We start from the raw sequence: 57,671 nt of genomic DNA, 5'->3' as shown, positions 1-57,671 counted from the left end.
TACGCCGGAGGAGCTGGCTCGCTCGGTGCTGTATTTCGCTTCTGATGATTCGGCCTTCGTTACCGGTACGGCGTTCCTGGTGGATGGCGGGGCTTCGATTACGCGGACGTAAGCGGGACCGGAGAGATTGGGCGCGCGGCAGCCAATCTCCAGGAGGCGAGCCAGGGAAGGTCTCTGGTCGATGGCCGTGATCCGTGTCATCGCAAAAAAGCACGGGCATCCGCTGCCTGGGACTTATTGGCCGACATTGGCCCGGCTGTCAGGCGCTTTGGACTCAAGGCATGGCGCGGTCCGGCAGGGCTCACCCAACGGCAGCGGGTGGACGGATCGAGGCGAGGTCTTGCGCGATGCGCCTCGCTATCCGGCTCGATTTGTGCTTGTCTACCCCACCGGCCGGTAGACGCCGAAAGGATGACGCCCGTGTTGCTGCTTCAAGCACCTTTTGATCTGAATGACGAGAATCCGCCACGCCGGGCGCGACGGGCTGCCGACACTGGGGCAGGGCGGCGTCATGCAGATGGCGGTTCTTCCGGCACGACCGGGCACGCCCGGTCACGACCACCGGTGACCCAGCGCGTCCTGCTGTGCGCACCGGCGACATTCAAGGGGCAACGGACCGGGGCGATCCCGGTGCCGCATGCCCAGAAGATTCTGTTCGTGGATCCGCAGGGCTGGGCTTCCCGGCGACATGTCCGCATCGGCATGGACCGGCTGACGTGCAGTCCTTGCTCGGCGCGTCCGATGAGGGCGTATAGCGTCGCCTACGGCCCGTCGTTGCCCAAGGTGGCCAGCGACATGTCGACGGTGCTGCTCGCCGCCCGGCGCCATGTCAAAGCCTATAAGCAGCCCACCGCCAACACCCTGGCCATGGCCGCGGGAACGGCGGTGGTGGCGATCGTCACGCACTACTTGCATGCGCAGGTGTTGCCGCCGGTGGTGACGTCGTTGAGCATCGAGCGTCCCGAGCTGACGGTGACCGTGTCGCCGGCGATGATCGAGATGCCGCATCTTGTGGCCACGCTTTCCCGGTCGGCGTCGCGCTTGCAGGTTGGCACGCCGTCCTTCTCCGTCCGCGATTTGCAGCGCCTGGTGACGACCCTGCCGGTGCAGTCGATGCACGACGATGGTTTCGATCTCGACATCACCTCGCCCAACAGCCTGTGGGCGTCAGCGGGCGCGCGTTATCGCATCGATCCGCTGCTGATCTATGCCGTGGCGCTGGTGGAGAGCAAGAGTGCCCAGGCCGATGGATCGATTGCGCCGAGTCCATGGGTGGTCCGGGTGAATGGGCGCATGCACAGGGGCTCGCACAACGATGCCGTGCGCGCGATCGAGATGGCGCACCAGATGGCCTTGCCGGTGCAGGATGTCGGCATCATGCAGGTGTATTACCCGGTGCATAAGGACATCGAGCCCGATCCGGTCGCGCTGCTCAATCCGGTGCGCAATATCGAAGTGGGTACCCGTCTGCTGCGCAAGGCGATGCAGGAAAGTCACGACCCGGTGCTGCGCATCGGCTACTACCACAGTCACGACGCCACGCTTGCGCGCGGTTACGGGCGTGCGGTGCTGGGGGTCTATCGCGAGTTGAAGTACGCGATGAGCAAGTCGTCGTCCGCCAATGTGGTGGCGCTGGCGCGTGCGCCGATGGATGCATCCACGGCGGGTGCCGGCGGCTGATCGGCCCACCGGTCCCTGGGTCATGGGCCCGTGGCTACGGCGCAGCCAGGCCGGGCGGGGCAGTGACCCTGACGTTTAGCATCCGGCCCGCTAAACTCCCCGCTTTGATCCCTGCCGGCCACGCCATGTCGCAACCCTTTGTCGTGCAATTCAATCCGGTCGCCCTGCAGCTGGGGCCGATTCAGATCCATTGGTATGGGCTGATGTACCTCATGGGTTTTCTGGGGGCATGGGCACTGGGTGAATACCGTCGCAAGAAGGGGCGCCTCCCGGTCAGCCGCGAGGCCTTCGGCGACCTGATTTTCTACGCGATGATGGGCGTGATTCTCGGCGGCCGCATCTGGTACATGCTGTTTTATTACGCCGGTGGCATCCGCTGGGTCTGGACCGACCCGGTGGCGCTGTTCCGCGTGTGGGATGGCGGCATGAGTTTTCACGGTGGCCTGCTCGGCGTGCTGGTGGCGGGCGTGTGGTGGTCGCGCCGGCACAAGCTGCATTTTTTCGATACCGTGGATTTCCTGGCGCCGCTGGTGCCGATCGGACTGGGGCTTGGCCGTCTGGGCAACTTCATCAATGGCGAGCTATGGGGCAAGCCGGGGCAGGTGCCGTGGGCCATGATCTTTCCCAATGCGCACGATGAAGATGCCGCACTGGCCGCCGCCCATCCGAACCTGTCCCAGTTGATGCAGCAATACGGCGGCTTGCCGCGTCATCCGTCGGAGCTCTATGAATTGGCGCTGGAAGGCGTCGTGATGTTCACGGTGTTGTGGCTGGTGTCGTTGAAGCCGCGTCCGCGCTATTTGATCTCGGGCCTGTTTGCGCTGATGTACGGCTGCTTCCGCTTCGTGGTCGAATTCGTGCGCGTGCCGGATGTGCAGCTGGGCTATCTGGCATGGGGCTGGCTGACCATGGGCCAGATTCAATCGCTGCCGCTGATCGTCGTCGGCTTGTGGCTGATCGGACTGTCGCGCCGCGCACCCACGTTGCCGCTTGCGAAAGCGGATCAAACCCAGACAGCGTAGACTGCTTCCCATGCACGCTTATCTCGACCTGCTTCGCCATGTGCTGGAACACGGCACGGAAAAAACCGATCGCACCGGCACCGGCACGCGTAGCGTGTTCGGCTGGCAGATGCGCTTCGATTTGAACGAAGGCTTCCCCCTGGTCACCACCAAGAAGCTGCATCTGAAGTCCATCGTGCATGAGCTGATCTGGTTCCTGCGTGGCGACACGAATATCGCCTATCTGAAGGAACATGGCGTCAGCATCTGGGACGAATGGGCTGACGAACAGGGTGATCTCGGTCCGGTGTACGGCAAGCAATGGCGCGCGTGGCCGACCGCAGACGGCCACATCGTGGATCAGATCCGCTGGGTGGTCGAAGAGATCAAGCGCAATCCCGATTCGCGACGCCTGATCATCAGCGCATGGAATGTGGGCGAATTGCCGAAGATGGCGTTGATGCCGTGTCACGCGCTATTCCAGTTCTACGTGGCGGATGGAAAGCTGAGCTGCCAGCTCTATCAGCGATCCGGCGACATCTTCCTCGGCGTACCTTTCAACATCGCCAGTTATGCCTTGCTTACCCACATGATTGCGCAGGTGTGTGGATTGGGCGTCGGTGATTTCGTGCACACGCTGGGTGATGCGCATCTGTACAACAATCACCTGGAGCAGGCGCGCTTGCAGCTTGCGCGTGAGCCGCGGCCGTTGCCGAAGCTCAAGCTCAATCCACATGTGTCGTCGATTTTCGACTTCCGTTTCGAGGACGTGATCATCGAGGACTACCACCCGCACGCCGCGATCAAGGCGCCGGTGGCCGTCTAACTCGATCGGTGTCGGCCAATGGGCCGGATTTGGCTCTGGTTTTTCGGCGCAGAAAGATCACCATGGCAGGCGGGGTGATTGGCTGGCTTGGCATATCCACCATGCGTGTCCAACCCGCCAGGAGCTATAATGGGCGGTCAGCGTGACCGGGAGTGTTTCTGGCTGCGCCTGCCGTTCGAACACTGTCACATTGCCCGGAGCTTTCATGGCCATTTCGTTGATTGCCGCCCTCGACGAGAACTTTGCAATCGGTCGCAAGGGGCAGCTCCCTTGGCATCTGCCGGACGACTTGCGCTGGTTCAAGCAGCTGACGGTCGGCAAGTACGTGCTGATGGGCTACAACACGGCCGTCTCGATCGGTCGGGCCCTGCCGAATCGCGAAAACCTGGTGCTGTCCAAGCGTCACGAGGCACCGTTTCCCGGCCAGATCACCGTGCGTTCGATCGAAGAAGCCCAGGCCCGCTCCAACGGCACCGGCCTGATGGTCATCGGCGGCGGCAAGGTTTTCCACGATGCTTTGCCGATGGCGCAGCGCCTGTATCTCACCTGGGTCGGCGCGGCCGTGGAAGGCGCCGATGCCTTTTTCCCCGGCATTCATTTCAGCGACTGGACCGAAGTCAAGCGCACGCACCACAAGAAAGACAGCGAGCATAGCTACGACTTCGACATGGTCGAGTACATCCGCAGTCACTGATCCGGTTCTGTGAGCGATCACCTCGGCGCACCGATGCACGTCATGGCTGGCGTGCTGCGCGATGCGCAGGGCAGGGTGCTGCTGGCGCAACGTCCGGAAGGCAAGCATCTGGCCGGTTTGTGGGAATTCCCCGGTGGCAAGCTGGAGCCCGGTGAAGCGCCGCACCGCGCGCTGGTGCGCGAATTGCACGAAGAACTGGGCATTCATATCGATCCTGCCGACGGCGCGCCATTGATCCGTGTGCCGTGGCGTTATGGCGAGCGCGGCTTGTTGCTTGATGCCTGGCAGTTCACGCATTGGCAGGGCACGCCGGTGTCGCTGGAAGGGCAGGCCTTGCAATGGGTGCTTCCTGCAGCGGTTGATCCCGCCATCCTCGCGCCGGCGGATCGGCCGATACTGCAGGCTTTGCGTCTGCCCTCGATCTACGCCATCACGCCTGCCGATGTCACGCCGGATCAGGCAGCGCTCTGGTACACGCGCGTGACCGCTGCGCTGGAGCGAGGGGCTGGCCTGATTCAGCTGCGTTTTCCGCTCTGGCCGGTGGAGCAGGTGCGTGCGCTGGCGGCGCGCGTGCAAGCGCATGCACTGCGTTGCGGTGCGGTTGTGCTGCTTAATGAAGATATCGATGGCGCGCGCCAATTGGGTGCAGGTATCGGGGTGCATCTGAAGTCGTCACAACTGGCGGCACTGGCTACGCGTCCTTTGCCGTGGGCGCAGCCGGTAGCCGGCAGTTGCCATGATGCTGGCGAGCTCGCACGGGCGGTTGCAATCGGTGCTGACTTCGCCACGCTCTCGCCCGTCGCCGCCACCGCCAGCCATCCCGAGGCGGCCGCCTTGGGCTGGCCGTCCTTCCAGCGGATGGCGGAAGGGGCCGCGCTGCCGGTCTTTGCACTCGGCGGCATGGCACCCGCACAGGCTCAAGTGGCGCGGGAACACGCCGCGCAGGGCGTCGCCGGTATCGGTGCGTTCTGGTGATGCTTGCCCGCCAGCCCTGCCAGCAGTAGCGTGCTTGCATGCGGATCATCTATCGAGCCCAGAATCTGATCGACGCCCATCTGGTGAAGGATGCGCTGGAAAGCGCCGAGGTGCCCGCTTTCATTTCCGGGGAATACCTCACCGGTGGTGTCGGGCAACTGCCGGCACTGGATTACGTGGCGGTATTGGTGCCCGAATCGAGCGTGGATGTCGCCGAACCGATCGTGCAAGAGATCGATCGCGCCCTGACCGAGGCCAGGCAGGTGCTGCAAGAGCAGGATGACGACACCGGCGGCCTGCTTCCCGTCCCAGGTTAAGAACCCCATGTCTGATGTCTCCACCGCGACGCCCGCGGGCGTCGGCAGCGAAGTGCCCATGCGCGCCGCGGTCATGCAAATGGCCATCGGTGCGACGCTGCTATCCAGCACCAGCCTGTTCGTGGTTTACGCGCACACGGCGCCGACGGTGTCCGGTTTCTACCGCATGCTCTTCGGCGGCAGCATGTTGTTGGTGTGGGTGGCCTTGCGTGGTGTGTGGCGGCGGTTTTCCTGGCGTGATCTGGCGTGGGCGGTGTTGCCGGCGATCGGTCTGGCGGTCGACCTGATCCAATGGCATCGCAGCATCCTCTGGATCGGGCCGGGCATCGCCACCTTGCTTACCAACTTCCAGGTGTTCCTGATGGCGCTGGTCGGCTTTGCGTTCTATCGCGAGCGGCCCGGCCGGGGATTCGTGCCTGGCATGTTGCTGGCGACGGTTGGCCTGTGGTTGCTGGTCGGAGCACATTGGTCGATCTTTGACGCGCAGCATCGACTCGGCGTCTGGCTGGGACTTGGCAGCGGTGTCGCCTACACCGTGTACCTGCTGAGTTTTCGGCAGGCGCTGAAGACGCACACACGCCTGTCTCCGGCCCAGTTCCTCGGCCTGATGAGCCTGCTTTGCGCCGTGGTGCTCTGGCTATGGGGGTGGGGTGAAGGCGACAGCTTCGCGTTGCACGGTATACAAAGCTGGAGCGTGTTGCTGGCGCTGGGATTCATCGGGCAGGTGCTGGCATGGCTGCTGATGGTGAGCGCGATGCCGCGCTTGCCGGCATCGCTGGTTGGGTTGTTACTGCTGCTGCAGCCAACCCTGGCTTTTGTACTGGATGTGATCTTGCTCGGCCGGCCGACGTCGCTCGGCGACTGGACCGGGCTGGTGCTTGCGCTGGCAGGTATCCTCTTCGGCGCGCTGCAGCCACGCCGGCGCGTTTCTCAAGCATGACTGGAGTGTAGGCATGACCTCGTTTGAACATCTGATCCGCGCGGTACCGGATTTTCCGAAGTCGGGCGTGATCTTCCGCGATATCACCCCATTGTTGGCCGATGGCGCGGCCTTCGCACGCTGCATCGACGCCTTGATCGAGCCGTGGCAGGGCAGCCAGGTGCAGGCGGTCTGCGGTGTTGAATCGCGCGGTTTCATCTTCGCCGCGGCCATGGCGCAGAAACTCGGTGCGGGCTTCATCCCCTTGCGCAAGCCGGGCAAGCTGCCGCCGCCGGTAATGTATGCGGATTACCAGCTCGAATACGGCACCGACCGGCTCGAAGCCCGCGTAGGAACCGTAAGCCAGGGCGAGCGCGTTCTGCTGGTCGATGACGTGCTGGCTACCGGCGGCACTCTGGGCGCAGCACGCAACCTGCTGGGACAGCTTGGGGCGGAGCTGGTCGGTGCGTCGGTAGTGATCGAACTGCGCGCCTTGCAGGGCAGAAACCTTTGGCCGGAAAACATTCCGTTACACGCCGTGTTGCATTATTAGGGCCTGTTGCGGCTGCCCGCGCAATCCAACGTATCGCGAAGTGTGCTCGGGCATGGCCGGACACGCTGAAGTGGTGCGGGTGATCCATGGCCTGCGCCAGGGCGACGCCCGTACGCCATGCCGTTCAGCCGTCTATACGTCCAATGCTGTGCAGCGCCATGCTGTGCAAGCATCGGCCAGCCGCTTTCAGGCCGAACTGGCGCGAGCGGGCCATGGCAGCATCACTACCGAAATCGCCGTGGCCGGGCCGTTCTGTTTCGTCGAAGACGAGCACCAGCAATAGCTGTCCAAGCATCCGGGTGGCTATTGTGGGCTGGGTGGTGTCGGTGTTTCCGGTTCAGTGAGATCGCCCGCGCAAGGTGCTGGACTCGTGCGTGCGCATGCAAGCCTCAGGCAGCTGCGCATAAGGATGCCGGGGTATGGCCAAGCCATCCCCCGGCTGTTTGCGGGCACAAGGGGCCGCGGTCGCCTTGAAGCTTATGCGATCGAGTTGAACGGCACGCCTGCCAGCACTTCAGTGGCAACCTCTACCGTGGACGCGTTGTTTACGGCATTCGTAAACGTCAAGTCACTATGCGACTTGCCGCTTACCGGGTCGGGGACGGACAGATGGGTGTCGAATGAAAAGCTTGGTTTCCCATCGGGAGGCGAAGAGTGATTGGGCCTGGTCTTCCAGTTGTCGCTGGTGTCGGCATAGGTATGCGAGGCCTCATGAAGCACCGTGGCAGCCAGGGCATCATCCGGTCTGTCCTTCAGCGACTTTTCTGAAATGTACATTCTGTCAAAACGAATTTTATCGTGAGTTTCAGGGTCGATCATTGACATCGATAAACCAAGGCGGTGTTCGGATGACATGCTGCGGACGGTCGAGGCGTTGTCATCACGCAACTTCTGCAGGCCATCCAATGTATAGGTCAACTGGGTTTTCAATGCCTGTCTCTGTGATGGTTCCTGGAGGCCGCCCGGAAAAAGATCGGACAGCAGCTTCTTCGTTTCCCCGCTCCAGCCAGAGGGGTCTTTCAAGGCCGAAATGGCCTTCTGGGTCCAGGTTATCGCGGTTCCGAGTGCCTTCATCACTCGATTGTGTTCCGGTTGAGATAACGGGAGGCCGTCTTTGTTTTCCTTTTCGTTTTCAAGGAAAGGATGCGATTCGGTGACATGCTCAACGTAGAACGGTTTGAGCGAACTGATGTCGGAAGGATTCTTGGTTGCGTGCTGGGCAGTAGTTGGAGATGAAGTGCCTTGCGAAGCCACGGGCGACGCTGGCGATAGCGCGTTTACAGTCATGATGTTTTAGGTTTTCTGCATAAGTAGACCCCACGATAATCGGTGCCGGCGGCGGGGATGCAGTAGCTGTTTACGTCGAGCGTTGAATCAGCCCGTTCAAAACCAAGGCAGCTGTTGATGCGACGCTGGAGGAGCCATGCGTCGACATGAGGGGCTGGGGAAAGTGCGGCCGGGGCGATATCTGTCGTTGACACGGCAGCCGTGTCGCGCCGGCTCTGCTGTACCCGATCATTCCATCGTCGAGAGCAAGGCGCAGAAAATACATCGGCGTGATCTTCGCCGTATCATAACTGTTTCCCTGTCCCACTAGTGCGAACGGGAATCGCATGTTGAGAGCGCGACGGCAGGTCTTTTATCGTGCCGGGTGCGGCATGACCGCGATAGCAGTTGGCGCAGATGGCATCTGCAGCGCGTCAAGCCATGCGGCGTCGCTTTGCCGGCGAGGCGCACGCGCTGTGCGGGTCGAGCAGGTCACGCGGCAGGTTCTTGAATATGTCGGCCAATTGCTTGAGGAACGCCCCCATCGCCGAACTCTTGCGCCACGCCATGGCGATCCTGCGGCTGGGTGGATGACCGCTGAATTCGACCAGGTGCAGATTCGGCGCCTGTGCGACGGGAGGTTTCACGGCTAGCGTGGGCAGCAGGGTGATGCCTACATTGGCAGCGACCATCTGGCGCAGCGTTTCCAGGCTGGTGGCACGAAAGCCGCTCTTTTCGCCGGCACCGGCCATATGACACACCTCCAGCGCCTGATCGCGCAGGCAGTGCCCATCTTCCAGCAGCAACAGGTTCTGATCGGACAGATCATTGAGCTTCAGTTGCGGGTGCTTGGCCAGCGGATGCGATTGCGGCACGGCCAGCAGGAAGGGTTCTTCGAACAGGAATTCCGTATGCAGGCTGTCATCGTGGAGCGGTAGCGCGAGGATGCCGGCGTCGAGCTTGCCTTCGCGCAGCCGGTGCAGCACGTTTTCGGTTTTTTCCTCCACCAGCAGCAGTTCCAGCCGGGGGAAGCGCTCGCGCACCATGGGCACCACATGCGGCAGCAGGTACGGGCCAAGGGTGGGGAAGATGCCCAGGCGAACCGTGCCGGATTCCGGATCTATCGTGCGACGCGCGATGCCCTTGATCTGGTCGATTTCATTGAGCACCTCGCGGGCGCGATGGGCGATCTCGCGGCCCACATCGGTGAGCAGCACCTTGCGTGGCGTGCGCTCCACCAGTGGCACGCCCAGTTCATCTTCCAGTTTCTTGATCTGGGTGGACAGCGTGGGCTGGCTTACGAAGCAGGCCTCCGCCGCACGCCCGAAATGCCGGTGCTCGGCCAGGGAAACCAGGTAATGCAGGTCGCGCAGGTTCATGGCTCTCCTGAAGAAAGGGCGTTTCTCAAATAATAGAGGATTCCTATGAATATTATGTTAGTGATCAATTTTGACAATGCAAGTGGCGGGTGCGGGTAGTCCGGCAAAAAGCCTGGCGATCGCCGGGCTTTTTTGCCGCAGGGAAGGGGCCGGGCACGGAGTGGCCCGGAGAGGGCCATGCCTTATGGCATTGGGGTGGATACGCTGTTCCGGCTACCGTTGAACGTTTTAAGACCGTCAGCGAGGCTCGTTATGCATCGTCTTATCCCTGCCGTTGCCCTGACCGCGTTGGCAACGTGCTGTGCCGTGGCTTTTGCCGCCACGCCCAATGATCAGGCGCCTCACGGCAGGCTGCCGGGCTGGGCTGTTCCGCAGTCGTATCAGCTTTCGTTCCGGGTTAATCCCGCGCAGACCGAATTCACCGGCACGACGACGATCAAGGTCAATCTGAAGGCGGCAGCCGATCACGTCTGGCTGGATGGGAGCGATCTGAACGTCAGCAAGGTGGTGATCACCGAGGCGGATGGCGCAACCCATGACGGTAAATACGTGGTGGTGGCGCCGCAGGAAGGCGTATCGCGCATCGACTTCGGCAGCACGCTCAAGCCACAGGCGCTGACCTTCACCATCGATTATTCCGCGCCCTTCAACCAGCAGCTGCAGGGCTTGTACAAAGTGAGCCACGCCGGCGTGCCTTATGCGATGACGCAGATGGAGCCGATCAGTGCGCGCTTTGCTTTCCCGAGTTTCGATGAGCCGGGCTTCAAGACCCCGTATGACATCACGCTGACCATTCCGTCCGATCTGGTCGGTGTGGCCAATACGCAGCAGATCAGCGAAACGGCTGCCGGGGCCGGCTGGAAAACACTCAAGTTTGCGCAGACGCGGCCATTGCCCACCTATCTGGTGGCGTTTGCCGTCGGCCCGTGGGATATCGCCAAGGGACCGGATATCACGCCGGATGATTACCGCAGCGAGGCGATCCCCTTGCGGGGTATTGCAGCGACGGGCGAGGCACACCGCATGCAGCATGTGCTGAGTGAAACACCGAGCATCATCCACACGTTGGAGAATTACTACGGTTTCGGCTATCCCTTCGGCAAGCTGGACTTGCTTGCTGCGCCGGATTTCTCCGCCGGCGCGATGGAAAACCCGGGCCTGGTGACGTTCCGTGACTGGCTGCTATTGCTCAATCCGGATTCGCCGGAACAATACGTGCGCGGTTCGTTCAATGTGACGGCGCATGAACTCGCGCATCAGTGGACGGGCGATACCGTCACGCTGGCCTGGTGGGACGACCTCTGGCTCAACGAAGCCTTCGCCACCTGGATGCAGCAGAAAGTCACCATGAAGGTGCATCCGGAATACCGCGCCGATCTCGACCGTATCAGCGGTGCCGAACGGGCGATGCAGAACGACAGCCTGACCAGCGCACGCAAGATCCGTCAGCCGATCACTGGCAATGGCGATATCGAAACGGCATTCGACGGTATTACCTATCAGAAAGGCGCCGCCGTGATCGGCATGTTCGAAGGCTATGTCGGCGAAGATATCTTCCAGAAAGGCATGCGCGCGTACATCCAGGCGCACAAGTTCGGCAACGCCAAGGCGGATGATCTGGTCGGCGCCATTGCAACGGCCGCGCATCAGGGTGCGTCGTTCAATCACGCGTTCAACAGCTTTCTTGATCAGAGCGGTGTGCCTTACGTGCAGACCAGGATCGAGCAGAAAGACGGCAAGATCCAACTGCAATTGAGCCAGAGCCGTTATTTGCCGCTCGGCAGCAGCGGCGATGCCAATCGGGTCTGGGGCATTCCGTTCTGCGTGCGCTATGCGGGCCAGGCAGGTACCAAGGTCAGCTGCACGTTGCTGGATAAGCAGACCGACAGCATGACGCTTGCCGACGCGGCTCCCTCGGCGTGGGTGATGCCCAATGCCGATGCTCGCGGCTACTACCGCTTCAGCCTGGACAAAGCCGGCTGGGCGAATCTGACGCAACATGTCAGTGCGTTGAGCAATGGCGAACAACTGGCCTACGCCGACAGTATCGATGCCGGCTTCCGCAAGGGTGAATGGAATGCCGGCGAAGCGATGACGGCATTGAAGCCGCTTACCGGCGTGAACACCGCTGAAGTCGCCGTGGCACCGCTGGCAACGCTGCAGTGGATCTATCGCTACGAAGCCGTCACGGATGCGCAGCGCGCCAAAGTGGTCGATTGGGTGAAAGTGGCGTATCTGCCGCGCCTGCAGCAGCTGGGGTACCAGCGCAAGCCCGGCGAGCCCAGTGCCGACGTACTGTTGCGCACCCAGCTTGCCAGTGCGCTTGCGCTCGATTTCAAGGTGCCGGACGTGCGCGCCGCCCTGCTTGCGCAGGGTGATGCCGCGTTGGCGAAGAAAGCCGATGGCCGATTGAATCTGGCGGCTGCGAATCCGGATCTGCTCGGCGCCGCGCTTGCCGTAGCTGCGCAGGAACGCGGCAAACCTGCCGTCGATGCCTTGATCGCCGAACTGTCGCAAACCACCAGCCCGGATTTGCGCAATGCGATGTTGATGGGCTTGAGCCGCGTGGCACAACCGGCGCTGGCCGATCAGGTGCGGGATTTCGCCTTGAGCAAGGACGTCAAGGTCGGTGAAATGGCCATGATCCTGCGCGGTGGACAGGAAACCACCCATACCCGTGATGGCCTGTGGCAATGGTTCACCGCGCACTATCCCCAGGTCCTGGCGCGTACCGGCAGCTTCGCCAGCGGCGTGTTGCCGGTGCTGGTGGGAAGTGGCGGATGTTCCACCGCCGAAGCCAATCGCCTGCAGGCCTATTTCGAGCCCCGTCTGAAGGACATCGCGGGTGCGGATCGCGGCCTGGCGCAAACCCGCGAGCAAACGCTGTTGTGCACGGCGCTGAAGGCCAAGCAGGACCCTGCAAAGATCTGATCGCAAGCCATGGGTAAGCAAACGCCGGAAGGTGCAAACCCTCCGGCGTTTTTTATGCGCTGTCGTGCAGCCGGTCGGCATGGCCTTTTCAGCCTTGCGATTCCATCTAAACTGCACGAAACGTCGCCAGGGGAGAGCCGCATGCGTCGATGGATAGGGATGTTCGTTCTGCTGTTTATGCGCGTGCCGTTGTTCGCACAAGCCATGCCGCCAGTGCCTCTTACGGATAGGCCGCACGATGCATAAGGTACGAGAGGCTTTGCTAACCGCCACACAGCGGCTCGGTGATCGTGTCGATGCCGAGATATTGCTGGCATACGCGCTGAGCAAGTCACGCAGTTGGTTGATCGCGCATGCGGATGATGCGCTTTCGGCCGAACATGCATCGGCTTATACCGTGCTGGTTGAACAGCGGGAGGCTGGCGAGCCGGTTGCCTACATCACTGGCCGGCGCGGCTTCTGGTCGCTCGATCTTGAAGTGACGCCGGCGACCTTGATACCTCGGCCGGAGACCGAGTTGCTGGTGGAGCTGGCGCTGGAACGCTTGCCCGTCGACAAGGCCGTAAAGGTGCTTGATCTAGGCACCGGCACCGGCGCCATTGCGCTGGCGATTGCACGCGAGCGGCCGCGAGCAGATGTCATCGCCACCGATGCCAGCGCTGAAGCATTGGCGGTAGCGCAGCGCAACGCGGAGCGTCACAGCATCAGGAATGTCAGCTTCGCGCTTGGTGATTGGTTGGCGCCGCTGGGCGAGCAATGTTTTGATGTGATCGTGTCCAATCCGCCGTATATCGAAAGTCACGATCCCCATTTGAATCAAGGCGACTTGCGTTTCGAACCCATTAATGCGCTCGCTTCCGGTGAAGATGGATTAAATGATATTCGCCGCATCATTCGTGATGCAGGACGGCATCTTTTACCGGAAGGATGGCTGTTGTTCGAGCACGGATGGAATCAGGGTGATGCTGTTTGCATGCTGCTGCGCAACGCATCTTTCGCGAAGGTTTCAACGATGCGTGATCTGGAACAGCGTGATCGTGTGAGCATGGGATGCTGGTCAGTCAGCAAGGATTGTGATTCGCCATAAACATCGGCGTAGACTGCAATCACAACTGAGGGAGCCCGGATTAAGTCGGCGCATCCGGGCATTACTACAACGACAAGGTCTGCCCCGGATCCCATGCCATGAGCTACTGCCGTCGTGTTGTTGCTTGTCGCCAGCCAGTGCAGCGTTGTTTGCCGTACTTGATCCGTCTGCTGCTGGTTCCTGCGATGCTTCCTGTCGCAGCACCCGCTGTCATGGCGCAAACAGCGCCGGCAGCGGCGGCATCCACGAATGCGCCAGCTTCGCCGCCACCCACGCCCGCTGCAAAAAAATCCGCAGTGACACTTAGCGAGGTGATGGTGACGGCAAACCGCCGTCGTGAACCGGAACGCGAAGTACCCATGCATGTGGATACGGTATCGGCGGTATCGTTGCAGCAGGTCGGCGCCAAGAATCTCAACGATTACGTGTCCTATCAACCCGGCGTGTTCTTCGCCAGCGCAGGCGGAACGGGCCAGGGCGAACTGATCATGCGCGGTGTGTCGACCGGCAATCAGACCAGCCCCACGGTTTCGGTTTATATCGATGATGTGCCGGTCGGTGGCAGCACGGTGTACGCGGCCGCTGCGACGTTCGTGTTCGATCCGGCCCTGCTCGATCTTGATCACATCGAGTTTCTGTATGGTCCGCAGGGTACGCTGTATGGCGCAGGCTCGATGGGCGGCCTGGTGAAATATGTGACGGTCAAGCCGGATACCAGCGGATTTTCCGGCAACGTGGGCGGGGATATTTCCAACACCAATCGCGGCGGTTTCAGCTATACCGAGCATGCATCGCTCAATATCCCGCTGGTGAAAGACAAGGCGGCGCTGCGCGTGGCGGTGGTGGATCAGCATGTCACCGGCGTCTATCAGGCCGTGGGTGAAACACCGGCCGGTGGCGATGACCGCACGCATACCAAGGGAGCGCGTGTGCAGCTTGAAGTCGATCCCACCGACAAGCTCAGCTTCAACGCCACGGCGATGGCGCAGAAGATCGACGCGGATGGCTTGTCGATGGCCGATTACAACCTGGAGGGACAACCCATTTCCGGCGGCCCCTATAACCGACGCCTCAATCACCGCGAGCCATTTACGCAGACGCTGGAGCTTTATTCCTTCCATGCCGGCTACGACTTCGATGCGGGTACGCTGGATTGGATCAGTTCCTATCAGAACTTCGTCAATCACAGCGTGCAGGATTATCCCGACTCGTTCCTTGCGCTGTTGAACGAACTTGGTCCGGTGCTCGGCGTGGATCAGCAACTCAGCTCGCTCTACGTCGATTCGCAATACACCGTGCACAAGACTTCGCAGGAAATGCGCCTGACCTCGCGCAAGAATCCGAACTTCGATTGGCTTGGCGGTCTCTGGTTCAACCGAGAGAACGTGTGGGAACAGTACGTGCTGGAGGGTGACAACAAGTTTGCCCCGGGCCAGACCAGCCTTATCCAGCAGAACGTCAATGCGGGTTTCGAAGAGTATGCGGCTTATGGCGATCTCACCTGGCATGTTGATTCGACCCTCGATCTGACGGTCGGCGCGCGTACCAGTGGCAACTCGCAGCATTTGTCCAACTTCGAGGAAGGTCCGGTGGCGGGTAGTCCGGGCGGGTTCCGCGAGCACCTGCTCAGCGATGACGTGACCAAGATGATCACCCTGAGCTGGCGTCCCACCGACAAGGACAGTTATTACATGCGTGCCTCCACCGGCTACCGGCCGGGTGGTCTGCAAGCGCCCATCGAAAGCACCTTGCTCGGTCCCAATCCGAATGCCAGGGACACGTTTGGTTCCGATAATCTGGAGAGCTACGAGCTTGGCTACAAGAGTAGCCATCTGGACGGCCAATTGAATGTGGGTATCGATGGCTACGACATCGAATGGCACCACATGCAGCTGTATACCTATACGCTGGGCAACACCATCATCCAGAACGCGGGCGATGCACGTGTGGAAGGCGTAGAAATGGAGGCCAATTATTCGCACGGCCCCTGGCAGTTCGGCGCATCCTCGGCCTACACCGATGCCTACACCAACAACGGCAGTCCGCAATTGGGTATCCAGCCCGGTGCGCCGCTGCCGTATTCGGCCAAGTGGGCCGGTACGCTAAGCGGGAAGTACAAGTTCATTCTGGCCGGGACGGATGCGTATCTAGGCGCCAACGTGCGGGCATCGACCCATCGCAATGCGGGTTTTTCGGGCGACAACAGCGACCCGAATTTCTACCTGCCGGGATTCATGTTTCTCGACATCAATACCGGCGTGAACCTGCGCAACGGCACCAATATCGATTTCTACGTGCGCAACGTGTTGAACAAGCAGATTCCGATCGGCACCTTGAATGACGAGGCGGTGAATTTCCTGGCGACGATCGGCGGGCCGATGCTGGTGCAGTTGTCCACGCCGCGAACCATAGGCGTGTCGTTCAATGTGCCGTTCTGAATGGCGGCACTTTTCTTTTTGGGATAGGGAACAGGGCGCCCCGCTTTTCCTCCTCTCCCCTCCGGGGAGAGGATCGAGGTGAGGGGCCAGCCTTGCGATAAACCTCCAAAGAAACGCAGCACGCTTTTCTTGCTCTCCCTTACGGGGAGAGAGCCTGCCCCGGACTTGATTCGGGGATTGAGGTGAGGAGTGCAATCTCGCGGTGAGCTAACTTTGAGTCGGGCCTGGGTGGGACATCTGCGCGAGGTTGGCCCCTCACCCCAGCCCTCTCCCCGGAGGGGAGAGGGGGAAAGGCCCTAGTGTCCTGTGTTGCTCAGCTGCTTCGGCGGCTTGATCGCATACAGCAACGCCGGCAGGAACACGAAAGTGGCCAGCAATACCGCCACCAGGCTGATCAGCAGCATGCGTCCCATGCTCGCCATGCCGAGATCGTGTGACAGTGCCAGGGAGCCGAACGCGGTTCCGGTGGTCAGCGCCGAGAACAGCACCGCACGCGCCGAGGCCGAACTGATGAAGCGGCGCATGCCTTCGCGCCAGTTCATCACGAAGTACACGTTGAACGACACGCCGACACCGAGAAGCAGCGGCAGCGAAATGATGTTGGCGTAATTGATCTCCATGCCGAGCATGCGCGCCAGCAGGGCGGTGAGCAGCGCGGACATGCCGAGCGTCACCAAGACGATGCCGGTATCCCTCAGGCGGCGGATCACTACCAGCAACACGACCGCAATCGCGATGATCGCCAGCACGGCGGCTTGCTTGAACGCATGCATGATGGTGTCGGCGGAGGCGATGGTGGTGACGGCCGGACCGCCCGCGTCGGGCGCGATGCGCTGCACGGCTTCGACGAAACGACGCAGACCCTGCGTGTCCTGTTCGCTGACCGTGGGCGATACCTGGATGCGCACCTGGCCGTTGGGACTGACCCAGTCGCGCTTGATCGACTCGGGCAGCGTGGCCAAGGTGACGGGCTTGGTATCAAGGGCGTCACGCAGGCTGGCCAGCTGGGTGGGCAGGAAGCGGCTCACCGCTGCATTCATCGCCATCAGTCGATCATCCGGCGACTTGGCGAGCTTTTGCAGCGCGACGTCGATGCCGCGCAGCGGCGAATCAGCGGGCATTTCTGGATTGGCCTGGACGATCGCATCGTGCGTATCGGCAATCGCCTCGCGCAAGGCCGCGGGTGTGACCGGCGGAGCCGAAGGGTCGACATCCAGCGACGGCAGCATCAATACCTGGGCCTGGTCGAGCTGATCCAGCGATGCCGCCTGATCGGCGGGCACGAAGGTGGCCGCGGAGATCACGCTGGAGACTTCCGGCAGCTTCGACAGCTTGTCGCTGAGCACGCGCGCGGCATCCAGGTTGGGCACCATGATGTTGATGTTGAACGGATTGGTGATCGGGTTATCCGCCAGGCTGCGCAGTGTGCGCATCGGTTCGGAATGCGGATCCTGCGTATTGAGCGGATTGGCATCGAATGGCATGCGGATCCCGGCATACAGGCCGATCACCCCCAGCAGGGCGAATACGATAAGCACCGGCTTGTAATGGCGATGCAGGGCCACGTCCATCTTCGGGCCGAAGAACAGCGACAGTTCGGCGCCCTGGCGTTGCGGTTTGAACATGCTGAACAGCGCCGGCAGCAGGCTCAGCGTGCAGACCAGCGCGATGCCCATGCCGACGCCGGCGATGGTGCCCAGTTCGGCGACACCCACGAAGCTGGTCGGTGAGAACGCGAGAAAACCACAGGCCGTGGCCGCCGCCGCCACCGCAATCTGGGTGCCGGATACGCGTGCGCCTTCGGTGATGGCGGTGATGATGTCTGCATGGAGCATGCGCATTTCGCGCATGCGAACCGCGTACTGAATGCCGAAATCCACGGCAAGGCCAATGAACAGCACGGCGAACGCCACCGAAATGACGTTCAAGGTGCCGATCGCCAGTGCGGCAAAACCGACCGTCAGGGCGAAGCCGACCAGCAGGGTGATCAGGATCGGAACGATGCGGCGGAACGAACGCATCGCCAGGTACAGCCACAGCGCCAGCAGCAGCAGGCTGCCGAGGGTGCTCCACACGATGCCCTTGGTGAGCGCGCCGAACTGCACGTCAGCCAATGCGACCGAGCCGGTGTAATCGATGCGCACGCGGCCGCTTTTCACGTCGGGCAGATTGTCACGAATGCGTTCCAGTGCCCTGGTGGCGGCGTGTCCCGGTTCCAGCGAGCCTTCTTCCAGCACGGGATGGGTCAGCACGATGCGCACATTGTCGGGTTGCTGGGTCACATCCGAACCCAGCAGGTTCTGCCAGGAGAGCGGTGTAGGATGACCATCCGCAGCATCGTCGAGCACCTTGCGCAGCTGATCCAGCGCGGGCTTGTAGGGGGTCAGGTCGGCATGCTGGATGCGCACGCCGGCGGCCATCAGCGACACGCCGTTCAACAGTCCGCGCGCCGACGGATCGGCAGCCAGCGGTCCCAGCAGCGGCTGCGCATTCATCAACGAGTTGAGCAGCTTGGTCAGGTCGTTCGGATCGAGCAGCAGCAGGCCTTCGGTGCGGAAGAAGGGATCGGCATCCGGCCGGGAGACATCGATGAAATGCTTTTTGTCGGCCGCCATCGCCTTGGCGAGCTGCGCCGCGGTTTCGTCGGATTCTTCCGGTGTCGCGCCGCGCACCACCGCCACCAGCAGGTTGTTGAACTGCGGGAATTCCCGGTCGAACGCCATCGCGTCCTGACGCCACGGCAGTGTCTTGGCGAACAGGTTGTCGGTGTTGGTGTCCACGCTCAGGCGATGTGCGGCCAGCCAGATGCTGCACCCCGCCAGGGCGAAGTAGAACAGCACCACCAGCACGGCGTAGCGCCGGCAGAATCGGACAAAACGGACGATAAGCTCAGTCACGGGCCTAACGCTTCCTTATTGATGTTAACCAGCAAAATTCGGGGCATTGCTTCCTCCCCCCGGGAGGATGGAGATGGGACATCTCGCCGCGTGCGTTGAATCACTACGCGCGCAAGATGGCACCCTCACCCTGCTTTCTCTCTCAAAGGGAGAAGGGAAAGCAGTCCACCCTCAAGCACTCGCCTGGTTCAATGAACCGAGCTTGGGAAAACGGGCAAAGATCGCTTTGCGGATGCCAGGCAGGTCCAGACCCGCCTCGCTCAGCACTTCCTCACGGGTGCCGTGTTCCAGATAAGCATCGGGCAAGCCCAGATGCAAAATCGGCGAGTTTACACCATGTGCCGCCAGGCATTCGGAGATGCCGGCGCCGGCGCCACCCGCGATGACGTTGTCTTCGAGCGTCACGAAGGCACCATGGTCTTTCGCCAATTCAAGCAGCAGGGTTTCATCCAGCGGCTTGACGAAACGCATGTTGACCAGCGTGGCATCCAGCTCCGCGGCGATCTCCAGGGCCGGGGCCAGCATCGCCCCGAAGCTCAGGATGGCCAGGCCGTGGCCGCGGCGGCGCAGCTCGGCCTTGCCGATCGGCAGCGTGTCCAGCGCTTCGGCGATCGCTACGCCGGGACCGGTGCCGCGCGGATAACGGATCGCCGCCGGACCGTTGTAACGGAAACCGGTCGTGAGCATCGCGCGGCATTCGTTCTCGTCAGCAGGCGCCATGATCAGCATGTTCGGCAGGCAGCGCAGAAAGGTCAGATCGAAACTGCCGGCATGCGTGGCGCCATCCGGTCCGACCACGCCGGCACGATCGATCGCGAACGTCACGTCGAGATTCTGTAGCGCGACATCATGGATGGTCTGGTCGTAGGCGCGCTGCAGGAAGGTGGAATAGATCGCCACCACCGGCTTGGCGCCTTCGCAGGCCATCCCGGCCGCCAGCGTGACTGCGTGCTGTTCGGCAATCGCCACATCGAAATAGCGCTGCGGATAGCGCTGCGAAAAGCGCACCAGGCCGGAGCCTTCGCGCATGGCGGGCGTGATGCCGAGCAGGCGTTCGTCGGCGGCGGCCATGTCGCACAGCCAGTCGCTGAAGACATCGGAATAGCTGGGTTTGGATGGCCCTGCTTTTTTCACCACGCCAGCGCTTGGATCGAACGGGCTGACCGCGTGATATTCGATCTGCGCCTGCTCTGCCGGCGCATAGCCTTTGCCCTTGGTGGTGATGATATGCAGCAGTTGCGGGCCGGGCAGATCTTTCACCGCACGCAAGGCATGCAGCAATTGCGGCACATCGTGACCGTCGACCGGGCCGTTGTAGTGAAAGCCCATTTCCTCGAACAGCGTGCCGGGCAGGCGCGCGACGGATTTAGTCAAACCACCCACGTTTTCGCTGATCGACATGCCGTTGTCGTTGAACACCACCAGCATGTCGGCGTTGACATCCGCCGCATGATTGAGCGCTTCGAACGCGATGCCGGCGGTCATCGCTCCATCGCCAACCACGGTGACGATCTTGCGCGTATCGCCTTTGCGCTTCAGCGCAATGGCCATGCCCAGTGCGGCGGAGATCGAGGTGGACGAGTGACCGACGCCGAAGGTGTCGTACTCGCTTTCCTCGCGGCGAGGAAACGGCGCCAGGCCGCCCTTCTTCTTGATCGTGGTGATACGGTCGCGGCGGCCGGTCAGGATCTTGTGCGGGTAGCACTGGTGGCCGACATCCCAGACCAGCCGGTCGTGCGGGGTATCGAACACGGCGTGCAGCGCCACCGTCAGTTCCACCACGCCCAGCCCCGCGCCGAAATGACCGCCAGAACTTGCGACGGCCTCGATCAGGTACCCACGCAACTCATCGGCGACCACGGAGAGCTGGTCATCGGGTACGCGGCGCAGATCCGCCGGCGTCTGGAGCGCGGACAGATGCGGATAACGGGACAGGTCGATCATCGGCGTATTGTTAACCCTGCGTTAGGGCGGGGCAAGGGAAACACGCGGCGCCGCCATGGCCCCGGTCAAACTCCACTCAGTTTGAGGACGCCGCCTTACACCAAGGCTTCGCGCCGATGCCGGGGCAGGTGGCTGACCAGGAACTCCATCTGGTCCGCCAAGATATTGCGATTGGACAGGATCAGGTGTTCCACCCAGCTCGGCCGGTACGGCACCGCCAGCAGGGGCATGTTGGCTTCCTGCGGGGTGCGGTTGGACTTCTTCAGGTTGCAGGCCAGGCAGGCGCTGACCACGTTTTCCCATTCGTCCCGGCCGCGCTTGGAAATGGGCAGCACGTGGTCGCGGGTCAATTCGCCGCGGCTGAAACGCTCGCCGCAGTACATGCATATATAACGATCGCGCCCAAAAAGGGCGCTGTTGGTAAGGGCTGGTGCCGGGTCGATGGCGTGATCGCGGCAATGGCCGGTGCTGGCCACGATGGGGTGAAGCTGGATCTGGCTCTGCCTGCCCAGGATACGGTTATGGCCGCCGTGCACGGTGAGGCAAGGATCGCCGAGGGTCCAGGCCACCGCCTCCCGCACGTAAAGGCAAACCGCGTCCTGCCAGCTGATCCAGTCAAGGATCCGTCCGGCGGCGTCCAGCGACAACACGCGGGTCGAGTTGAGATCGGCCAGCTTTGGCACTTCCATCAGCATGCGTTCCGTCCTTCACCCAGTAGCGAAAGAGCGCCCATCCATGCAACGGTGCTCGGTTTTGCGGCAGCATAGACCAACTTGATTGCAAAACACATGCAAAAGCCGGGCGATACCTCTCAAAAATCCTGAGTTTGGTCTGATTCCCCCTAGGAAGCAGGCGCTGATATAGTGATCGTTCATCTGTAGACCCGACGCCGGGTTTGGGAGGGGAAGCCTGGGTGGCGGCCCCGGCACGGCGGGGCAGAGGTAAGCAACGTGGCTGAAGTACTTTTCTACGAGCGGCCGGTGCCGCTCAATCGCACCGCTCACAAGGATCTGCGCATCAAGGGGCTGCAGAACCTCAAGTTTGCGCACGGCGTGCATTCCGTGCCGCTGACCTGCACGGAATTCCCCGTCACCGCCCGCGATATCCCGATCCTGTTCGCCGGTTCCGACATCGCCAGTGCCGGTCCGATGGCGCTGCTGGGCCTGCGCCAGAACGAAAACCTGTTCCTTGATACCGATGGCCAGTGGGCGCAGGGCGTCTACATTCCGGCTTTCGTGCGCCGCTATCCGTTCGTGCTGGCTGAGAAGCCGCCGGGTTCCGAAGGCGACGATTTCACCGTGTTCCTCGATGAAGCCTATGAAGGCTTCAGCGACCAGGAAGGCGAGCGCCTGTTCCAGGAAGACGGCAGCGAATCGGACATGCTGAAGAACGCCGTGAACTTCCTCGGCGAATTCCAGCAACACGTCGCGCGCACCAAGCAGTTCATGGAAGATCTGAAAAAGTACGACCTGCTCGAGCCGCGCAACGTTCGTCTGGAGCGCAACGGCAACGTGCTCAACCTCAACGGCCTGTATGTGGTCAACGAGGAAAAGCTGCGCAAGATCGATGCGGAAACCACGCACCGGTTCCTCAACGACGGCACTTTGGCCTGGATCTACGCGCACCTGCTGTCGCTGTCCAACATCGATCGCGTGGGTCAGCGTCTGGCCCTGCGCGAAGAAGCCGAAGCGGCGAACAAGACCAAGAACTGATCGTCACCGGTACGGTTGCAAAAAAGCCGCCTCATGGGCGGCTTTTTTGTGGGCACGCCGGCTACGGAAGTTCAGGGACGCACGGCGGTCACTTCAATTTCCACCCGAAAGCCCGGGTTCGCCAACGCCGCCACCTGCACCGCCGAGCGCGCTGGCAGATTCGGTTGCTGCTTGGTGCCGAAGAATTTGGCGTAGCCGGCCATAAATCCGGCAAAATCCATATGCCCAGCGTGATCCGGATCGCCCACCAGGAACACATTCATCTTCACGATGTCGCCCATGTCCAGATGCATGGCCTGCAGTTGCTTCTGGATATGGGTGAGCGTGCCGATGGTTTGCGTTTCGGTGTTGCCGTAGGCCGCCACGGAATCCTTCGCTGCCTTGGGATCCACCACGGGCGGCACATTGCCGCTCAGATAAATGGTGGCTTTGCCGGCAGGCACTTCCACCGCGGCGGAAATGGGAAAGTTGCTGTTCGGAATCGGGTAGCGCGTCACGTCCTGCGCGGAGCTTGCAAACGAAGCGAACAGTGCGCACAGCGCAACAGCGTGGATGGCCTTATGCATGAGACAACTCCCGTTTACGGCTTGGTTGCCGATGGCTGGTTCTGCGGGTGCATGGCAGCGACTTCCGCAGCAGTAATGCTGTTGCTGTAGGTGTTGCCGAAATGTGTGCGGACATAGTTGATGACTTCCGCAATCTGCTCGTCGCTGAGCTTGGTGTCGGCAAAGAAATTGCTGTGCGTCTCCGGCTTCATCTCGAAAGAAGGCATGTCGTGCCGGCCGAACAGAATCACGGCCGCCATGTATTGGGGCGATGCCAGTTTCGGATTGCCGGTGAGTGCGGGATAAGTGCCCGCGCCGGTTGCACCCTTGGCATCGGGCATGTGGCAGCCCTGGCAGATGCTGTGGAAGATCTGCTCGCCATTGGCGTTCTTGATGGTGGTGCGGGTGTAGAAGGCGTTATCGGAGGATTGGGATTTTGCAACGCCGATGCTCAGCATACTCAGCGCGACACCGCAGAACAGCGTAACGAAGCCACGCTTTGCTCCCTCTCCCCTTCGGGGCACGCGGGGGAGAGGGAGTGGCTTGTGGCGAGATTGGAACAAGCGCCTCATGCCACACCTCCCGCCATCACGCGCTGATGCAATCGCTCAATCACATCCAACGCCGAAGTCACTGCGCCTTCCTGCCACGCAGGCAGATACGACGCGTGCTCGCCGGCAAGCGCAATGCGTCCATCGATCTGGCACAGGTTGTTGTAGTGCCTGGCGCGCAGCTCATCCGACCAGCTCGCAAAACACCCCATGGTGAACGGTGTGCGATGCCAGGCCACGGCGATGCCGTTCTCGTATTCCGTCTTGTATTGCGGATGAATCTGGCTGCCGTATTCCACCGTTCTACGAATGCGCTCTTCCGGCGTCATGGCGGTGAATTCGTAGGCACTGAGGCCCCACATATAACCGCCAAGCAGCACGCCCTTGCCGCGCGTGTTGTAGTCGTTGCTGGGGTAGCTGATGCAGTTGATGGGCAAGTCGGTGGCGGTGATGCCGCCGTAGATGTCTTCGTCTTCCTCCCAGAAGCGGCGCTTGAATTGCAGGCCTACCTTGACGGTTGCAGCGTAAGGCACGGCGCCAATCGCATCGGCCATCGATGCGCTCACATTCATCGGAATCTGGCTGAGGATGGAAAGCGGAATCGTGCAGATGCACCAGTCGGCGTGCGCTTTGTGTGCCTGGCCTGGATGCCGCGCATCCACATAAGTGACGGTAACGCCGTGCTCATCTTGATGAATTTCGGTGACCTTGGCGTTGTAGTGGATCAGCCCTTTCAGTTCACGGCCGAACGCTTCACCAATGCGTCCCATGCCGCCTACGGCCTGAAACAGCGTGGTCTGGAATTCGAAGATCTCGCCCTCGGTGAGGTTTTTCCACATGCGTGAATCAAGCACATCATGCAGCTGCAGCGGTTGCGAATCCGTCGGCTTGCCCGACAAGCCGCCGCCTGGCGGTTTGTCGTAACCACGGCGATTGCTCACCGCAGGGCCACTGGCGTAGGCATAGTTCTTGTCGAGCGCGCCCCAATCCCGCAATGACTCCAGCAACAGGGCCTGGTCATCTTTGCTGAGCTGCGTATCGAGTTTGCTCTGCTGGGTGACCTTGGCCAGCATCTCCGCCACATGGCCGCGGTAATCCGCGTTAATGGTTCGGTAGCGTTGCGGTTTGCCGCCGAAGGCATCCGGGCTGTGCAGGTAGGCGTTGTAATTGATCTGCACGAACGGCTCCAATGGCACGCCGAGCTTCTTGCAGTAATCAAGCAGACCGCGATGGTGATAAGGGATGCGCCACGGGCCTGGATTGATGTACAGCCCGCGGTCGAATTGGCAATGCTGGGTGTGGCCGCCCATTTCGGTATAGGTATCGCCGCCGCGCAGCGTCCAATTTCTGCCACCGGGGCGCGCGTTGTATTCCAGCAACTGCACCTTGTAGCCAGCCTGGCGCAACTCGTAGGCGGCCACCATGCCGGCCAGCCCTGCACCGAGTATCAGCACCGACGTACCGCGTGGCGCGCCTTGCAGTTTAGGCGTGCCTTTGTAGGGTGATTCGGCGGCCAGGCCCAGGCTGCTCATCGCCTGGTACATCGCCGCGCCACCCGCACTCAATCCGATCATGCGCAGCAGATCGCGGCGCGTCATCGACGATTCTGACCCTTCCCCTTGCATCGCTCACCCCTTGCTACCCCAAGTGGTCAGCACATCGCATTCGGGGGCTGGGCGACAGTGACATAAGGCATGTTTGTGGGGCTTTGCTATTCGGGACAGGCAATGTGCTTGCGAAAAGGTTGTGGCTCGCAGGAGAGCAGAGGAATGGTGGCTCGTGGCAAGCATGCGATTCGAGGCAAGCTCGGCCCCTCACCCCAGCCCCCGGATCAAGTCCGGGGCAGGCTCTCTCCCCGAAGGGGAGAGGGGGAACAGCAGTTTGTGGAGGGATGTCGTATTTACCAAGCTTTGCTCCCTCTCCCCTTCGGGGAGCGGGTTGGGGTGAGGGGCTGCGCTTGCCTCGAACGTTGTGGCTACAACGTCATGTGTATTTAGTGCGTAGGCTTGGCCAACCTGAGCAGATCCACGTTGTAGCCCGCCGCCTCATACAACGCCCTTGCGCGTTCGTTGCCGGGAAACACAGCCAGGGTCACCAGCTGGCATTGATGCTCGCGTGCCCATCCTTCGGCGTACTCGATCAACGCCTTGCCCACGCCCTGGCCTTCGTGGCGTGGCGCGACAGCAAGATCGGAGATGTGGCAGTTGGGTCGGCCGGTGAAGTAGTCCTGGGTTTTCTGCAGGTGGATGAAGCCGACGCGCTCGCCTTCCGCATCTTCGGCGATGAACACATAGCTGTTGGAGGGCTGCTCATCCAAGTGACGGCTGAGGTCCTTGCGAATGCCTTCGATGCATTCATGCCGCTTGCGCCAGGTGGGCAGGGAGAAATCCACGAAACGTGGAACCAGGCCGAGGATGAATTCGTCGTCATCCTCGGCGAGACGGATGTGAAAAGCGTTGTCGCTCATGCGTCAGCCGGTCGGTGGACGGAACGGGTAGGTTGTTCTACACCCAAGCGGGTTGCGGGTGGAAGTCCCTCGGCTCAGTTCCGGTGGCTCAACGGCGCATGGCTCCGCCCCTGCGGGCGGAGCCATGCGATGCATCAAATACTGACGACCGGCAGCGAGATATAGCTGGCCTCATCGGCCGAGTGATAAATCCGCTGCGTCGCTTTCTGATAATCCGCCGGCTTGGCCCAGAAGATGTTCGGCACGAAGGTCTGCGGATTGCGGTCATACAGCGGGAACCAGCTCGATTGCACCTGCACCATCACGCGGTGACCAGGCAGGAACACGTGATTGGCATTGGGCAAGTCGAAGCGATAGGCCAGTGGCTGATTGGCTGCGAGCGGCTTGGGGTCGTCGAAACCTTCGCGATAGCGCCCACGGAAGATATCCATCGCCACCGCGAGCTGATAGCCGCCCATCTCCGGCTGCTCGGCGACCTGATCGGGATACACGTCGATCAGCTTCACTACCCAGTCGCTGTCGGTGCCGCTGGTCGACGCCACCAGATGCACCACCGGCGTACCGGCGATGGTCAGCGGTTGGGTGAGTACGTCAGAGATGTACGTGACGACATCAGTGCGGCCTGATGCTTCACGCTGATCGTCGACCAGCCACTGCGGCCAGGTGAGGCCATTGTCGTAGCCGATAGGCTGGATCGGCCGGGCGCGGAACGGGACCGGATGCGCCGGGTCGGAGACGTATTCGTCATAGCTGCTGCCCGCAGCGGGCGCACTGAAGCCGAGCTTGTTATCCGCCTCCAGATACAGCGGCCGGCTCTTCGTGCTGCAACCTTGTTCGCAGGCAAGCGGCCAATGGCTGAGCCGTTGCCACTGATTGGTGCCCGTCTGATAGGCGGTCACCGGTGCGATGTCCGCCTTGGGAGCGCCATCCTTGAGGTATTGCGCCAGATACGGGCGCAGGATGTGCTCGCGGAAATACTTGGCGGTGTCGCTGCCGAATTGAATCGCCCCAAGCGAGCTGCCTTCTTCGATTTCCTGGCCGTGGTGCCAGGGGCCCATCACCAGCTTCACCATCTCGCCGCTGGTGTCTTTCGGCTTGATGGCGCGATAGACGGCGAGTGCGCCGTAGATGTCTTCCTGATCCCACAGGCTGTGCACCAGCATCACCGGCACCTTCAGCGGCTGTGCGGCAAGTACCTTGTCGACCGCCTGTTCGCTCCAGAACGAGTCGTACGCCGGGTGCGCCAGCACTTTGTTCCAGAAGCCGAGCTGTTCCATGCCGTACTGGCGGCCGAGTTCACCGGCCGAGCCGGCCTGCATGAACAGGTCGTATTCGTCGTGATAGTCGGTCCACCATTTGTAGAAGTTATCGCGGCTGGCGCTCTGCTCGTAGATGTAGGACATGTTTTGCTGGCGGAACGCACCGTGATGGAACCAGTCGTCTCCCATCCAGCCATCCACCATCGGGTTCATCGGCACCGCGACTTTCAGCGCCGGATGCGGATTGATCAATGACATCAGCGGCTCGAAGCCGTCATAGGAAATGCCGATGGTGCCGACCTTGCCGTTCGACTCGGGCACGTTCTTCACCAGCCAGTCGATCGTGTCGTAGGTATCGGTGGCGTCATCCACCGGCGTGGGGTTGAGCGGGCCGTGGATCGGCCGGTTCATCACGTAATCGCCCTCGGAGCCGTATTTGCCGCGGATGTCCTGGATCACCCGGATGTAGTGATCTTCTACGATCACGTCGGTCGCGTTGTCGTAACCCTCCAGCATCGGGCCGAGATGGCCGCTCATCACATGATGCGTGAGTTCTTTGGCATCGTAGGGCGTGCGCGTCAGCACGATGCCGGCGTGCGTGACGCCCTTGGGAATCAGGATGACGGTATGGAGCTTGACGCCGTCGCGCATCGGAATCATCACGTCGCGCTCGACGTAGTCGTAGCTGCTGGTGACCGGCTTGAATTGCGCCGGCGTTTCGCTGGGGTAGTTGGGGTATGGCGAGTTGCTGGGCGGATCCGTCGCCAATAGAGCGCCGCTCAGGCTGAGCAGCAGGGCAAACACGGCAGGACTGAGCCCGCGTAACGCGATCGCGGCACGACTCGACTTCATGGTGACTCCCCGTTGGATGTGCCTGCCTAGACTAGCGCAATGTCGGGAAGCGGCTTACCCCATCTTTTGGGACATGAGAGGAGGGTGAGGGGACAATCTTGCGAAATGTTCCCGCTGCATTTTTATGCGCTTGCTTTGTTTGCGCATGCTGCATCGCACGAGCACATCCATGTGCTCGCCAGCAGGTCAGGCGACGATCAGGCAATCGCCGGCAACGTCTCCACACCGGCTTCCACGATCGTCTTGTGCAAATGCGCACGCGGCAGAATGCGGGCAAAGTAGAACGCCGCCGTATCGCGCTTGGCCTGCTTGAACGCGGCCTGTTGCGAACTCTTCTCCACCGCCGCCGCCGCACGCGCCCAGAAATAGGCGAGGGTGATGTAGCCGCTGTAGTAGAGGTAATCGGTCGCGGCAGCACCGAGTTCTTCCGGATTGGCCTGGATGCGCTGGGCCAGCTTGAGCGTCAGCTCACCCCATTCCTTGGCCAAGGTGCCCAGCTGGGCGACGTACGGACGGAGCGTTTCATCGGCCGCGTGCTGCTTGCAGAACGCGCCGATCTCGGCGAGGAAATGCTGCAGGCCCACGCCCTTGAGTTGAAGAATCTTGCGGCCGAGCAGGTCGGCGGCCTGGATGCCGGTGGTGCCTTCGTACAGCGTGATGATGCGTGCATCGCGCACGAACTGCTCGACGCCGTTCTCCACGATAAAGCCGTGGCCGCCATACACCTGCAAGGCCTCCTTGGTGCATTCCTGGGCAAGCTCGGTCACCACGCCCTTGGCGATCGGGATCAGGAAGGCCAGCAGTTCGCTGGCTTTCTGGCGTGTGGCTTCATCAGCGCCGCGTGCTTCGATATCGGTCTGCAGCGCGGCGTACATGATCAGCGCACGCGAGCCTTCCACAAACGCGCGCTGGGTCAACAGCATGCGGCGCACATCCGGCTGCACCAGCAGGTTATCGGCGGGCTTGTCGGGGAATTTCGGGCCGGACAGCGCGCGCGACTGCAAACGCTCACGCGCGTAGTTGAGGCTGTTCTGCAATGCGCGTTCGGCCAGCGCCAAACCTTGCAGGCCCACCGACAGGCGCGCGGCATTCATCATGGTGAACATCGCCGCCAGACCCTTGTGCGGCTGGCCGATCAGATAGCCTTCGGCTTCGTCGAAGTTCATCACGCAGGTGGCCGAGCCGCGAATACCCATCTTGTGCTCGATCGCGCCCGGGTAGGCGTTGTTGCGTTCGCCCAGCGAACCATCCGCCTTCACCCTGAACTTGGGCACGATGAACATCGAGATGCCGCGGCTGCCGGACGGTGCATCAGGCAGACGCGCCAGCACCAGGTGGATGATGTTGTCGGCCAGGTCGTGATCGCCCGCACTGATGAAGATCTTGGTACCGCTGATCTTGTAGCTGCCGTTCGCGCCGGGTTCCGCGCGCGTCTTGAGCAGACCCAAATCGGAGCCGGCCTGGGGTTCGGTCAGGCACATGGTGCCAGTCCATTGACCGGCCACGATGGGCTTGAGGTAGGTGTGCTTCTGATCCTCCGTGCCATGCAGTTCCAGCGCGTGGCAGGCACCCTCGGACAGCAGCGGATACAGGCTCCAGGACAGGTTGCCCGACTGGAACATTTCGGAGGTGGCGATGCCCATCACCGACGGCAGTGCCTGGCCGCCGAATTCTTCCGCCATGGTCAGCCCGGCCCAGCCACCTTCGGAGAACTGGCGAAAGGCTTCCTTGAAGCCCTTGGGCGTGGTGACCGCGCGCGCGGCTTTGTCGAAATGGCAGCCTTCCTCGTCGCCCGGCGCATTGGTGGGCGCCAGCACGTGTTCGCTGAGCTTGCCGGCTTCTTCCAGCACCGCGTCGAGCAGGTCGCGGGTGTGGCCCTCGCCGCCTTGCAGCTTGGTGAGGATGGGTTCTGCGCCAAGTACGTCGAAGAGTGCAAAGCGCTGGTCATCGAGCGGGGCTTTGTAAAGCGTCATGGCGTAAATCCTTCGTGTGGCGATGGCAGTGAGCGGTCAGCGGTACGTATTGGCGATGCCGGGGACCGGCGAGAGGTAGTCGTTGTGGTCGAACGAGAAGTCACGCGGATTCTTGTTGTCCGGGTGGTCTTCCAGATTCGGCTGGCAATGCACGATGCCCTTGATCGCGTAAGCCAGCGAGCCGGCGCTGCCTTTGGCGGCGATGGCCTGCAGCGCCTTGCTCATGTCGTCCGTGGGCAGCACGGTGACCGGGAGAACGTCGCCGGCAAAGGAGGGCACGTCCAGATTGAACTTGGCGTGCAGGCGCACCGGAATGCCTTGCGCCACCTGCAGCTGGCCTTCGATCGACTGGTAATTCATGCCGGTATAGCTGTTGTTCTGGAGGCGCAAGGTGACTTCCCAGGTGCCGTCAGGCTGCACGCGCATCTGCTGGATGGTGACGGTGGGCGGGAACACGCTCTGTTTTTGCGGCCCGCAGGCGGCCAGCACACCAACCAACAGAAGCAAAGCCAATCCGTGGAGCAGTCGTTTCATGAAATCACCTCAAACGATTGTTTGAATATAACAGGGAAAGGAGCGGGTGGAACGGGGGAGCGCAACACGCGAAACGTTTGAAACTCCAGGAAGTTGTACAGCAAGAACAGGGTCGAGGACGAAGGCCAAAGGCGAGTAGCCAGGCCCCAAGCCCGAGGCCTTGCGTGCAACCGGCAGCAATGTCGCCATGCCCCCGCAAACCATCGAACTTGCGCTCTCACTCCTCACTCCTCCCTCCTGATCTCTACCCCGCGGTTTGCAATGCCATACAGAGCAGGCATCATTAGCGGTTGCGTCCCCTCATTCCCGGTTACCCATGGCCCGTCGTATCGCTGCCCGCCGCTCTCCCATTCACGGCAATGGCGTATTTGCTGTCGCCCCGCTCAAGAAGGGTGAAGAAATCATCCAGTACAAGGGCACGTTGATGACCCACGACGAAGCCGACGTGATGTACGGCGACGGTGGCGAGACGGGTCATACCTTTCTGTTTACGCTCAACGACGACTACATCATCGACGCGAACCGCAAGGGCAATATCGCGCGCTGGATCAATCACAGCTGCACGCCCAACTGCGAAGCCCTGGTGGAGGAAAGCGAAACCGGCAATCCGCGCAAGGACAAGGTCATCATCCAGGCCAAGCGCAACATCAAGCCGGGCGAAGAGCTGACCTACGATTACGGCATCGTGCTTGAGGTGCCGCATACCGCACGCCTGAAGAAGCTGTGGAAGTGCCTGTGCGGTTCGCCCAAGTGCACCGGCACGCTGCTCAAGCCCAAGCGCTGAATCCGATCCTGACCCTAGGGGCTGGTTTCTCTCCTGCCGGAAGAAACCAGCGTGGTTGCCGCATCACGCGTCATAGTCGATCCGCAGTACCTCGATCATCATGTCGCCGGCCGGCCGCTCCCAGCGCACTTCATCGCCCACGCGGGCGCCGAGCAGCGCCTTGGCCAACGGCGATACATAACTCACCAGTCCGTGTTCGGCATCGGCTTCATCCTCGCCGACGATCTGCCAGCGCCGTTCACCTTCCGCGCTATCCACGGTGACAATGGCGCCGAACGCCACGCGATCCCGCGGCTGTTTGGACAGGTCCATCTCGATGGCGCTGGCAACCCGCGTGTTGAGCCAGCGCAACTCGCGCTCCAGTGAAGCTAGTTCCCGTTCCTGATCGAGCGTGTTGTTCTCGCTGCCTTTCAGCGCGTCACGTCGCGCACGCGTGGCAGCCAGTCGTTCGCGCAACATGGCGATACCGCGCGGCGTGATGTGGTTGGGATGTTCGCTCAGCGGCAGTTCGGGCAATGCGTCTTGGGCATCACCGTCATCATCTTTGACGAAGGCGCGACTCATGCGGCCCTCCGCAGTGTGGTGTTGATCGTGTTCTGGAAACCCTGATGGCTCGCGTCAGGAGGGGCGGGTGGATCTGTTTATGACATAGGGGCGTGGCCGGGCGGCTGCAATATCGCCCGGCCAGTTTGGTTAGGGGACGGGCGTCGTCAGTCTTCGTCCAGTTTCGGTTTCCACGCCTCGCTGAGCTGCCGCTGCACGGGTGGTGGAACCGGTTCGTAGTGGCTCAGGTCAAGGCTGTAACGACCTTGACCACCGGTCATCGCTTTCAATTCGGTGGGGTAGTCAGTGAGTTCCGCCAGGGGCGCCTGCGCCTTGATCACCAGTTCGCCGCCGCGCTTGGTGTCAGTACCCATGATCCGCGCACGCTTGCCGGCAAGCCCGCCGGTGACGTCACCGACGTTGTCTTCCGGGATCGACACTTCGACGTCCATGATCGGTTCCAGCACGATCGGATGCGCCTTGCTGATGGCGTCGAGAAACGCTTTTTTGCCGGCGCTGACGAAAGCGACTTCTTTGGAATCGACCGGATGGTATTTGCCGTCATAGACGGTCACGCGCAGATCCTGCAGCGGATAACCGGCGACGGCGCCGCTTTCCATCGCCTGGCGCACGCCTTTCTCGATCGCCGGCAGGAACTGACCGGGAATCACGCCGCCCTTGACCGCGTCGATGAATTCAAAGCCGGCGCCGCGTTCCAGCGGATCCACGCGCAGGAACACCTCGCCGAATTGCCCGGCGCCGCCGGTCTGCTTCTTGTGCCGGTGATGCCCCTCGGCGGAACCGGCAATGGTTTCGCGATAAGCGATCCGCGGCGGATGCGTGACCACTTCCACGCCATAGCGATCTTTCATGCGCTCCAGCACGATCTTCAGGTGCAGGTCGGACAGCCCGCGTATCACGGTTTCATTGAGCTCCTTGTGATGCTCCATGCGGAAGCAGGGATCTTCTTCGGCCAACCGCGTCAGCGCGACCGAGAGTTTTTGTTCCTGCCCCTTGTGCTTGGGTTGCAGCGCCAGCCCGAACATCGGTTGCGGGAATGACAATGGCTCCAGATGAATGCTGTCTTCGTCATGCGAGTCGTGCAGCACGGCGTCGAAGTGGATGTCGTCGATTTTTGCCACCGCGGCGATGTCGCCGGGGATGGCCTGGTCGATTTCCACATGACTCTTGCCGTTCAGCCGGAACAGATGGCCAACCTTGAATGCCTTGCGGTTGTCATCGATGAAAAGCTGGCTGTCGCGACGGATGGTGCCTTGCCAGACGCGGAACACGCTCAGCTTGCCGACGAACGGGTCATTGATCACCTTGAACACATCCGCGACGACGTGCTGCGCCGGATTTGGATCCACCGCAATCTGGGTGTTGTCGCTACTGCGAAAGAGTGGTGGATTCGCTTCGGCAGGATTCGGCAGCAGGCGGTCGAAGATCTCCAGCAATTCACGAACACCCGCGCCGGTGCGTGCGCTGGCAAAGCAGATCGGCACCAGATGCCCTTCGCGCAGACATTGCTCGAAGGCGTCGTGCAGTTGTTGCGGGGTGAGTGCGTCTTCGCCCTTGTCGAGATAATCGCCCATGGTGGCTTCGTTAATCTCCACCACCTGATCGAGGATCTGCTGGTGTGCTTCGGTCAGCGAGGAGAAGTCGGTCTTGCCATCACGATGGAAGAAGCAGTCGAGCACGCGGCTGGCACCATCGGCAGGCAGGTTGACGGGCAGGCATTCGCAGCCGAATTCGTCGCGCAAGGCGTTGACCAGTCCGGCCAGATCCACACCTTCGGTGTCGATCTTGTTGATCACCAGCAAACGGGCAAGGCCGCGTTCGCGCGCACGATCCATCATGCGGCGCGTCCCATGCTCGATGCCGTTGGCGGCATTGACTACGATGGCGACAGTCTCGACCGCCGTGAATGCGGACAGGGTTCCGCCACGAAAATCCGAGTAGCCGGCGGTGTCGATCAGGTTGATGTGACAGTCGCCGTGATCGATCCCGGCGATGCAGCTATCGATGGAATGACCGCGCGCTTTCTCTTGTGCGTCAGTGTCGGACTGCGTGGTCCCGCGCTCCACCGATCCCACGTTCTGAATCATGCCCCCGGCGTGCAGCAAGGCTTCGAACAAGGTGGTCTTGCCTGCGCCAGCGTGACCGGCGAGTGCGACGTTGCGGATGTTTTCCGTGTTGTAGGACACGATGCGACCCTCCTCAAGACAGAGGCGCGGGATCGTGCTGGCGACGCCGCATGAGGCCGCGCGTTTTGGCGGGCCGTCATGGTCGTCCTTCGCGTGCGGGACGCAGGGGCGGTCATGGCGGGAGGCGGCCCGGGGCCGCTGGTCTAGCGTTCTCCCATTGCCGGCAATGGTCAAGTTGCAGTGCGAAGACAGTTCCGCGACAACCGTTAACATGACGTGAGCGCGGCACGGAACCGGAGGCCACGCGAAAGGTCTGTGTGGCACCGTGGGAAGCTCCCTGGAGACCCCATCCCCCTGACGGCCACAGGCAGTGGCCGCGCCCCTACCGAGGACGGCTTTATCGAACGCCCTGATCAGGTCGAACACCACCGCTGGTTTTCGCCGTCTCCCGGCAACGACCGCGGGTTGCACCCGTTCGACGGACCCACCCGCGCCATGTTGCATCAGATGCGCTGGCGCAAAGCACCGCGCGATCATCGCCGCTTGTGGGTGGCGCTGACGATTGCGCTGTTGCTGCACGCCTTTTTCGTGGCGGTGCTGTGGTACGAGATGGAGCCCGGTCTGCGACCCTATTCGCCGCCGCAAGTGGTACAGGTGCAGTTGGACAGCGCGATCCAGGTGCGCTTCATCACACGCAGCGCTTCGGCAGCGCATGCGGCCGCACCACCGCCGATTGCGCCACCGCCGCCACCGCCGAGGCCATCGCGTGAGCCGCTGGCGAAGAACGCGATGACCTTGCACATGCCCGGGCCGGCACCCGTGCCCGCAACGACGCCACCACCACAACCCGCGCCCGCGACATCGGTGGCACCGCAATTGTTCGATCGCACCGGACGCATCATCCTGCCGGCAAACGCCAGCAGCGCGCCGGCAGCACCTGCGGCGGATTACGTGCAACGCGGTCCGCAGGGCGACACGCAAATCATGCATGACCACGACCCGGTCAAGTACAAGCCGACCGGGCTCGATCGTTATTGGCGCAAGAGCACTAACGCCGTCGATGACGCGTTGCAGAAGCTGGTCGATAAAACCACGGTGACCAAAACGATCCAGCTGCCCAAGGGCATCCGCATTCATTGCGGCATTTCGATCGCCGCGCTCAGTGGCGGCTGCGGCGGCGATCCGCCGCCACCGCCGCCGTCAAACGATGGCGATGAGCGGTTGAACATGGCGCCGACAGCACTGATAAAGAACGCTGCCACACCCGCCAAGCCGGACGTCGCAACATGCATCGCCATCTACAAGTCCGGCAAGCCGTTGCCCTATGGCTGTCCAGTGGATACACCGGCGCGTGCGGCAAGCGTGCAAAAACCGCCGTCTCCGCAAGGGCCATAAACGCCCGCAGCGGGGTGCCCTGACTTGGTGTCGGGGATACAACGGTAAGCGGCACGAGAGGCTGCTCATCCCTGTCCCCTGAGCTCGCGTGGTGTCGGCTTGCGATCCAGCCCACGCTCAAGAAATGCCATCGCGCCCGTTACACTGGCGCGCATGCCGCCATCGCCCCCGGAACAGCCCGCTACTCCCCATCCCCCGGTGTTGATCAAGTCGCCTCGCGACGCGACCACCTGGGCGATGGTGTATCGGCGCCGCATCCGCGAAAAGCCGCGCGACCGACTGCTCAAAGTCGTTGGCGTGCTGGGCGCCTTGCTGGTGCATGTGATGTTCCTGCTCGGGGCAATCCTCGGTTCGCCTTACGACTTGCCGCCGCCACCGCCCGAGCCCAAGGGGACGGCGTTGGAAGTGCGTCTGATCAATAACAAGCCACAGCCACCACCACCGCCGCCGGTTCGCGGCATTCCACCCAAGGAGCATGGCCCGACCCATCGCGGCAACACCACGCAAGTGGTGCATGCAACGCATGAAGTGTCGACGGCCGCGCCGGTGGCAGAAGTACAGCAACCACCGATGCCGGTACCGAAGCAGCAACTGGTGGTGACTCCGCCCAAGCAGGCGGCCTCTGAACAACCCAAGCCCGCGGCGGCACCCTTGCCGCCGATCACCTTGCCCAAACCCTCACCGGCGCCCATCGTGCAGGCCAAACCGCTAGGTCTGCCGCCGCCCGCGCCGTCGCTGCAAGCATTGCAAGTACCGCAACCGGTACCGCCGCAGTTCCAGCCCGAACCGGTGCGCAAGCCGCAGCCGGAAGGTACGCAACCGATGCCGCCGCTGCCGTCGTTGGCGCTGCCGGTGCAGCCCGCGCAATCGGCCTTGACCGCCACGCCGCCGCAGATGGCGGTGGAAAAACCATCGCTGCAATCAATTCCGATGCCGCAGGTCGCCGCCGTCGCGCCGGCACCCACACCCGCCGCGCCACCGGCTTCCGCATTGCAGCCCGTTCCGATGCCGGCACAGCCTGCACCCAGCGTCAATCTGCAATTGTCGGCAACACCGTTGCAGACCCCGAGCGTGCCGCGCACCGCGCAACAAGTAGTGTCGCCAGCATTGCAGCCGCAGCAGGAAGCGCAGCTCGCGCCGGTGCCGGTAACTCCGGTGGTGGTGCCGGTACAGAATCTCACGCCGTCCGCACCATCACTGACGGTGGAGGCGCCCAAACTTGCCGTGCCTGCGGTGTCGTTGCAGCCGCAATTGAGTCCAGCACCCGCACCGACACCATCAACACCGCAAACCCAGCCAGCCCCATCACCGTCCAGCGAACAGACGGCCGCGCAAACATCATCACCCACCAATCAGCCGGAGTCGCCGAGTGCGCCGGCCAACCCTGGCAATGCCAGCGTCAGCACCGCGCCCAACGCCACGCCCGAAGGCAGCGAGAACGCCAACCCCGGGCAGCCGAACGGCATCAATCAGCCTGCTGAAAACAACAGCAACCAAGGCACGCAGGCTTCGCCAGCCGCCGGAGCCGGCAGCACGGTCAGCGAGCAGGGCCAGGGCACTTTCGGTACGCCGAACGGCACGTATATTCAGCTCAAGCCGCGCGGTGATACGGAGATCATGTCGCACAACGTGAATCTGCCGACGTATCGGCCCACCCGATTCGACCAGTACTGGACGCCCAAAGGCGAAAGCTCGATCGACACCGCGTTGCGCCATGCTGTGGAAAAGACCACGGTCAGTCACACCTTCAATCTGCCGCAAGGCGTGCGCATCAAATGCACCGTGATGCCCTTGCTGCCATCGTCGCTGTTTGGCTGCACCAATCCCGATCCGCCGGCGACACCATTGCCGCAGAAAATCTACGATCGCCTCAATCTGCCGACGACCAATCCATCCGTACCGAAGAGCGCACCTGCGGTTGCCGCGACGCAAGCGGCCCATGCAGCGCCGGTGGTGCTGGACAACAGCGCCGAATGTGCGGCGGCGCGCGTCAGCGGCGGTCCGATACCGCCGAATTGTCCGTCGTCAACGTCGGCGCCGACGACGCAACCTTTGCACTTGCCGGCGTCTGCTTCGACGTCGTGGGTGCCGGCCAGCGATCAGTTTCATTAGCAGGGGTTTTGACGGAGGCTGTGATTTCCGCAAGCCGCTTTGCGCCCTCTCCCCTGCGGGGAGAGGGCTGGGGTGAGGGGGCAATCTTGCGAAGATGTAGATGCGCAGCGTGGGCACATCAAAAGCACATGACGTTGTAACCATGAGGTTCGAGGCAAGCGCAGCCCCTCACCCCGACCCTCTCCCCGGAGGGGAGAGGGAGCAAAGCTTGGCGAGCACGACACATCGCCGCAAACCGCTTTTCCCCCTCTCCCCTCCGGGGAGAGGGCTGGGGTGAGGGGACAATCTTGCGAAGATGTTTGTGCGCAGCGGGAGCGCATTAAAAACACATGACGTTGTAGCCACGAGGTCGAGGCAAGCGCAGCCCCTCACCCCGACCCTCTCCCCGGAGGGGAGAGGGAGCAAAGATTTAAGAGCAAAGATCAAAGCATGCGCAGCAGTTCTTTCATCAACGGCAAGCGCCGCACACGCACCGCACTGACACGAAACACCGCATTCGCCAGCGCCGGCGCCGCGCTCGGCATGGCGAGGAAGCTCGCGCCAGCCGGATCACCATCACCCGGCACGGTGATCACTTCCACCGTGTTCGGCAGCTGCGCCATGCTGGCAAGCGGATAATCCTTCCAGCTGCTCTGCTGCACTTTGCCATCCTTGATGGTGATGGCGAGGTTGAGCGTGTTGGATAGCGCGTCGAGTGTCGCGCCAGCGATCTGGCCTTCCAGGCCCTGTGGATTGATCACCCGCCCGACATCGACCGCGCAGACCACGCGTTCGAGAGTGAGTTGTTCGCCTTGCATCGAGACTTCGATGGCATGCGCGACATACGCACCATCCATGTACCAGCAGGCGATGCCCAGACCGTTGACGGAACGCAGCCAGTCTTTCCAGCCGATGCGATCGGTGACCAGTTTCAGCACATTCGTGAGGCGTGCGGTGTCGATCGCGCCACCGCCTTGCAGCGGCACCAGGCGCGGTTCGCCGATCAGGCGCAGGTGGGTGTCGAGCGGATCTTCCTTGATCGAGTGCGCGATCTCGTCGATAAAGCTGCCGACCGCGAACGCATTGGCGATGTCCGGCATGCCTTTATGTGGACCGCGCGGTATCGACGAGGTCAGGCTGAACCAGTCGCTGCGGTAATTGGGCACGAAACCGGCGGGAAGATCATTCACGCCGACTTCGGACGTCCACAGGTGATCGCTGGACACGCCGCGGCCGGTCAGTGCCGAGGCGCTGGCGACACGCTGGTTCCACGCAATGATGTGGCGCTTGGCATCGACGATGGCGTCGAATTTGTGCACGAAACCGGAACGGTAATAGTCGTGCGTGATGTCCTCATCGCGCGGCCAGAACAGGCGCAGCGGTTTTTTGACTTGCTGGGCCAGCAACACGGCCTCGGCCACGTAATCGTGATCGAGCCGACGGCCATAACCGCCGCCGATGCGCGACAGGCGGATATCGATCTGGTCGGGCGGCAAGCCGGTCAGGCGTTGCACCACCGTCCACGCCTGTTGCGGTGACTGGGTCGGCACGTACAACGTGGCGCCGGTCTTGTCGATGCGCACCAGGCAGTTCATCGGTTCGTTGGCGGCGTGTGCCAGCCAGGGCTGGTAATACATCGCTTCAACGCGGCGCGCCGCCTTGCGGCCGGCCTTGTCGATCTCGCCATCGTCGCGCACGCGCGTGGTAGGTGCGCTGTCGCTGTTGAGCAGTGCCGTCGCCTGCTGTTCCAGGTCGGCGCTGTTTTCCTTGCCACTGGCGCCCGGCTTCCAGTCGAGTTTCAGCGCGCGCCGGCCCTGCAAGGCAATCCAGGTGGTTTCGGCGACGACGGCCACGGCAGGCGCGATCACGGTCTGACCGGGAGGCAGCGCTGGATCGGGCTTGAGTTCGATAACGTCGATCACGCCCTTGATGGCCAGCGCCGGACCTTTGTCGAGCTGATCAAGCTGGCCGTCCGGCCAGGGGCTGTGCGCGAGCACGGCGACGACGGCGTCACCAAAATGCTGGTCGAGCGAGTACGGCGTCAGACCGGTGACGATGCCGCGCGCATCGACATCGCCCGTCGGCTGTCCGATCAAGCTGTAGCGATCCGCTGTCTTGAGCGCCACCGGCGCTTGCGGCGGCGTGATCTTGGCCGCCGCGGCAGCCAGTTGACCGTAGCCAAGACGACGCCCATCCGGCGCAATCACCGTGCTCTTTTCCGTGCGCAGCCGGTCGACCGATACACTGAGTTGTTGTGCTGCGGCCTGCAACAGCAGCCAGCGCGCCAGCGCACCGGCCGCGCGCAGATCGCGCCATGCACGGGGAATGGAATTGCCGGTGCCGCCGACCTGCTGGCCGTAGGTCCAGCTTGGCTTGCCGTTGTTGTTGGTGACGCCGAGTCCAAGCGGCACGACGCGCACGTGCCGCCAATCGGCATCGAGTTCGTCGGCGATGATGCGCGGCAGCGAGGTGGCCACGCCGGTGCCGGTATCCGGATCGCGCGCGCCGATCAGCACGCCGCCGTCCTGATCGATCCGCACATACAGGCCCAGGCCGTAAAGGTTGTCACCGAGCATATCCATCGGCACCGGCGCAGCATCGGCAGCGTCGGCCATGCGGATGCCCACGATCAGCGCGCCGGCGGTACCGGCCAGCACTTGCAGGAAGCGGCGGCGCGACAGCCTTGTCTGGCCGCTCATGCCTTGCCTCCTTGCTTCATCGCTGCCGCGGCGCGCTTGATGGCGCTGCGCACGCGAGTCTGGCAACCGCAGCGGCACAGGTTGGGCAGGGTATTGATGTCGCCGTCGGAAGGGTCTTTGTGACGGTTGAGCAGATCCATCGAGGCGATCAGCCAACCCGGCGTGCAGTAGCCGCAGCCGATCGCGTCTTCATCGATGAACGCCTGCTGCAGCGGATGCAGGCCGCCCTTCGCATCCACCAGCCCTTCGACGGTGACCACCTGCTTGCCGTCCAGTTTGCTCATTGGCACGCCGATGGATGAGGTCGCCTTGCCGTTGACCAGCACCAGGTCGGCGCCGCCTTCGCCATGCTCGCCGCTGTACTTGGTGCCATCCAGCCGCAGCACGTCGCGCAGATACCACAGCAGCGGCATCTCCGGATCACCGGTGTGGTGGTAGCTCTCGCCGTTGATCTGCAACACGATCCCGGAATGGACCGGGACCGGGGTGATATCCCCACTGTGCGCCGGCACGGCGTGGTCTTGCGCCATCTGAAGGTTTCTCCTGGGTACCTATTCGCGCATTGTGGCATTGCGCAAGAAATTAGGGGACTGGATCAGAGTATCCCTAAGCCGGCCTGAACAGCCGGCGCCAGACCCAGTAGACCGGGATGCCGGCCGCCATGATGGCCACGCCGATGCCGGTATTGGCCGGACTGGTGCGCAGGCTCTGCACCACCACCAGCCCGATCGTGGCGATAAAGATCAGCGGCAACAGCGGATAGCCCGGCACGCGGAACGATACGTCGGCCCGCTGCATGCGGCGATACCAGAACAGCGTGCTCACGCCCACCGCGCAGGCCAGCCAATCGCCGAAGGTGGCGTAATCGAGCAATTGACCGTAGCTGCCGGACAGCACCAGCACGATCGACCAGCCGGTAAGCAGCAACAGGGCCAGGTTGGGCGTGTGATGACGCTCATGCAGGCGGCCCACGCTGGCGAAGAACAGGCCATCGGCGCCCATCACCTGCAGCACGCGGGCGCCGGCTACCAGCGTGATGTTGCAGAAGCCGAAGGTGGAAATCGCAATGCCCACGGCAATCAGTTTGGCACCGGCCGAGCCGAACACTTTGCCCATCACGTCGGCGGCGGGCGTGTGACTGAGGGCCAGGCCATCGTGGCCCAACACCGCCAGATACGCCACGTTGACCAACGCATACGCGGTGATCACGCCGAGCATGCCCAGCACCAGGGCGCGGGGCAGGGTGCGCTGCGGCTCGCGCACTTCACCGGCCAGGTTATTGAGATAGGTGAAACCCGAATACGCAAACAACACCGGCAGCGACGCGCTCATGAAGCCGACTCCGCTGCGCGCTGGATCCACCGCCAGCACCGAAGTCTTGCCTGCGCCGGCGAGAAACAATCCGCACACCACCAGCACGGCCACGGCGAGCAGCTTCAGCAGCGTAAAAAGGTTCTGCATCTGCACGCCAAACTTCAGCCCGAACAGGTTGATGCCCGCGACCAGCACCAGGGCGCCGGCCGCCAACGGCGTCGCCATGCTCGCAGGAAGCCCGAACACCGAAGCGGTATAGCTGGCAAAGATGGTGGCGACGGCGGCGCTGGAGCCCGAATAGATCACCAGCAGCATGGTCCAGCCAAACAAGAAGCCGGCCAGCGGCCCGAATGCCTCTCGCAGATAAACATAGCTGCCGCCGGCATGCGGGCGGCGCGCGCCCAGTTCCGCATAGCAGAGCGCACCGATCAGGGTGAGCACGCCCGCGCCGACCCACATCAGCAGCAACGCCAGCCCGGATTCCGTGCGCTGCGCAGCAATGCCCGGATTGAGGAAGATACCGCCGCCGATGATGCCGCCGATAACCACCAACGCTGCGTCCCGCAGTCGAAGGCTGCGCTGATAACCGGAAACCGGTGACGTCATGGGTGTTCCCTGCAGATGAAAGCCGCAGCATCGCAACCAGAAGGGGATACGGCAAGAGCGGGGCGGCGAGAGCTTCGCGTGTGATAGGCAATCAGTGATGCCATCGAAGCTCGCATGCGGTGTGATCCGCCTCGCACCGAACGTCCAGCTCGCCGTCGCCCCGGCTTTGAGGAGCGAGGAAGGCCGGGACCCAGCGACGTTCGACATCAACGGCGCCAAGAGATCAACGTCGCGGTAAAGCGCATCAAGCTTTCACCGGGATGACGATTGACTGCTGGCTCCAGCGAGCCGTTTGCGAAATGCATTCCTCTCACTGAAAATGCCCGGTCCGCCGGTTTTCCTGCGGTCGCAAAAGTTTGCGCTCGTTGATCAGCGCAAACGAAAAGTGGTCGGATCGTTGCGTTCAGTCGTCAACAACAACCCACTCTTTTATCAGGGGCTCCAATGAAAATAGGACTTTCAAAGATCGCCATCGGCGTGGCAGTTGCTATTGCGTCCACGTCGGCGATGGCAGCGGATGGCCAGTTCTTCGTCAATGGCGAAGCGGCCGGCCAGGATACCGCCTTCAACAATCTGCGGGACCGTGATCCCACCAGCTGGGCAGGCGCGGTGCGGCTGGGCTATCTGTGGAACGCCGGGGCGTTTTCCTGGGGCGTGGAAACCGGCTACGTGGATTTGGGCAAAGTAGCCGGGACCAACTACAACCTCGTGCCCAGCGAGGGTGGTCCTTATGACCCCCTCCGTATTGGCGCCAGAACCGATGGTGAAATCCTCGGTGGCACTTTCAAGGTGCATTACGGCGACTACGGCTGGTTCTTTTCGTCGCGCGCAGGCTGGCTCCATTCGCAGACCTACGAAAATGTGCACGATACGCTCGGTCTGATATCGGGTAGGGCAAGTGCCGATGACAACGGCTTTTATGTGGGCGCAGGCCTGGGTTACGACTTCAACCGGCACCTGGGATTGAGCCTGAATTACGATTTTTACCACTCGCAGGCTCCCGGCATCTGGCAGGGCCATTTCGGCACCAGCATGTACGGCGGCACCCTCGAGTACCGCTTCTGAGTTCTACGCAACGACGACCATGCAACGCGGCCGCCATCGTGCGGCCGCGATTGTTTGCGGGGTGCTTCAATCCAGTGTGAGTTCGCCGCGAATCAGCACCACGCAACGGCCGCCGATATGGATGCTGCCGGCAAGCGGATCGCGCGAGACGTCAACCCGGCCGTCGTATCCCACTTCACGTCCCTGGCTGGCCCGATAGCTATCGCCATAACTCTTGTCTTCGCGATCGACGAGAAAGGCCATGATGGCGGCATTTGCGCTACCGGTCACAGGATCTTCCGGAATGTTGTCGGCCGGACAGAACGCGCGCACCGCCATCGCCGCATCGCCGCCGTGCTCCCGTCCGAATACGCACACACCGATGCTGCCGTGCTGCACGCACAGGGTAGCGATGGCGGATAGATCAGGCTTCAGCAGACGTACCTGCGCGGCATCGTGCAGATGGCAGATCAACCATCGCGGGCCGTTGTCCACCAGTCGTACCTGCGTGTCTTCCAGCGGATGCTGCAGTGCCTGGGCGATGGCGTTCCGGAGGCCCGCATCGATGTGATGCGCACGCGCAGGCGGCGCCTGTACGTGAATCGTGCGCGTGGCGCCAACACCATCGACACGCACGGGCAGCAAGCCCGCGGCGCATTGCTGGATCAGCGCGGTTTTTCCTGCCTGGATCAGTCCCGCTTCCATCGCCGCATACGCACTGCCCACGCTGGGATGTCCGGCAAAGGGCAGTTCCTGCCGAGGCGTGAAGATCCGCACGCGATAATCCGCACCCGGTTCGGCGGGCGGCAACAGGAAGGTGGTTTCCGACAGGTTCGTCCAGCGCGCGAAGTTGCGCATGCTGGTTTCGTCGAGCCCGTTCGCGTCGATGACCACCGCCAGCGGATTGCCTTTGGTCGGCTGGTCGGAAAACACGTCAAGCTGCATGAAGCGGCGTTTGGATGACATGGGGATATCTGCGCGGGAATCTGCACGCATGGTATCGGCCAGCGCCTTGCAAAAGAAATCGGGCCGCGTGTCATGCACGCGGCCCGAAGCGTGGATCCATGTCCGCTCAGAATCCGCTGCGCAGGAACACATCCAGGTTGGCGACATTCAGCGAACCGATGCCCGCGCCCTCGTTGTAGCGCGGCTGGCCGTAGTAGAACCAGTTGTCGCCGGCGCGGATGCTGTTGAACGCGGAGAAGCGCCCGTAGCCGAAGATGTTCTGGATCGCGTAGACCTGCGGATTCCACAAGCCGATGCGATGACCGCTACTTTGCCGTAGCAGGGCGGTGATGCCGTTGAGTTGCGGCCCGACGAAGCTGGTGCCGCCTTCACCGTAGTTGATGGCGCCGTCCAGCACGAACATGTAGCCGCTTTCAGGATCCGCGTTCAACGAAATATCCGGCACGTTGCGGCCTTGGAAATGGCTGGGAAGAATCAGCTGCGTGGTCGGGCCGGCAACCGGATCGTCGTACACCAGCGTCTGATGCGGTTGGCTGGTTTCAACGCCGTTGGTGAACGCTTGATAGAACGGCGTATGCCAGTACACGCTCACGCCGCCGCCACCGCCGACCGAGAACAGGTCGATCACGTTCGGGCCGACGTAAGTGTTGAAGTAGTTCTGGATATAGTCCCAGCCCCATACGCTTTCCTGCGTGATCGATTCGACCGGACCGCCGTTGAACGAATAGCTGTACGGCGTGGTGGTGCCGCCCGCCGCCGTGATGTAGGGATCGGAAGCCGGTGAATCTACCGTCAGCGGTGCGCTGGTGTAGTTGCCCGGGCCTGGGGCGTACCCGAAATCGCGCACGGTGTCGTACGCACCGGAGTCGCCCGCGGCGGCAAACAACGACTGCCCTTGCACCGCCGCTTCCAGGAAGATCGCATGGAACGCACGCAGATCGCCGACGTCGGTCGTATCGGTATTGCTCGCTCCGGGGATGTTCAGCGCCGCGAAATTGGCGATCTCCGGCAGGCCCCAACTGGTGGAAATGCTGTCTGCGACGTTGTCGGAAACCGCGCGGGCGAAGACATCGACATAGCCGTCATTGGTATTCGGCGCGTCGTACACGATGACATTCGCATACGGTGCAATACCACCGGACTGCTCGACGTCGATCGAGGTTTCGCCGCTGCCGCCATCAATCGCACCACCGCCGTCGACATGCACCTGCTTGATGCGATTGGGCTTGGTGGCGAGGCCGATATCCGTCCAATACAACGTTGCGTCGCTGGGATAGAAGTTCGACAGCGTTACGATGCCGACGGTCGAACCCTTGCCAACCACACCACGTTGGTACAACGGATTGATGTTGTAGAAGTTGGCCACGTCACCCACCGTGTACTCTTCCGGGATGCCCGTAGCCGTCGGGTTGCCGTTCGAGCCGGCCGCCGCCGAACTTTGCGCATTGGTCTTCGGCTTCTGGCTGTTGAGCGCAGTAAAGGCGGATGCCGATACATGGTGTGCAAGATAAACGTGTTCGTTGCTCAGGCCACTGGCTACATCCACCACGTCGGCAATCGCCGAAGGTATCTGTGCCGAACCGGCCGGCTTGTGGAACTGGCGTCCGTTTTCACGCGACACGTAGTTGTGGATCGAGGTGCTGAACAGCGCATCGAGCTGCGCTGCCGTACCGGTGGTCATGATCGCCAGATGACTCGGCAGCACCTGGCTGCTCAGGCCCTGCTTCTGCAGATACGCCTGCACGCGTGCGACATCGCTATCGCTGGCGCCGTACTGCTGGGCGAACTGGCTGGTGGTCAGGAACTGCTGATAGTGCGCACTGCCAGGTGTGACGGTTTGCTTGATGTAGTCCTCCAGTGCAGCCTGGTTGCGTAGTTTCAGCACCAGGGTGACCTGCATGGTCTGATTGGCCGGAGCAGCTCCGGCATCGGTGGCTGGGGTCGCGTTGGCTGCCATGGCGCCGGTACTCAGACCGGTCAGCAGCAGGCCAAGGGACAATGGAAGCGACTTGCGGCGCAACTTCGCAAACATGGTGTTTCTCCCGATGGGCACAACGATTGCCCGTCTGGACGCGAGACACACGCCCACACTTCAAACGGCGAACCGTCGAGCATTAGCTGAAATCTCTTCTTCCCCGCGACGTCGTCTGTCACCCCTGACGACCGGCGTTGCGCCGCTTGAACAGCGTATAGCGGTCTTGGTGTCTGTGGAAGTGCCTGAGTGACATGTAGGCATGAACGAAAGTGCTTATCGGGATAGCGCCTAGTTCTTTGTATCGATATTACGTAGGACTGCATTTGTGCCCGTTATCTGCGCGGTTTGCGAAAAATGCGCTCTTGATATCGATTTCATTGCACAAGTTTTTTTGTAGGCACATCACTACAAGATGTCAGGGAAGGCTCTTAGGCATCAATCGCTCGGTTCGTTACATTTCGCGAAATCTTTACAGTTCGGGGCCGCCTTGCACGAGAGCGGCTTGATGGACACGGCATCACTACAACAAGGAGCTCGTTGCAATGCGCAAACTCGTCACACTCGCCGTCGTATTCGCCCTCGGCACGGCCTCGGCCGCCGCTTTCGCCGAGGGCAATGCGTTCGTCAATGCCAATGCCGGTTACTCCGATTACGGCATCGGTGCTCGGCCCTCTTTTCCGGGCATCGATGTAAATCAGCGCAACGGCGACCCCGCCAGCGCCCTGCGCGTCGGTTATCGCTGGAACAGCGTGGTCGATTACGGCTTCGAGGTGGGTTATGGCTATCTGGGCCAGTACCGCCTCAACGTCGCCGACCCTTATGGCGCCACACGCTACACCCAGAAAAACCGTGGCTACCTGCTGGGCGGCAACCTCAACTACAACATCACGGATAACTGGTACATCTCGGCGCGCGTCGGATGGTTCCGTGGCCGCAATACGTACACGGTTGCAGACTACTCCCCGGCGGGCATGGAAACGGTGCGCGGCACCATGACCAATACCGGCGAGTACTTCGGCCTTGGCGCGGGCTATAACTTCAACAAGCACTTCAGCGTCGGCCTGGCCTACGACACCTATCGCACCCCGCGCGGTCCCATGCGCAGTTCGGATGCGGGCCTCGACGGCGCGTACCTGCGTACCACCCGCGCCGGCATGTATTCGATCCAGGGCGAATACCGCTTCTGATCCAGCCGGGCCCATCACCCCCACGGCGGCCGCTTCCAGCGGCCGCCTTTTTTATGTGCGGGACCGATTGCGGCACAATAGACGGGTTGTGCCCCGCCAACGCAAGGTTCGCGGAGCCCCCATCCCAGTCGAAGCAGCCGCCAATGACCACCATCAAGCAAGACGATCTGATCCAGTCCGTCGCCGACGCCCTCCAGTACATCAGCTACTACCACCCGGTCGACTACATCACCAACCTGGCCAAGGCCTACGAGCGCGAAGAATCGCCGGCCGCCAAGGACGCCATGGCGCAGATCCTGATCAACTCGCGCATGGCCGCCGAAGGCCACCGCCCGCTGTGCCAGGACACCGGCATCGTCACCGTGTTCCTGAAGGTGGGCATGAACGTGCGCTGGGACGCCACGCTGTCGCTGGAAGACATGGTCAACGAAGGCGTGCGCCGCGCCTATAACGACCCGGACAACAAGCTGCGCGCCAGCGTGCTGGCCGATCCGGCCGGCAAGCGCAGCAACACCAAGGACAACACCCCGGCGGTGATCAATGTCTCGATCGTGCCGGGCGACACCGTCGACGTGATCGTCGCCGCCAAGGGCGGCGGCTCCGAGGCCAAGTCCAAGTTCGTGATGCTCAACCCGTCCGACTCCATCGTCGACTGGGTGCTCAAGACCGTGCCGACCATGGGCGCCGGCTGGTGCCCGCCCGGCATGCTCGGCATCGGCATCGGCGGCACCGCCGAGAAGGCGATGCTGCTGGCCAAGGAAGCCTTGATGGAGCCGATCGACATCCAGGACCTGATCGCCCGCGGCCCGCAGAACCGTGCCGAGGAACTGCGTCTGGAGCTGTACGAAAAGGTCAACGCACTCGGCATCGGCGCGCAGGGCCTGGGCGGCCTCACCACCGTGCTCGACGTGAAGATCAAGGACTACCCCACCCACGCCGCCAACCTGCCGGTGGCGATGATCCCCAACTGCGCCGCCACCCGCCACGCGCACTTCACCCTGGACGGCTCCGGCCCGGTCGCGCTCGATCCGCCGTCGCTGGAAGACTGGCCCAAGCTCACCTACGACGCCTCCAAGGGCCGCCGCGTCAATCTCGACACCGTCACCCGCGAAGAAGTCGCCAGCTGGAAACCCGGCGAAGTGCTGTTGCTCAACGGCAAGCTGCTGACCGGCCGCGACGCCGCGCACAAGCGCATGGTCGACATGCTCAACAAGGGCGAAAAGCTGCCGGTCGATTTCACCGGCCGCTTCATCTACTACGTCGGCCCGGTCGATCCGGTGCGCGACGAAGTAGTCGGTCCCGCTGGCCCCACCACCGCCACCCGCATGGACAAATTCACCGAACAGGTGCTGGCGCAGACCGGTCTGCTGGGCATGGTCGGCAAGGCCGAACGTGGTCCGGCGGCGATCGATGCAATCAAGAAGCATCAGTCGGTGTATCTGATGGCAGTGGGTGGCGCGGCTTATCTGGTTTCCAAGGCGATCAAAGCGTCGCGTGTGGTTGGCTTTGCCGACCTGGGCATGGAAGCGATCTACGAATTCGAAGTGCAGGATATGCCGGTGACTGTCGCCGTGGATTCGGCGGGTACCTCCGTGCACAAGACCGGGCCTCGCGAGTGGCAGGCGAAGATCGGCAAGATCCCCGTCCTGGTGGAATAACGAGGTGCGCACAGCGCACACGTTCGCCTCCTCTCCCCTCCGGGGAGAGGATTGAAGTGAGGGGCCAAGGCTTGCCCCAAACTTCAACAATGCATCCGCTTTGGCTTCCTCTCCCCTCCGGGGAGAGGATTGAGGTGAGGGGCCAAGGCTTGCGTTGAACTTCAACAATGCATCCGCTTTGGCTTCCTCTCCCCTTCGGGGAGAGGATTGAGGTGAGGGGCCAAGGCTTGCCCCAAACTTCATTGATGCATCGCTTCGATTTATTCCTAAGGCAAGATTGTCCCCTCACCCCAACCCTCTCCCCGGAGGGGAGAGGGAGTAGAGCGAGCTGGCATTTAGCCATCCAAACCCATATGCCTTATCACCGGTTGCATTCCAGCTGGTGCAGCGCAACACTGGCAGGATTGTTTTCCTCGCAACCCTGACAGAGAAACCGTGACCTCGAATGCCTCCGCGCCACTTACCAGCGGCGCCCCCTGGATCGTGATGAAGTTTGGCGGCACCAGTGTCGCCACCCTGCCACGCTGGCAGAACATCCGTGAGCTCGTTGCCAGCCGCCGCGCCGAAGACGCACGCGTGCTGGTGGTCGTGTCCGCGCTCACCGGCATCACCGACGCACTCAAACAGATGTGCGCGCAGGAAGAAAAAGGCAAACGTATCGAGGCTGCGAAGGCGATCGCGCAACGGCATTACGACTTGCTCGATCACATGCAACTGGCGGTTCCGGATGCACTCGGCACGCGGCTGGCCGATCTGGCCAAGCTGGCCGAAGAAGGGCCCGCCGCGTTGGGCGAGCTTGCCTGGTCTGCGCTGGTGCAGGCGCATGGCGAGTTGATGTCCAGCGCGCTCGGCGCAGCTTTCCTGAGCCACAGCGGCCTGCCTACGCAATGGGTGGATGCGCGCGACTGCCTTGCCGCGGCCTCGCTGCCCAACCAGAACGAACGCAGCAAGCTGTTATCGGCGATGGTCGAAGCCAAGCCCGATCCGGCCCTGAATGCGCGTCTGGCGCAACGTGGCGAAGTGTTCATCACGCAAGGCTTCATTGCGCGCGAATCGCAGGGCCGCACCGTGCTGCTCGGGCGTGGCGGCTCGGATACCTCGGCCTCGTATTTCGGCGCGTTGCTCAAAGCACAGCGCGTGGAAATCTGGACCGACGTAGCCGGCATGTTCACCGCCAATCCGCGCCAGGTCGCCGGCGCGCGGCTGCTGCAGAAGCTGGACTACGAGGAAGCCCAGGAAATCGCCTCCACCGGCGCCAAGGTGCTGCACCCGCGCTGTCTCTCGCCGCTGCGCGAACCGCGTGTGCCGATGTTGATCAAGGACACCAACCGGCCCGAGCTGGAAGGCACCGTGATCGGCCCGGAAGTGCGCGAGCATGCGCCGAGCGTAAAAGCGATCAGCGCGCGCAAGGGCCTTACCCTGGTCTCGATGGAATCGGTCGGCATGTGGCAGCAGGTCGGCTTTCTTGCCGACGTGTTCGCGCACTTCAAGCAGCACGGCCTGTCGGTGGACCTGATCAGTTCGGCCGAAACCAACGTGACCGTGTCGCTCGATCCCACCGAAAACCTGCTCGATTCCGATGCGGTGGCCGCGCTGGCCAGCGACCTGGCCAAGGTATGTCGCGTGAAGGTGATTGCACCGTGCGCGGCGATCACCCTGGTCGGTCGCGGCATGCGCTCGATGCTGCACACCTTGTCCGGCGTGCTGGCCGAATTCGGCCAATTGCGCGTGCACCTGATTTCGCAATCGTCGAACAACCTCAACCTCACCTTCGTGGTGGACGAGAGCGTGGTCGACGAACTGGTGCCGCGTCTGCACGAAATGCTGATCACCGCCGGCGCCCTGCGCACCGACGACAGCGCGTTGTTCGGACAAAGCTGGCAAACCTTGTACGGCAGTGGTGAAACACCTGCTACTGGTGATGCGTGGTGGCGTTCGTCACGCCGTGAGCAACTGCTTGCCCTCGGTGCCGAAGCCACGCCGCGCTACGTCTATCACTTGCCGACGGTCCGCGCGCAGGCGCGCGAGCTGAAAACACTTGCCGCGGTCGATCGCCTGCATTACGCGGTCAAGGCGAACACGCATCCGGGCATTCTGCGCGCACTGGCCGAGGAAGGTTTCGGCTTCGAATGCGTGTCGCCCGGCGAATTGAAGGCGGTGATGGCGGTGGTGCCCGAATCCGCACCGCTGCTGTTCACGCCCAACTTCGCGCCGCGCGAAGATTACGCCTGGGCCTTGAGCACGCGCGCCACCGTATCGCTCGACTCGCTCTATCCGCTGGAGCATTGGGGCGAGGTGTTCCGTGGACGCGAGATCGTACTGCGCGTGGACCTTGGCCGCGGCCTGGGCCATCACGAGAAAGTGCGTACCGGCGGCAGCGGCAGCAAGTTCGGCTTGCCGGTCGACCAGATCGATGCCTTCCTGCGTCTTGCCGATACCCACAACGTGACCGTGCGTGGCCTGCATGCGCATCTGGGCTCGGGCATCCTCGACGACAAGCATTGGGGTGAGGTCTATAACCAGCTCGCCAGTCTGGCCGAACGCATCGGCAGCGTCACCTTCCTGGACATCGGCGGTGGCCTTGGCGTGCCTTCGCATCCGGGCGAATCGCGCCTCGATATCGCCGCGCTGGAAGAAGTGCTGCGCAAGGTCAAGTCCGCCTATCCGCATTACCAGCTGTGGATGGAACCGGGCCGCTATCTGGTCGCGGATGCGGGCGTGCTCCTCACCCGGGTAACCCAGCAGAAGGGCAAAGGCTCCTGGCGCTATCTCGGCGTGGATACCGGCATGAACAGCCTGATCCGCCCGGCGCTGTACGACGCCTGGCACGAGATCGTGAACCTCACCCGCCTCGATCAGCCCGCCACCGCCTTGTACCAGGTGGTCGGCCCGATCTGCGAAAGCGGCGACGTGATCGGCTCCGACCGCCGCCTGCCGGAAGCGCAGGAAGGCGACGTGATGCTGATCGCCCAGGCCGGCGCCTACGGCAAGGTCATGTCCTCCCCGTACAATCTGCGCGATGAGGCGGAAGAGATCGTCATCGAGTAGCCGCAAGCTTTTCCCCTCTCCCCTCCGGGGAGAGGGCAGGGTGAGGGGACAACCTCGCACTGAGTAAAGTTCGGAGCTGGGCTTCGCTTGTGCTTTTTCGCAAGGTTGCCCCCTCATCCCAACCTTCTCCCCGGAGGGGAGAAGGAGCAAAGCCCAAGGAGCGCGTATCAGGATGAAACGCATGCACGTCGATCGGGCGCGCGGACTGCGCCGCAACATGACGGACGCCGAACATCTGCTTTGGCGCTATCTACGCAATCGACACTTGATGGGAAGCAAATTCCGTCGCCAGCATGAAATCGATCGCTACATCGTCGATTTCGTCTGTCCCGAAGCGAGCTTGATTGTGGAACTGGACGGCGGACAACATGCAGAAATGATGGCAGCGGATGCTGATCGCACACGTCGACTCGAATCACTGGGTTACCGCGTGCTGCGTTTCTGGAACAATGACGTGTTGACGAATATCGAGGCGGTGCTTGAGGTGATTTTGGGGGCGGTGGCAAGAGTGGCCCCTCACCCCAGCCCTCTCCCCGGAGGGGAGAGGGAGTAAAGCTCGCTTCCCCTCTCTCGGGGAGGTGAAGCCGCCCGCTCTTCCCCCTCTCCCCTCCGGGGAGAGGGCTGGGGTGAGGGGCCAACCTCGCGAAGTGTTAGAACATCGATCCGGAGCTTTTGAGTGACCCAACCGATCCAACCCCGCCTGACCCAGGTCTTCCGCTTCGTGCGCTGCAGCTACACCAACGGCGTAGCCGAGCTGGTGTACGCCTTCGACCAGGGCGAGGAATTGATCGAACGGGTGAGCTTTCCCGCTGCACCCCCCGTGTCCGCCGAGCGCAAGCCCGCCTTCGATGCAGCGCTGAAGCTGCTGCACCTCTTTGCCGGCGTCAGCTACTACAAGGCTGGCATTCCACCCAGGATCGAGCTGGCGGACGGCCCGCTGGACGACGCAACGGCGAACCTGCTCGAAGCGCTCTACCTGCACGGCCTGGCCGAGTTCGCGTATCGCAATGGTCTCGATCTGCGTGGACGCATTGCCTTCCCACGCAGTGCTTCACCCCAGGCTGAGGGGCACACACTCGCCGCAACACTCAACCTGCCCAAGCGCACTCTGGTTCCCATCGGCGGCGGCAAGGATTCCCTCGTCGCTGTGGAAGCGATCAAACAGATCGGCGGTGAGGCGACGGCAGTATGGGTCGGCAACTCCCCCTTGATCGCGGCCTGCGCAGAACGCACCGGCTTGCCCACGCTCAACATCCAACGCGAACTCGCGCCGGGTCTGTTCGAACTCAACCGCCTTGGCGCATGGAACGGCCACATCCCGGTGACCGCGGTGAACTCGGCGATTCTCGCGGTGGCGGCGATTCTCTACGGCTACGACAGCATCGCTTTCGCCAACGAACGCTCCGCCTCCGCCGCCACGCTGGAATACGAAGGCCAGCAGGTGAATCACCAGTGGAGCAAGGGCTACACGTTCGAGCAGATGTTCAGCGACTGGCTGCACACGCACGTCGCCACCGATCTCGATTATTGCTCGCTGCTGCGCCCCTATTCGGAACTGGCGATTACCCGTGCCTTCGCCAGGCTCACGCCGTACTTTGACGTCTTCTCCAGCTGCAACCGCAACTTCAAGATCCTCGGCCCGAAACCGGCCGATCGCTGGTGCGGCCAGTGCCCCAAATGCCATTTCGTATTCCTCGCGCTGGCGCCGTTCCTGCCCAAGCCGCGCTTGCTCGGCATCTTCGGCCGCAACCTGCTGGATGACGAAACGCAAGCCGCCGGTTTCGATGCACTGCTGGAATATCACGACCACAAACCCTTCGAATGCGTGGGCGAGGGCGCCGAAGCGCGTGCAGCCATGTATGCACTGAGCCAGCGACCGGAATGGCAGGAAGATGCACTCGTCGCACGCTTCCGCAGCGAGATCCTGCCGCAGCTCAACGTCGCGGAACTGGCACTGGAGCCCTGGCTGCAAGCGTCCAGCGAACACCGCGTGCCGACCCGCCTGCAAGCTGCACTGGCAGCGATCGGCTGATATGCGTATTGCGGAGCTGGCCGGTCAGCGCGTCGCGATCTGGGGTTTCGGCAGGGAAGGGCGCGCGGCGATTCATGCGCTGCGCAAACGTCGGCCCGAATTATCGCTGGCGCTTTATTGCGGTGAAGCCGAAGCCGCCGACGCGCAGGCCTTCGATGCGGCACTGCGCGTCTATCCGCATGAACCCGATGCCGTCGCGCTGAGCGCCTACGACATCGTCATCAAATCACCCGGCATTTCCGCCTACAAACCCGCCGTTGTCACCGCAAAGGCGCAAGGCACGCGCTTCACGTCCGGCACCGCCTTGTGGTTTGGCGAAAATCCGCAAGCGCACGTCGTGGCGGTCACCGGCACCAAGGGCAAAAGCACCACCACCGCCTTGCTTGCGCATCTTGCCCGCGCGCTCGGTATCCGCACCGCATTGGCCGGCAATATCGGCTTGCCCATGCTCGAATTGCTCGATGAGCAAGCCGAGCTATGGGCCATCGAACTATCCAGCTTCCAGACCGGCGAAGCCGGCCCGCTCGAACTCGGCGTCATCACCAGCCTTTACGAAGAACACCTGGATTGGCACGGCACCCGCGAGCGTTACGTCGCCGACAAGCTCAAGCTGGCCGATGTCGCTCGTCGCTTGTTGGTGAATGGCGAGCAGGCATCGCTGTTGGAAAAAACCGCCAACCATGCGCATCGCCTGTTATTCGGTCAGCCGGAAGGCTGGCATGTGGCGAATGGCTTTATTCGTCGTGGCGCGACGGAAGTGTTGGCGCTGGAACGCATCGCCGTGCCCGGCGCGCACAACGCGCTGAACGCCTGCGCCGCCCTCGCAGCCCTGGATGCCATGGGCCACGACGCCATCGCCGCTGCACCAGCCCTGGCAAGCTTCCGCCCGCTGCCGCACCGCCTGCAACCGCTGGGTGAGCGTGATGGTTTGCAATGGATCAACGACTCCATCAGCACCACGCCGCAGGCAACGCTCGCGGCCTTGGAGAGTTTGCACGGGCGCGAAGTTACCGTGATTGTCGGTGGACATGATCGCGGGCTGGATTGGAGCGCATTTGTCGAGGCGGTCAAATCGCGCACGGCCTTGCGCATCATCACCCAGGGCAGCAACGGTCCGCGCATTGCAGCGGCCTTGCGTGCCGCCAAATCAGAAGTGCCGTTAGGTGATGTCGACAAACTCACCGACGCCGTCGAGATGGCGCGCATCGTGACACCGCAAGGCGGCACCGTGCTGCTTTCGCCGGGCGCGCCGAGTTTCGATCAGTATCACGATTACGCCGAACGCGGCCGCCGCTTTGCCGGCATGGCCGGGTTTGACGATGCAGAGATCGCCGGTATCGCCGGCATGGGCATCGCCTAAGCTTTTGCTCCCTCTCCCCTTCGGGGATAGAGAGCCTGCCCCGGACTTGATCCGGGGGCTGGGGTGAGGGGCCAACCTCGCGAAGAAGTAGATGCGCAGCGTCAACGCTTTTCCTCCTCTCCCCTCCGGGGAGAGGACTGAGGTGAGGGGGACAATCTTGCGAAGATGTGGATGCGCAGCGCGAGTGCATTAAAAGAAATAACGCTATTGCCACAACGTCCGAGGCAAGCGCAGCCCCTCACCCCAACCCTCTCCCCGGAGGGGAGAGGGAGCAGAGCATCGCAAGCACGACACATCGCCGCAAACCGCTTTTCCTCCTCTCCCCTCCGGGGAGAGGACCGAGGTGAGGGGCCAACCTCGCGAAGAAGTTGATACGCAGCATCAACGCTTTTCCTCCTCTCCCCTCCGGGGAGAGGACTGAGGTGAGGGGCCAGCCTCGCGAAGAAGTAGGTGCGCAGCGTGAGCGCATGAAGAAGATGCGCGCTGTAGCCATAAAGTTCGAGGCAAGCGCAGCCCCTCACCCCAACCCTCTCCTCGCTCCTCAAAACCGAGCACATCCATGTGCTCTCCCCGCGTGCCCCGGAGGGGAGAGGGAGCAAAACGCCGCAAGCACGACAGTTGCATCAAGTTAGTAATTGTACGTAACGAAAAAGCGGCATCCGCCTACATACGAAAGCACCGCAACTCGATATTTTGTGAACGTCATCGACAAGTCTTCCGAGGCAACATCGATGACCATGGCAATCATGCTGTGAGAATCGCGGATCGTGAGAGGTGCGAACTCCCACGACCCGCTGACCACAACAACTAACAGGAGTAGCTGAAATGGCTAAGCCGGATCATACGGCACCTTCACGCCTGTCGGGAATTTCCGACCACCTACGTACCCATCTGCACGGCGTTGCGCCCGATTCGCTGGACACGGGCGAGCCATCGCCACCAGACATTGACCACCTCATCGCCTGCATCTTCGAGGCAAACACTGTCATCAATTGCCTGCTCGCTGACAGTGATGCCTATTACGAGGCGATCGACAACGGGTTGAACGTACAGCCGGATCAATGGCCACTTACACCCGTGACGAGCGCTGGTCTGCTGGTGGCGAGCGAACTGCTCGACCAATTCGCCGAACGGCTCATGCTTGAGCCCATTGGGTAACGCGCCAGGGTCTGTATGATCGTTACCGCGGCACATCGCCTGGAGGTCGATGTGCCGCACCTGGCGCGATGACACTTAGAATGGCCGCCTGTTCAAACGCCATCAGGGGCCAGTGCGCGTATGCATGACGATCTTTCAGCTCGCGACCTTGCCGCGTTGCAGGGCACGTGGGAGCAAGTGGCGCATGAGGCGGACGGCATCGCCAACCCGCCCGACGAGTATGGCGCGCCTGGTGCCATCACTATCTTCAGTGGTCAGCACTTCGCGGTACGCACGCGCGAGGGTGATCTTTTGCTGGAAGGTAGTTTTACGCTTGATGCGTCGGCTACACCCAAAGCCATCACCTGGATCGATGCGATCGGTGAGGATGCTGGAAAACATTTGCCCGCGAGTTACGTGCTCGACGGTGATCACTTTGTGTTTATTGCCGCTGATGAAGGTTGTCCGCGGCCTACGGTGTTTCGTACGGAGCGTGGGCAGACGATGCGGACGTTTGTTCGCAGGTAGCTCTTCCCCCTCTCCCCTCCGGGGAGAGGGCCGGGGTGAGGGGCCAATCTTGCGAAGATGTTTATACGCAGCGTGAGCGCACTAAAAAACATAACACCGTAGCCATGACGTTCGAGGCAAGCGCAGCCCCTCACCCCAACCCTCTCCTCGCTCCTCAAAGCCGAGCACATCCATGTGCTCTCCCCGCGTGCCCCGGAGGGGAGAGGGAGTAGGTAGATGGCGTGTTTACCAGATCTTCACCCGATCATCCGGCGCCAAATAAAGCTTCTCACCCGGCTTCACACTAAACGCGTCATACCACCCATCGATATTGCGCACCGTCAGCGCACGGAAGTTAGCCGGCGCATGCACATCGGT

45 protein-coding genes and 1 pseudogene (2 of these 46 running past the window's edge) are annotated in these 57,671 nt (G+C 62.2%); 26 read left to right on the top strand and 20 right to left on the bottom strand.

All coding sequences use genetic code 11. The features are described 5' to 3' along the window. From ISP19_RS15050 to ISP19_RS15005, 10 genes and pseudogenes are all read left to right on the top strand, one after another. A pseudogene (locus ISP19_RS15050) lies at window positions 1-112 on the top strand (SDR family oxidoreductase); its annotated part reaches 47 nt to the left of the window's first position; the annotation flags it as partial. A gap of 308 nt (window positions 113-420) precedes the next feature. Then, window positions 421-1,680, top strand: coding sequence for a transglycosylase SLT domain-containing protein (locus ISP19_RS15045; protein ID WP_204683222.1), 1,260 nt, complete (start codon window positions 421-423; stop codon window positions 1,678-1,680). Window positions 1,681-1,805: 125 nt separating this feature from the next. Further along, complete coding sequence (gene lgt, locus ISP19_RS15040) at window positions 1,806-2,702, top strand: prolipoprotein diacylglyceryl transferase (RefSeq protein WP_204683221.1); 897 nt, start codon at window positions 1,806-1,808, stop codon at window positions 2,700-2,702. Window positions 2,703-2,712: 10 nt separating this feature from the next. Then, the gene (locus tag ISP19_RS15035) at window positions 2,713-3,507 is read left to right on the top strand and encodes a thymidylate synthase (RefSeq protein ID WP_204683220.1); all 795 of its coding nucleotides are present in this window, start codon (window positions 2,713-2,715) and stop codon (window positions 3,505-3,507) included. A 205-nt stretch (window positions 3,508-3,712) separates the two neighbouring features. After that, window positions 3,713-4,201 carry a dihydrofolate reductase gene (locus tag ISP19_RS15030; protein WP_204683219.1) on the top strand — a complete coding sequence of 163 codons (489 nt, stop codon included), beginning with the start codon at window positions 3,713-3,715 and terminating at the stop codon, window positions 4,199-4,201. A 9-nt stretch (window positions 4,202-4,210) separates the two neighbouring features. Further along, the gene (locus ISP19_RS15025) at window positions 4,211-5,176 is read left to right on the top strand and encodes a Nudix family hydrolase (RefSeq protein WP_338082386.1); all 966 of its coding nucleotides are present in this window, start codon (window positions 4,211-4,213) and stop codon (window positions 5,174-5,176) included. A gap of 38 nt (window positions 5,177-5,214) precedes the next feature. Further along, on the top strand, window positions 5,215-5,493 hold the full coding sequence (locus tag ISP19_RS15020) for a putative signal transducing protein (RefSeq protein WP_204683218.1): 279 nt from the start codon (window positions 5,215-5,217) through the stop codon (window positions 5,491-5,493). Between the two features lie 7 nt (window positions 5,494-5,500). Continuing rightward, window positions 5,501-6,433: a DMT family transporter gene (locus tag ISP19_RS15015; protein WP_204683217.1), complete on the top strand. Its 933-nt coding sequence runs from the start codon at window positions 5,501-5,503 to the stop codon at window positions 6,431-6,433. Between the two features lie 13 nt (window positions 6,434-6,446). Then, the gene (locus ISP19_RS15010; RefSeq protein ID WP_204683216.1) at window positions 6,447-6,965 is read left to right on the top strand and encodes an adenine phosphoribosyltransferase; all 519 of its coding nucleotides are present in this window, start codon (window positions 6,447-6,449) and stop codon (window positions 6,963-6,965) included. A gap of 52 nt (window positions 6,966-7,017) precedes the next feature. After that, window positions 7,018-7,248 carry a peptide-methionine (S)-S-oxide reductase gene (locus ISP19_RS15005; protein ID WP_204683215.1) on the top strand — a complete coding sequence of 77 codons (231 nt, stop codon included), beginning with the start codon at window positions 7,018-7,020 and terminating at the stop codon, window positions 7,246-7,248. Window positions 7,249-7,442: 194 nt separating this feature from the next. On the opposite strand, the gene ISP19_RS15000 is transcribed toward ISP19_RS15005, so the two are convergent. Further along, entirely contained in the window at window positions 7,443-8,252 is an 810-nt protein-coding gene (locus tag ISP19_RS15000; RefSeq protein ID WP_204683214.1) for a hypothetical protein, read from the bottom strand. 413 nt (window positions 8,253-8,665) lie between these two features. Then, window positions 8,666-9,610, bottom strand: a complete 945-nt coding sequence (gene oxyR, locus ISP19_RS14995) for a DNA-binding transcriptional regulator OxyR (RefSeq protein WP_204683213.1) — start codon at window positions 9,608-9,610, stop codon at window positions 8,666-8,668. Window positions 9,611-9,862: 252 nt separating this feature from the next. On the opposite strand from oxyR, the gene ISP19_RS14990 reads away from it, so the two are divergent. From ISP19_RS14990 to ISP19_RS14980, 3 genes are all read left to right on the top strand, one after another. Next, the gene (locus ISP19_RS14990) at window positions 9,863-12,541 is read left to right on the top strand and encodes a M1 family metallopeptidase (RefSeq protein WP_204683212.1); all 2,679 of its coding nucleotides are present in this window, start codon (window positions 9,863-9,865) and stop codon (window positions 12,539-12,541) included. A 238-nt stretch (window positions 12,542-12,779) separates the two neighbouring features. Beyond that, window positions 12,780-13,628 (top strand): peptide chain release factor N(5)-glutamine methyltransferase, encoded by an 849-nt coding sequence (gene prmC / locus ISP19_RS14985; protein ID WP_204683211.1) that lies wholly within the window; start codon window positions 12,780-12,782, stop codon window positions 13,626-13,628. 98 nt (window positions 13,629-13,726) lie between these two features. Beyond that, on the top strand, window positions 13,727-16,066 hold the full coding sequence (locus ISP19_RS14980) for a TonB-dependent receptor (protein WP_204683210.1): 2,340 nt from the start codon (window positions 13,727-13,729) through the stop codon (window positions 16,064-16,066). A gap of 296 nt (window positions 16,067-16,362) precedes the next feature. On the opposite strand, the gene ISP19_RS14975 is transcribed toward ISP19_RS14980, so the two are convergent. The 3 genes from ISP19_RS14975 to ISP19_RS14965 form a co-directional block, all read right to left on the bottom strand. Continuing rightward, window positions 16,363-18,963: an MMPL family transporter gene (locus ISP19_RS14975; RefSeq protein WP_204683209.1), complete on the bottom strand. Its 2,601-nt coding sequence runs from the start codon at window positions 18,961-18,963 to the stop codon at window positions 16,363-16,365. A 171-nt stretch (window positions 18,964-19,134) separates the two neighbouring features. Beyond that, complete coding sequence (gene dxs / locus ISP19_RS14970) at window positions 19,135-20,907, bottom strand: 1-deoxy-D-xylulose-5-phosphate synthase (RefSeq protein ID WP_204683208.1); 1,773 nt, start codon at window positions 20,905-20,907, stop codon at window positions 19,135-19,137. Window positions 20,908-21,002: 95 nt separating this feature from the next. After that, window positions 21,003-21,602, bottom strand: a complete 600-nt coding sequence (locus tag ISP19_RS14965) for an HNH endonuclease (RefSeq protein ID WP_204683207.1) — start codon at window positions 21,600-21,602, stop codon at window positions 21,003-21,005. Window positions 21,603-21,857: 255 nt separating this feature from the next. Between ISP19_RS14965 and ISP19_RS14960 the strand changes: the two genes are divergently transcribed. Continuing rightward, the gene (locus tag ISP19_RS14960) at window positions 21,858-22,619 is read left to right on the top strand and encodes a SapC family protein (RefSeq protein ID WP_204683206.1); all 762 of its coding nucleotides are present in this window, start codon (window positions 21,858-21,860) and stop codon (window positions 22,617-22,619) included. Between the two features lie 71 nt (window positions 22,620-22,690). On the opposite strand, the gene ISP19_RS14955 is transcribed toward ISP19_RS14960, so the two are convergent. From ISP19_RS14955 to ISP19_RS14925, 7 genes are all read right to left on the bottom strand, one after another. Then, window positions 22,691-23,185, bottom strand: a complete 495-nt coding sequence (locus tag ISP19_RS14955) for a RidA family protein (RefSeq protein ID WP_204683205.1) — start codon at window positions 23,183-23,185, stop codon at window positions 22,691-22,693. 14 nt (window positions 23,186-23,199) lie between these two features. Beyond that, a complete protein-coding gene (locus ISP19_RS14950; RefSeq protein WP_204683204.1) occupies window positions 23,200-23,622 on the bottom strand; it encodes a c-type cytochrome in 423 nt (140 codons plus the stop codon). Between the two features lie 110 nt (window positions 23,623-23,732). Further along, the gene (locus tag ISP19_RS14945) at window positions 23,733-25,340 is read right to left on the bottom strand and encodes a flavin monoamine oxidase family protein (protein ID WP_204683203.1); all 1,608 of its coding nucleotides are present in this window, start codon (window positions 25,338-25,340) and stop codon (window positions 23,733-23,735) included. Window positions 25,341-25,708: 368 nt separating this feature from the next. Further along, window positions 25,709-26,182 (bottom strand): GNAT family N-acetyltransferase, encoded by a 474-nt coding sequence (locus ISP19_RS14940; RefSeq protein ID WP_204683202.1) that lies wholly within the window; start codon window positions 26,180-26,182, stop codon window positions 25,709-25,711. A 134-nt stretch (window positions 26,183-26,316) separates the two neighbouring features. Further along, window positions 26,317-28,293, bottom strand: coding sequence for a CocE/NonD family hydrolase (locus tag ISP19_RS14935; RefSeq protein ID WP_204683201.1), 1,977 nt, complete (start codon window positions 28,291-28,293; stop codon window positions 26,317-26,319). A 197-nt stretch (window positions 28,294-28,490) separates the two neighbouring features. After that, window positions 28,491-30,266 (bottom strand): acyl-CoA dehydrogenase C-terminal domain-containing protein, encoded by a 1,776-nt coding sequence (locus tag ISP19_RS14930; RefSeq protein WP_204683200.1) that lies wholly within the window; start codon window positions 30,264-30,266, stop codon window positions 28,491-28,493. 36 nt (window positions 30,267-30,302) lie between these two features. Further along, window positions 30,303-30,800, bottom strand: coding sequence for a hypothetical protein (locus ISP19_RS14925; protein ID WP_204683199.1), 498 nt, complete (start codon window positions 30,798-30,800; stop codon window positions 30,303-30,305). 316 nt (window positions 30,801-31,116) lie between these two features. On the opposite strand from ISP19_RS14925, the gene ISP19_RS14920 reads away from it, so the two are divergent. Next, window positions 31,117-31,584 (top strand): SET domain-containing protein, encoded by a 468-nt coding sequence (locus ISP19_RS14920; protein WP_204683198.1) that lies wholly within the window; start codon window positions 31,117-31,119, stop codon window positions 31,582-31,584. Between the two features lie 63 nt (window positions 31,585-31,647). Here ISP19_RS14920 and ISP19_RS14915 read toward each other — a convergent pair whose 3' ends face one another. Next, entirely contained in the window at window positions 31,648-32,148 is a 501-nt protein-coding gene (locus ISP19_RS14915; RefSeq protein WP_204683197.1) for a GreA/GreB family elongation factor, read from the bottom strand. 146 nt (window positions 32,149-32,294) lie between these two features. Beyond that, on the bottom strand, window positions 32,295-34,334 hold the full coding sequence (gene fusA / locus ISP19_RS14910; RefSeq protein WP_204683196.1) for an elongation factor G: 2,040 nt from the start codon (window positions 34,332-34,334) through the stop codon (window positions 32,295-32,297). A 435-nt stretch (window positions 34,335-34,769) separates the two neighbouring features. Between fusA and ISP19_RS14905 the strand changes: the two genes are divergently transcribed. Then, on the top strand, window positions 34,770-35,669 hold the full coding sequence (locus ISP19_RS14905) for a hypothetical protein (RefSeq protein ID WP_204683195.1): 900 nt from the start codon (window positions 34,770-34,772) through the stop codon (window positions 35,667-35,669). A gap of 153 nt (window positions 35,670-35,822) precedes the next feature. Continuing rightward, window positions 35,823-37,781 (top strand): hypothetical protein, encoded by a 1,959-nt coding sequence (locus ISP19_RS14900; protein WP_204683194.1) that lies wholly within the window; start codon window positions 35,823-35,825, stop codon window positions 37,779-37,781. A 422-nt stretch (window positions 37,782-38,203) separates the two neighbouring features. Here ISP19_RS14900 and ISP19_RS14895 read toward each other — a convergent pair whose 3' ends face one another. The 3 genes from ISP19_RS14895 to ISP19_RS14885 all read right to left on the bottom strand — a co-directional run bounded on the left by ISP19_RS14895 (window position 38,204) and on the right by ISP19_RS14885 (window position 42,379). Beyond that, window positions 38,204-40,459 (bottom strand): xanthine dehydrogenase family protein molybdopterin-binding subunit, encoded by a 2,256-nt coding sequence (locus ISP19_RS14895; RefSeq protein WP_204683193.1) that lies wholly within the window; start codon window positions 40,457-40,459, stop codon window positions 38,204-38,206. After that, entirely contained in the window at window positions 40,456-40,989 is a 534-nt protein-coding gene (locus ISP19_RS14890) for a (2Fe-2S)-binding protein (RefSeq protein WP_204683192.1), read from the bottom strand. The genes ISP19_RS14895 and ISP19_RS14890 overlap by 4 nt, the downstream gene beginning before the upstream one ends. 76 nt (window positions 40,990-41,065) lie before the next feature. Then, the gene (locus ISP19_RS14885) at window positions 41,066-42,379 is read right to left on the bottom strand and encodes an APC family permease (RefSeq protein WP_204683191.1); all 1,314 of its coding nucleotides are present in this window, start codon (window positions 42,377-42,379) and stop codon (window positions 41,066-41,068) included. Window positions 42,380-42,823: 444 nt separating this feature from the next. On the opposite strand from ISP19_RS14885, the gene ISP19_RS14880 reads away from it, so the two are divergent. Next, complete coding sequence (locus ISP19_RS14880; RefSeq protein ID WP_204683190.1) at window positions 42,824-43,444, top strand: outer membrane beta-barrel protein; 621 nt, start codon at window positions 42,824-42,826, stop codon at window positions 43,442-43,444. A gap of 66 nt (window positions 43,445-43,510) precedes the next feature. On the opposite strand, the gene ISP19_RS14875 is transcribed toward ISP19_RS14880, so the two are convergent. Both ISP19_RS14875 and ISP19_RS14870 read right to left on the bottom strand, forming a co-directional pair. After that, window positions 43,511-44,389 carry a PhzF family phenazine biosynthesis protein gene (locus tag ISP19_RS14875; RefSeq protein ID WP_204683189.1) on the bottom strand — a complete coding sequence of 293 codons (879 nt, stop codon included), beginning with the start codon at window positions 44,387-44,389 and terminating at the stop codon, window positions 43,511-43,513. 106 nt (window positions 44,390-44,495) lie between these two features. After that, window positions 44,496-46,421: a S53 family peptidase gene (locus ISP19_RS14870; RefSeq protein WP_204683188.1), complete on the bottom strand. Its 1,926-nt coding sequence runs from the start codon at window positions 46,419-46,421 to the stop codon at window positions 44,496-44,498. 485 nt (window positions 46,422-46,906) lie between these two features. Between ISP19_RS14870 and ISP19_RS14865 the strand changes: the two genes are divergently transcribed. From ISP19_RS14865 to ISP19_RS14830, 8 genes are all read left to right on the top strand, one after another. Further along, window positions 46,907-47,551 carry an outer membrane protein gene (locus ISP19_RS14865; RefSeq protein WP_204683187.1) on the top strand — a complete coding sequence of 215 codons (645 nt, stop codon included), beginning with the start codon at window positions 46,907-46,909 and terminating at the stop codon, window positions 47,549-47,551. Between the two features lie 143 nt (window positions 47,552-47,694). Further along, a complete protein-coding gene (locus ISP19_RS14860) occupies window positions 47,695-49,209 on the top strand; it encodes a fumarate hydratase (protein WP_204683186.1) in 1,515 nt (504 codons plus the stop codon). A gap of 435 nt (window positions 49,210-49,644) precedes the next feature. Further along, a complete protein-coding gene (locus tag ISP19_RS14855; RefSeq protein ID WP_204683185.1) occupies window positions 49,645-52,257 on the top strand; it encodes a bifunctional aspartate kinase/diaminopimelate decarboxylase in 2,613 nt (870 codons plus the stop codon). A 172-nt stretch (window positions 52,258-52,429) separates the two neighbouring features. Beyond that, window positions 52,430-52,810, top strand: coding sequence for an endonuclease domain-containing protein (locus ISP19_RS14850; protein WP_204683184.1), 381 nt, complete (start codon window positions 52,430-52,432; stop codon window positions 52,808-52,810). A gap of 123 nt (window positions 52,811-52,933) precedes the next feature. Next, window positions 52,934-54,289 carry a UDP-N-acetyl-alpha-D-muramoyl-L-alanyl-L-glutamate epimerase gene (gene murL / locus ISP19_RS14845; RefSeq protein WP_204683183.1) on the top strand — a complete coding sequence of 452 codons (1,356 nt, stop codon included), beginning with the start codon at window positions 52,934-52,936 and terminating at the stop codon, window positions 54,287-54,289. Between the two features lies 1 nt (window position 54,290). Next, window positions 54,291-55,649: a UDP-N-acetylmuramoyl-L-alanine--D-glutamate ligase gene (gene murD, locus ISP19_RS14840; RefSeq protein WP_204683182.1), complete on the top strand. Its 1,359-nt coding sequence runs from the start codon at window positions 54,291-54,293 to the stop codon at window positions 55,647-55,649. A gap of 825 nt (window positions 55,650-56,474) precedes the next feature. After that, window positions 56,475-56,807 (top strand): hypothetical protein, encoded by a 333-nt coding sequence (locus tag ISP19_RS14835; protein ID WP_204683181.1) that lies wholly within the window; start codon window positions 56,475-56,477, stop codon window positions 56,805-56,807. Between the two features lie 120 nt (window positions 56,808-56,927). Further along, the gene (locus ISP19_RS14830; protein WP_204683180.1) at window positions 56,928-57,314 is read left to right on the top strand and encodes a TIGR03067 domain-containing protein; all 387 of its coding nucleotides are present in this window, start codon (window positions 56,928-56,930) and stop codon (window positions 57,312-57,314) included. A gap of 225 nt (window positions 57,315-57,539) precedes the next feature. Here the strand turns inward: ISP19_RS14830 and ISP19_RS14825 are convergent, their stop codons facing one another. Further along, window positions 57,540-57,671 carry the 3' portion of a M13 family metallopeptidase gene (locus ISP19_RS14825; RefSeq protein WP_204683179.1) on the bottom strand. Its footprint extends 1,953 nt past the window's final position, so the window shows 132 of its 2,085 coding nt (coding positions 1,954-2,085); its start codon lies off the right edge, out of view — the gene reads right to left on this strand; its stop codon occupies window positions 57,540-57,542.

The organism is Dyella flava (genome assembly GCF_016904955.1).
Taxonomy (GTDB): Bacteria; Pseudomonadota; Gammaproteobacteria; order Xanthomonadales; family Rhodanobacteraceae; genus Dyella_B; species Dyella_B flava.
This window is presented reverse-complemented; position numbering and strand designations above follow the sequence as displayed.

Excerpts from the sequence above, each read along its gene's own strand:
- lgt (WP_204683221.1), top strand. The coding sequence starts at position 1,806 with ATGTCGCAACCCTTTGTCGTGCAATTCAATCCGGTCGCCCTGCAGCTG.
- ISP19_RS15035 (WP_204683220.1), top strand. The coding sequence starts at position 2,713 with ATGCACGCTTATCTCGACCTGCTTCGCCATGTGCTGGAACACGGCACG.
- ISP19_RS15030 (WP_204683219.1), top strand. The coding sequence starts at position 3,713 with ATGGCCATTTCGTTGATTGCCGCCCTCGACGAGAACTTTGCAATCGGT.
- ISP19_RS15020 (WP_204683218.1), top strand. The coding sequence starts at position 5,215 with ATGCGGATCATCTATCGAGCCCAGAATCTGATCGACGCCCATCTGGTG.
- ISP19_RS15015 (WP_204683217.1), top strand. The coding sequence starts at position 5,501 with ATGTCTGATGTCTCCACCGCGACGCCCGCGGGCGTCGGCAGCGAAGTG.
- ISP19_RS15010 (WP_204683216.1), top strand. The coding sequence starts at position 6,447 with ATGACCTCGTTTGAACATCTGATCCGCGCGGTACCGGATTTTCCGAAG.
- ISP19_RS15005 (WP_204683215.1), top strand. The coding sequence starts at position 7,018 with ATGGCCGGACACGCTGAAGTGGTGCGGGTGATCCATGGCCTGCGCCAG.
- ISP19_RS15000 (WP_204683214.1), bottom strand. The coding sequence starts at position 8,252 with ATGACTGTAAACGCGCTATCGCCAGCGTCGCCCGTGGCTTCGCAAGGC.
- oxyR (WP_204683213.1), bottom strand. The coding sequence starts at position 9,610 with ATGAACCTGCGCGACCTGCATTACCTGGTTTCCCTGGCCGAGCACCGG.
- ISP19_RS14990 (WP_204683212.1), top strand. The coding sequence starts at position 9,863 with ATGCATCGTCTTATCCCTGCCGTTGCCCTGACCGCGTTGGCAACGTGC.
- prmC (WP_204683211.1), top strand. The coding sequence starts at position 12,780 with ATGCATAAGGTACGAGAGGCTTTGCTAACCGCCACACAGCGGCTCGGT.
- ISP19_RS14980 (WP_204683210.1), top strand. The coding sequence starts at position 13,727 with ATGAGCTACTGCCGTCGTGTTGTTGCTTGTCGCCAGCCAGTGCAGCGT.
- dxs (WP_204683208.1), bottom strand. The coding sequence starts at position 20,907 with ATGATCGACCTGTCCCGTTATCCGCATCTGTCCGCGCTCCAGACGCCG.
- ISP19_RS14965 (WP_204683207.1), bottom strand. The coding sequence starts at position 21,602 with ATGCTGATGGAAGTGCCAAAGCTGGCCGATCTCAACTCGACCCGCGTG.
- ISP19_RS14955 (WP_204683205.1), bottom strand. The coding sequence starts at position 23,185 with ATGCATAAGGCCATCCACGCTGTTGCGCTGTGCGCACTGTTCGCTTCG.
- ISP19_RS14950 (WP_204683204.1), bottom strand. The coding sequence starts at position 23,622 with ATGCTGAGCATCGGCGTTGCAAAATCCCAATCCTCCGATAACGCCTTC.
- ISP19_RS14945 (WP_204683203.1), bottom strand. The coding sequence starts at position 25,340 with ATGCAAGGGGAAGGGTCAGAATCGTCGATGACGCGCCGCGATCTGCTG.
- ISP19_RS14940 (WP_204683202.1), bottom strand. The coding sequence starts at position 26,182 with ATGAGCGACAACGCTTTTCACATCCGTCTCGCCGAGGATGACGACGAA.
- ISP19_RS14935 (WP_204683201.1), bottom strand. The coding sequence starts at position 28,293 with ATGAAGTCGAGTCGTGCCGCGATCGCGTTACGCGGGCTCAGTCCTGCC.
- ISP19_RS14930 (WP_204683200.1), bottom strand. The coding sequence starts at position 30,266 with ATGACGCTTTACAAAGCCCCGCTCGATGACCAGCGCTTTGCACTCTTC.
- ISP19_RS14925 (WP_204683199.1), bottom strand. The coding sequence starts at position 30,800 with ATGAAACGACTGCTCCACGGATTGGCTTTGCTTCTGTTGGTTGGTGTG.
- ISP19_RS14920 (WP_204683198.1), top strand. The coding sequence starts at position 31,117 with ATGGCCCGTCGTATCGCTGCCCGCCGCTCTCCCATTCACGGCAATGGC.
- ISP19_RS14915 (WP_204683197.1), bottom strand. The coding sequence starts at position 32,148 with ATGAGTCGCGCCTTCGTCAAAGATGATGACGGTGATGCCCAAGACGCA.
- ISP19_RS14905 (WP_204683195.1), top strand. The coding sequence starts at position 34,770 with ATGTTGCATCAGATGCGCTGGCGCAAAGCACCGCGCGATCATCGCCGC.
- ISP19_RS14900 (WP_204683194.1), top strand. The coding sequence starts at position 35,823 with ATGCCGCCATCGCCCCCGGAACAGCCCGCTACTCCCCATCCCCCGGTG.
- ISP19_RS14895 (WP_204683193.1), bottom strand. The coding sequence starts at position 40,459 with ATGAGCGGCCAGACAAGGCTGTCGCGCCGCCGCTTCCTGCAAGTGCTG.
- ISP19_RS14890 (WP_204683192.1), bottom strand. The coding sequence starts at position 40,989 with ATGGCGCAAGACCACGCCGTGCCGGCGCACAGTGGGGATATCACCCCG.
- ISP19_RS14885 (WP_204683191.1), bottom strand. The coding sequence starts at position 42,379 with ATGACGTCACCGGTTTCCGGTTATCAGCGCAGCCTTCGACTGCGGGAC.
- ISP19_RS14880 (WP_204683190.1), top strand. The coding sequence starts at position 42,824 with ATGAAAATAGGACTTTCAAAGATCGCCATCGGCGTGGCAGTTGCTATT.
- ISP19_RS14875 (WP_204683189.1), bottom strand. The coding sequence starts at position 44,389 with ATGTCATCCAAACGCCGCTTCATGCAGCTTGACGTGTTTTCCGACCAG.
- ISP19_RS14870 (WP_204683188.1), bottom strand. The coding sequence starts at position 46,421 with ATGTTTGCGAAGTTGCGCCGCAAGTCGCTTCCATTGTCCCTTGGCCTG.
- ISP19_RS14865 (WP_204683187.1), top strand. The coding sequence starts at position 46,907 with ATGCGCAAACTCGTCACACTCGCCGTCGTATTCGCCCTCGGCACGGCC.
- ISP19_RS14860 (WP_204683186.1), top strand. The coding sequence starts at position 47,695 with ATGACCACCATCAAGCAAGACGATCTGATCCAGTCCGTCGCCGACGCC.
- ISP19_RS14850 (WP_204683184.1), top strand. The coding sequence starts at position 52,430 with ATGAAACGCATGCACGTCGATCGGGCGCGCGGACTGCGCCGCAACATG.
- murD (WP_204683182.1), top strand. The coding sequence starts at position 54,291 with ATGCGTATTGCGGAGCTGGCCGGTCAGCGCGTCGCGATCTGGGGTTTC.
- ISP19_RS14835 (WP_204683181.1), top strand. The coding sequence starts at position 56,475 with ATGGCTAAGCCGGATCATACGGCACCTTCACGCCTGTCGGGAATTTCC.
- ISP19_RS14830 (WP_204683180.1), top strand. The coding sequence starts at position 56,928 with ATGCATGACGATCTTTCAGCTCGCGACCTTGCCGCGTTGCAGGGCACG.